Raw genomic sequence first — 54285 nt, 5'->3', positions numbered from 1 at the left:
AGCGCCACGCGCTTGATCATTCCGCCCGAGAGATCGGCCGGCATGCGCGAGGCATGCTCGGGCTTGAGGCCCACCATCTGCAGCTTGACCAGGGCCGCGTCGCGCACCAGATCGTCGGGCAGCGTGCCCTGCTCGCGCAGAGCGAAGGCCACGTTGTCCAGCACGCTGAAGGCCGAGTACAGCGCCCCGTGCTGGAACAGCATGCCCACGCGGCTGGCAGCGCCCTCGCGGCCCATTTCGCTGGCCGGGCGGCCCAGCACTTCGACACGCCCTTTGGTGGGCTCCAGCAGCCCCAGCATCTGGCGCAGCAGCACGGTCTTGCCCGTGCCCGAGCCGCCGACGATGGACAGCATCTCGCCGCGCTGCACATCCAGGTCCAGGTCCTGGTGCACGGCAAAGGCGTTCTCGCCTTCGCCAAACACGCTCCACAGCCCGGCGATGCGCACGATGGGCTCGTCGGCTGCGGGCGTGGAGGAGGTTTCGGTGTCCATGGCCATCAGATGCCTACGTCCTTGAACAAGATGGCGAAGATCGCATCCACCACGATGACCATGGTGATGGCCGACACCACCGAGGCCGTCGTGCCCTTGCCCAGGCTCTGCGTATTGGGCTCCACGCGCAGGCCCCAGTGGCAGCCGATCAAGGCGATGAGGGCGCCGAAGACCACGGACTTGCCCATGGCGATCCAGAGGTTGCCGATCTTCACGGCGGCAGGCAGCGCCTCGGCAAAGTAGGCGCCCGTGACGCCCATGGTCAGGTCGGCGGCCAGCATGCCGCCGGCCAGCGCGGCCAGCGTGGTCCACAGCGAGACCAGCGGCATGGCAATGGCCAGCGCCAGCGCACGCGGCAGCACCAGGCGAAAGCCGTGCGGTATGCCCATGACCTGCATGGCGTCCAGCTCTTCGGTGACGCGCATCACGCCGATCTGGGCGGTGATGGCCGAGCCCGTGCGGCCCGCCACCAAGATGGCCGCCAGCAGCGGGCCCAGCTCGCGGATCAGCGAGATGCCCAGGATGTTGACGATGAAGGATTCCGCCCCGAACTGGCGCAGCTGCAGCGCCATCAGGTAGGCCAGCACCACGCCGATCAGAAAGCCCACCAGGGCCGTGATGGGCAGGGCCGTGGCGCCCATGGAGTAGAGGTGGCCGGAAATGTCGCGCCAGGGCCCCCGGTGCGGGGCACGCGCAAAGCGCACCAGGTCGATCAGCAACTGGCCGATGAGCCGCGTCAGCTGTGCGAAATGGCCACAGGCGTTGATGACCAGGCAGCCCAGGCTGTCGATGTGCTCCAGCAGGCTCAGGCGCGGGGCCGGCGGTGCAGGCTCCTTGGAAAAACGGGCCACGCGGTCGAGCATGGCGCGCTGCGCGTCGCTGGCCGCCAGGCGCGCGGGCAGGCGACGGCCCCAGTGGTTCCACAGCAGTTGCGCGCCCACGTGGTCCAGCCAGTCCAGCCCTTGCAGGTTCCAGCCCAGGTCATCGCCCTTGGCGTCGGCCAGCTGTGCACGCAGCCTGCGCCATTGCGCCCGCCGGCCCAGCTCGGCCGCGCCCCAGGAGCCGGTCAGCAACGCCCATTGGCCGTCGTTGTCACGGCGCAGGCTGCATTGGGGGGGATTGTTGAGGGCAGACAAGTGCAGGAAGTCCTTGGGGGTTGCGAAGGCGGGGCCGAGGCGCGCGGGCAGGCACGGTGGCACGCCCGCCAAGACCGCAGGATAACCGAGCGGCGCGGCCCGCAGATTGCCCCGCAACGCCGTGTGCGCGACGGCTTTGCCCTACGCGTGCAATTTTTATCAAAAAACCAGCGGGACCGCCACCGCTGCTGCATGCGCTGCTGCGAAAAAAGGAGTCCAGCGCGCTTTCCCTCTCGACAGTGCGCATGCCGTCCGCACAATGGGCCGAAGCACCAACCCCGGCTCCCAAGGACGTTCCGGCCCGCAGCGGACGCCCGCCCATCTCCATGAGCAATACCACCTTCGACTACATCGTCATCGGCGCCGGCACGGCAGGCGCCCTCCTGGCCAACAGGCTCTCGCGCGACGGCCGCAGCCGCGTGCTGCTGATCGAGGCGGGCGCCAAGGACGACTACCACTGGATCCACATCCCCGTGGGCTACCTGTACTGCATCGGCAATCCGCGCACCGACTGGCTCTACCAGACCGAACCCGACGAAGGGCTCAACGGCCGCAGCCTGCGCTATCCGCGCGGCAAGACGCTGGGCGGCTGCTCCAGCATCAACGGCATGATCTACATGCGCGGCCAGGCCCGCGACTACGACGGCTGGGCCGAGCTGACCGGCGACGACGCTTGGCGCTGGGACCAGGTGCTGCCGGCCTTTCGCCAGCATGAAAGCCATTGGCGGCTGGACGCCGGGGGCAACGCCGATGCGCGCTTTCGCGCCCTGCACGGCGGCACGGGCACAGGCGGCAGCGGCGAATGGCGCGTGGAGCGGCAGCGCCTGCGCTGGGACATCCTGGATGCCTTTGCCGAAGCCGCCCAGCAGGCCGGCATTCCGGCCACCGAGGACTTCAACGGCGGCAGCAACGAGGGGGTGGGCTACTTCGAGGTCAACCAAAAGGGCGGCCTGCGCTGGAACACCGCCAAGGCCTTCCTGCGGCCCACCTGCTATGGCCGCCCCAACTTCGAGCTGTGGACCCATGCCCAGGTCAGCCGGCTGCTGTTCGAGCCGCTGCCCGCCGGCGGCCTGCGCTGCAGCGGCGCACAGGTCTGGACCGGCTCGGAAATGGTCGATGTGCAGGCCAGCCAGGAGGTCCTGCTGTGCGCGGGCGCCGTGAACTCCCCGCAGATCCTGCAGCTGTCAGGCATAGGCCCGGGGGCGCTGCTGCAAGGCCACGGCATCGCCGTGCGCCACGACCTGCCCGGCGTGGGCGAGAACCTGCAGGACCATCTGCAGATCCGCTCGGTCTACAAGATCAAGGGGGCGCGCACGCTCAACACCATGGCCAATTCGCTGTGGGGCAAGGCCGGCATCGGCCTGGAGTACCTGCTGCGCCGCAGCGGCCCCATGAGCATGGCGCCCTCGCAGCTGGGCGCCTTCACGCGCAGCAGCCCCCAGCAGGCGCACCCCAATATCCAGTACCACGTGCAGCCGCTGTCGCTGGACGCCTTCGGCGAGCCGCTGCACGGTTTTCCGGCCTTCACGGCCAGCGTCTGCAACCTCAACCCTACCAGCCGGGGCACGGTACGCATCCGCAGCGGAGACTTCCGCCAGGCGCCTGCCATTGCGCCGCACTACCTGTCCACGCCCGAGGACCGGCAGGTGGCCGCCGACAGCCTGCGCGTGACGCGGCGCATCGTCAGCCAGAGCGCGCTGGCGCGCTTTGCCCCCGAGGAATGGAAGCCCGGCGTGCAATACCAGAGCGACGAGGACCTGGCCCGCCTGGCCGGCGACATTGCCACCACCATCTTCCACCCGGTGGGGACCACGCGAATGGGCCGCGCCGACGACCCCATGGCCGTGCTCGACAGCCGCCTGCGCGTGCGCGGCGTACAGGGCCTGCGCGTGATCGATGCAGGCGCCATGCCGCGCATCACCAGCGGCAACACCAACAGCCCGACGCTGATGATGGCGGAGAAGGCCGCCGGCTGGATTCTTGCGGACAGGCAGGGCCGGGGCCAGGAGCCGGCACGGCAGAGCACGGAACCGGCCGTTGCGCTGGCCGCCTAGGACTGCTCCTGCAGCAGCGGCGGAATCGCCGCCAGCAGCGCATCGATGGTCACGCGCAGCCGGTAGGGCAGAAAGCGCGTACGCGGCCACAGCACATGCAGGGGAATGCGCGCGGCCGTCACGTCGGGCAGCAGGCGCACCAGCGCCCCGCTGTCCAGCGCACCGCGCACCCGCCACAGCGGCATGTGGGCCAGGCCCGCGCCCTGCAGCGTGGCCGTGGCGATGGTTTCTATGTCGTCAAAGCCCAGCGCCGGCTCCAGCACGGGCGCGGCCAGCGATCCATCCTCACCGGCCAGCCTCCAGGGGGCGGCGCGGCCGCTGCGCATATAGGCAATACAGCGATGCCCGGCCAGGTCGGCCACGCTGCGCGGCGCGCCATGGGCCTGCAGATAGGCGGGTGATGCGCACAGCACCATGGTTTGCATGCCAAGGCGCCGCGCAACCAGCCAGTCGCTGTCAGACAGTTCCCCGCTGCGTATGGCCAGGTCAATGCCGTCATCGGCGAAGTCCAGCTGGCGGTCGGTGAAGCTGGCCTCGATGCGCAGGCGCGGATGCAGCTGCGCCAGCTCCAGCAGCAAGGGAGCCACGTGGTGGCGGCCGAAGACCACGGGTGCGCTGATGCGCAGCCGGCCCACCACTTCCCGCCGCCCGGCTTCCAGCATGTGCCGGGCGGCATCCAGGTCCTCCAGCGCCTGCGCGCAGCGCTCGTAGAACATCTGGCCGTCCTCGGTCAGCCCCAGGCTGCGCGTGGTGCGCACGAACAGCCGCGCGCCCAGGCGCTCTTCCAGCCGCGCCACGGCCTTGCCAACAGCCGAGCGCGTAAGGCCCAGGCGCTCGGCCGCCTGGGCGAAGCTGCCGGCCTCGGCCGAGGCGACGAAAGCGCTGACGCCTGCCAGCCTGTCATTTGCAATTGGTTCCATAAATTCTACAAACCATAGCCTCAATTGAATCAATGCAATTATGGAGGAATCAATAGACTGAAGTCCTGTTTGATATCTGCCTCGAAAGGACCGCCTTCCATGACCGTGCCTGCGTCTTCCCCATTCATGCAGCAATGGCAACTGCCCGCCCTGGGCCATGAAAACCTGCAGCTGGTGCAAGTCCCCATTCCCGAGCCCGGGCAGGGCCAGGTACTGGTGCGCGTGCATGCGGCATCGCTGAACTACCGCGATCTGCTGATCCTGCGCGACGGCATGGGCATGGGGCCGGCCCTGCCCCTGGTGCCCGGCTCGGACATGGCTGGCGAGGTGGTCGCCATCGGCCCGGGAGTCGCGGAGTTCGCGGTTGGCGACGCCGTGATCAGCACCTTCTTCTGCGGCTGGCAGGACGGCGTGCAGCCGCGCACCAGCCTGCCGCTGGGCTCGCCCGGGCCGGGCATGCTGTCGGAATACGTGGTGCTGGGCGAAGACAACCTGGTCGCCGCGCCCCGTCAGCTGGACTTTGCGCAGGCCAGCACCCTGACGTGCGCGGGCGCAACCGCCTGGTTCGCGCTGGCCGAGTCCGCGCCCACGCGGCCCGGGGACACCGTGGTCATCATGGGCACGGGCGGCGTGGCGCTGTTCGCCATGCAGATCGCCCATGCCCAGGGTGCGCGCGTGGTGGTGGTTTCGGGCAGCGACGACAAGCTGGCGCGGGCTGCGCAGCTGGGTGCAGACCACGGCATCCACCGCCACCGCACGCCGGACTGGGCCGCCGAGGTGCGCGCCCTCACGGGAGGACGCGGCGCCGACCATGTGCTGGAACTGGCCGGGGGGGATAACTTCGGCCGCTCGCTATCGGCCCTGGCACAGGGAGGCCGCGTGTCGGTGATCGGCAATCTGCAGGGCGACGAGCTGCGCGGCTCGGTCTATCCGCTGCTGCTGGGGCGCGCCACCGTTCAGGGCATCGGCGTGGCACACCGGCGTGCGCTGCAGGATCTGGTGCGTGCCGTGGACTGGCTGAAGCTGCAACCTGTGATCGACAGCGAATACGCGCTGGCCGATCTGCCGGCAGCCCTGGAGCATCTGGAGCGGGGTGCTTTCGGCAAGCTGGTGCTGCGCATGCGCTGAACGTCCGGCAACCGGCAATCATCGTCCCAGCCCCTTGCTGGTGCAATCCCGCACTTTCGCGGCAACTGCGGGAAATCCCCGATGCACCACCCAGGTGCGGCCATTAAAGTCCATCCACTCTCGCGGTACCACAGTGCTGCACAAGAGGGGCCGAGGAGACAACTCGTACACAACCAGATCAACATTCATAAATAGCATCCCAAGATGCATTTCCCAGAGCGCCGGCAAGTCCGGCGCTTTTTTTTATGCCTGCGGCCAGCCTGATGCGGCACCGTGGCGGTGCGACAATCGCCGCCCTATGGAATGGATCATCGTCTCGCTGGCCTCGATGCTGGCCGGCTTCGTGGACGCCATCGTGGGCGGCGGAGGCCTCATCCTGCTGCCCGCGCTGTTCGCCACCTTCCCCACCGCACCACCGGCCACCCTGCTGGGCACCAACAAGAGCGCCTCCGTCTGGGGCACGGCCATGTCCACCTGGCAGTACGGCCGCAAGGTGCAATTGCCCTGGCGCGCGATGATGCCGGCCGCCTGCGTGGGCATGGCGGGCTCCTTTGCGGGGGCCTGGGCCGTCACGCAGATCTCCCCCGACTTCCTGCGCCAGTTGCTGCCGCTGGTGCTGCTGGGCGTGCTGGTCTATACGCTGGTGCGCAAGGACATGGGCCGCAACCACACGCCGCTCTATTCGGGCCGCGCCGAGACGCTGATCGCCTGCGCCATCGGCCTAGCCATCGGCTTCTATGACGGGTTCTTCGGCCCCGGCACGGGCAGCTTCTTCGTGTTCCTGTTCGTGCGGCTGATGGGCTATGACTTCCTGAACGCATCGGCCTCGGCCAAGCTGCTGAACATGGCCACCAACCTGGCGGCGCTGGCGCTGTTCACGCTCAAGGGCCATATCTGGTGGCACCTGGCCGTCCCCATGGCGGTGGCCAATGTGCTGGGCGCCATGCTGGGCACACACATGGCCCTGCGCCATGGAACGGGCTTCGTGCGGGGCATCTTCATCGGCGTGGTGAGCCTGTTGATCCTCAAGACCGGCTACGACGCCTTCATCGCCTGAGCACGCAGGCCAGCGGCATCCGCAACACCTGCCATCGGCATCGGCGACGGCAACCTTCTATAATTGCCGACTTTTCGCCTTGAGCTGCGGCGGCAGGTGCATGTCGCACCCCTGCCAGCGGCTGCACCCGACCCGCCGCGCAGCCACGCAATCGGCCCCGCCGTCCATGGCCATGCACCGATCCGTGCGTTGGCGCTTTCCCCCTCTTGCGGCGCCGGGGTCAGGTCCTGAGCGACAGCCCTCCTGGAGCTTCCATGAAACGCATTACCGTCATCGCCGCCGCCGCGCTGGCCCTGTGGACCGCCGCAGGCGTTCAGGCCCGCCCCTTCGACGCCATCCAGAAGGAAGGCACGCTGCGCCTGGCCACCGAAGGCTATTACGCGCCCTTTGCCCATTTCGAGGGCAAGCAGCTGACCGGGTTCGAGGTCGAGCTGGCACAGATGCTGGCCGGCAAGATGGGCGTGAAGTACGAGTGGAAGACCATCAGCTTCGACGCCCTGCTGACCGGCCTGCAGCAGGACCGCTGGGATCTGGTGATTTCCTCGCATGGCATCACGCCCGAGCGCGAGAAGGCCGTGACCTTCACCCAGCCCCACTACTGCTCGGGCGGCATCGTGATGTCGCTGGACCCGGCCATCCGTTCGGCCAAGGACCTGGCGGGCAAGACGGTGTCGGTGCAGACCGGCTCCACCTATCTGCAGTACATGGAGAAGAACGTGACCGGCATCAAGCGCCTGGTCAACTTCCCCACGAACGAGGCCGCGCGCAATGCGCTGCTGTCCAAGCGGGTGGACGCCTGGGTGACCGAGCGCTTCATTGCCAAGGAACTGCAGCAGAAGAACCCCAATGCCCAGCTCAAGCAGGGCGAGATGCTGCTGGTCGAGCGCATCGCCGCCGCCGTGGCCAAGGACAACAAGTCGCTGGCCGACGCCTGGAACAAGGCCTTCAAGGACGCCCTGGCCGACGGCAGCTACGCCAAGCTGTCGCAGAAATATTTCCACGAAGACATCCGCTGCCCTGACTGAGGCCCCGGGCAGATCTGCCCGACCGGCGCCCACTTGCAGGGCGCCTTTTTGTTTCTAGCCCACCTATGCTTACCGTCCTCTGGCCCGCCCACTGGAGCCGCTCGCAGCGCAGCAACGCCACCCTGGTCACGGCCCTGCTGCTGATGGTGCTCGTGGTTTCGCTGCTGGGGCAGTTGCTGTCCCTGCTGCCCGAGCCCATAGGCTCCAATGCCGACACCTTCGCCGATGGCGCGCGCACCACGCTGTACCTGACGCTGGCCAGCGGCGCCGCCGGCCTGGTGCTGGGCATCGCCGCCGCGCTGGCGCGCACCTCGCGCACGGCCGCCCTGCGCTGGGCTGCAGGCTTTTACGTCTGGGCGATCCGCGGCACGCCGCTGCTGGTGCAGATCCTGTTCATCTACTTCGCGCTGCCGGTGCTGATCCCGGGCCTGAACCTGCCCGACTTCGCCGCCGCCTGCATTGCGCTGGCGCTGAACGTGGGCGCCTACAACGCCGAAGCCGTGCGTGCCGGCCTGCAGGCCGTGCCGCGCGGCCAGGCCGAGGCCGCACGCGCGCTGGGCCTGCCGCGCAGCCGCGTCTTCATGGACGTGGTGTTCCCGCAGGCCTTCAAGATCTCGCTGCCGCCGCTGGTGAGCAACTTCGTGGCCCTGCTCAAGGATTCGTCGCTGGCGTACGCCATCGGCGTGGTGGAGCTGACCAATGTGGGCAACCGCATCCAGTCGGCCACCTTCCAGCCCGTGGAGACCCTGGTCACCGTGGGCGTGACCTACCTGGTGCTGACCACGCTGGTGACCCAGGTCACGGCTGCCGTGGAGTACCGCTTCGACGTGGAGGGCCGCCACAAATGAGCGCCGACAAGCTGGCACGGGGCATGCCCTACATCGTGGCCGACAAGGTCACCAAGTCCTTTGGAAGCCACCAGGTGCTCAAGGGCGTTTCCACGCAGTTCTGCACGGGCGAGGTGACGGTGATCATCGGCGCCTCGGGCTCGGGCAAGTCCACGCTGCTGCGCGCCATCAACCGGCTGGAGCCGCATGATGGCGGGCGCATCACCATCGACGGCGTCGAAGTCACCGACAACGAAGCCACGCTGCAAAAGCAGCGCTGCGAAGTGGGCATGGTGTTCCAGCAGTTCAACCTGTTCGGCCACATGACGGTGCTGGACAACGTGACCCTGGCGCCGCGCCGCATCCACAAAACGCCGCGCGCCCAGGCCAATGCCAAGGCCATGGCCCTGCTGGAGCGCGTGGGCATGCAGGCCCACGCCCACAAGTACCCGTGGCAGCTGTCGGGCGGCCAGCAGCAGCGCGTGGCCATTGCCCGCGCCCTGGCCATGGAGCCGCAGGTGATGCTGTTCGACGAGCCCACCAGCGCGCTGGACCCGGAGATGGTGCAGGAGGTGCTGGACGTGATGCGCGAGCTGGCACGCGGCGGCATGACCATGATCGTGGTCACCCACGAAATGGGCTTCGCCCGCGAGGTCGCCGACCGCGTGATGTTCTTCGACCAGGGCTGCATCGCCCACGAGGCGCCACCGGCCGAATTCTTCGGCAACCCGGCCAGCGAGCGGATCGCGGCGTTCATCGGGCGCATGGGGCATTGAGGCCCGGGCCTGCGCACACAGGCTGCTCAAGAAAGCAAAGAGCCGGCAATGCCGGCTTTTTTGCTTTCTCAATCCTCCAGCTCGCCAGCAGACGGCGGCGGCAGCGCGGCAGCGCGGTTGGATGCCACAGGCGCCGATGCCTCGGGCGGCTCGTAGCGCGGCAGGCCGGGCAGGTTCACGGTTTCCGCATCCAGCGTGATTTCGGAGACGCGGCGCGGGGTGCCTATGGGGACGCCGGCCTGGCCCTTGCGCATGGCGGCCATGTCTTCCAGGCTGGGGTAGCGGCCCAGCAGCCAGTAGTCGAACACGCGGCGCGCCAGCGGTGCGGCGGCAGCGGCACCGAAGCCGGCGTTCTCCACGATGGCAGCGACGGCAATGGTGGGGTTGTCGGCCGGCGCGTAGGCGATGTACAGCGAGTGGTCGCGCTGGAACTCGGACAGGCGTGCCGCGTTGTACTTCTCGTTCTGGCGCACGCCCACGGCCTGGGCCGTGCCGGTCTTGCCGGTGGAGGTGTAGGGCGCGTTGCCGAAGATGCCGCGCGAGGTGCCCTCCACCGTCACGGCGGCCACGGCGGCGCGCACGGCCTCCACGTTCTCGGGCTTGTAGCCCATGCTGGTGCCTGGATCCTTGTTGATGGCCGAGAACTGCTGCGTGACGGCATCGACACGGCCCACGGCCAGGTGGGGGCGGTGCTTGACGCCCTTGGCCGCCAGCGTGGACATGGCATTGGCCAGCTGCAGGATGGTGAAGTTGTTGTAGCCCTGGCCGATGCCCAGCGAGATGGTCTCGCCCGCGTACCACTTCTTCTGCTCGGGCCGCTTGTAGGTGTTGCGCTTCCACTCGGTGCTGGGCAGCACGCCGCGCGCCTCGCCGCGCACATCGATGCCGGTGAGCTGGCCGAAGCCCAGCGGCTTCATGTAGTCGTGGATCATGTCCACGCCCATGTCGTTGGCCAGCATGTAGTAGTACACGTTGGACGACTTGATGATGGAGCGGCGCAGGTTGGTCGGCCCGTTGGGGTGGCCCGAGCGGAAGGTGTGGCCGCCGAAGGTCCAGCTGCCGTTGTCCATGATGGTGGTGTCCGGGCGGCGCTTGCCCGACTCCAGCGCGGCAATCGCCATGAAGGGCTTGTAGGTGGAGCCCGGCGGATAGGTGCCCCGCAGCGCGCGGTTGAGCAGCGGGCGGTTGATGGATTCGTTGAGCGTGGTCCAGCTCTCCTGGTCGATGCCATCGACGAAGAGGTTCAGGTCGAAGGTGGGACGGCTGACCATGGCCAGCACTTCGCCGCTGCGCGGATCGATGGCCACCAGGGCGCCGCGGCGGTCGCCGTACAGCTCCTCCACCATGCGCTGCAGCTTGATGTCCAGCGACAGCACCAGGCTGTCGCCGGGCGTGGCGGGGCGGCTGCCGAGCTTGCGCACAGCATGTCCGCCGGCCGAGGTTTCCATTTCCTCCCAGCCGGTCTGGCCGTGGAGGTCGGTTTCGTAGCTCTGCTCCACGCCCAGCTTGCCGATGACGTCGGTGCCACGGTAGTTGGCGGCGTCGTCGGAGTCTTCCAGCGCCTCTTTCTCGCGCTGGTTGATGCGCCCGATGTAGCCGATGACATGGCTGGCCGTGTCCTGCATGGGATAGGTGCGGAACAGCCGCGCCTTGATGTCCACGCCCGGGAAGCGGTAGCGCTGCGCGGCAAAGCGCGCGACCTCGTCATCGGTCAGGCGCGTGCGGATGGGCAGGGAGTCGAAGCTGCGAGAGTCGTCCACCAGGCGCTTGAACTTGCGCCGGTCGCGCGGCGTGATCTCGACGATCTCGGCCAGGCTGTCAATGGTCTCTTCAAGGTTGCCCGCGCGCGAGGGCATGATCTCCAGCGTGTAGGCCGAGTAGTTGGTGGCCAGCACCACGCCGTTGCGGTCCAGGATCTGGCCCCGGTTGGGCACGATGGGCACCACGGCCGTGCGGTTGCTTTCGGCGCGCTCGGACAGCTCCTCATGGCGCTGCACCTGCAGCACCAGCAAGCGCGCCACCACCAGCCCGAAGGCCAGCAGCACCACCACGCTCATCACCCATGCGCGCAACCTGAATCGCTGCAGCTCGGCTTCTGTATTGCGGATTTCCATCACGCGTCAAGCCTCACAGGGGACGGTTCTCGTCACTGTCCGGCGGGCGGCGCTGAGGCGCCAGCAGCAGGCCGCTGACCAGGGGCCACAGCAGGGCCTCGATCAAAGGCGCGACGACCACCAGCGGGCCGGGCATGATGCCACCGGCCACCATGCGCAGCAGCACCTGCAGGCCGTGCACCACGGCAAACAGCGGCAGCAGGTGCAGCGCCTGCACGGGCGTGGAGAACCACGACAGGCGCCGGCCCATGGCGCCGGCCGCGAACACCAGCAGCGCATAGGCCAGCGCATGCTGGCCCAGCAGGGAGGAGCGGTCCACATCCATGCACAGGCCCAGCAAAAAGGCCACGCCCATGCCCACGCGCTGGGGCTGGTTCAATGCCCAGAAGGCCAGCAGCACCATGAGCAGATCGGGTTGCCAGGCCTGGCGTCCCAAGGGCAGCATGTTGAGTGCCAGCGCCGCCAGCAGGCTGACGACGATGAACAGGGGATTGACCGGCAGCAGCAGCTGCTGGCCGCGCGGCATGATCATGCGGGCTCCTTCCTGGCGGAGGCGGGTGCGGCGGGAGCAGCGGGTGCGGCAGGCGTGGCCGGCGCATCTGTCTTGCCGGCCTTGCCGCCGTCCTTGGCGGCTTCCTTGCCCTTGCCATCCTTGGACTTGTCTTTTTCCTTGCCCTTGTCTTTTTCCTTGCCCTTGCCGGCGCGCAGGGGTTCGGCAGCGCCTTCCGCCTCGGGATGCGTGGCGCGGTCCAGCGGCTTGAGCACCACCACGTGGCGCACGCCCTGCACGCGGCCCACGGGTTCGCAGTAGATGCGGGAGAAGGCCGAGTCCGCGCGGCGCTCCACCGAGACCACCTTGGCCACGGGCAGGCCCGGCGGGTACAGGCCGTCGACGCCGCTGGTGGTCAGCAGGTCGCCTTCCTGCACATCGGCATTGCTGGGCATGAAGCGCAGCTCGATGCCGCCGGTGCGCAGCGGCGACGGGTCGCCATAGGCCACGCTGCGTGCACCGGTGCGCGGGTTGAAGACGGGAATGGCCTGGTCGCGGTCGATGAGCAGGGTGACCTCGGAACGCAGCGGATACACGCGCGTGACCTGGCCGACCACGCCCTTTTCATCGAGCACGGGCGAGCCCTGGGCGATGCCGTCCACCTGGCCGCGGTCGATGACCACACGGCGGGTATAGAGGTCGGGGCTGTCGTAGACCACTTCGGCCGCCGTGCCGGGCGTGGTCAGGCGGTCGCGCAGCTGCAGCAGCTCGCGCAGATGGTCGTTTTCCTGGATCAGTTCGTCGGCCAGCGAGGCACGCTGGGCCATGGCCACCAGTTCCTTGCGCGCGCCCTGCTCCCGGGCCTGGGCCTCGTCCAGCGAGCCCAGGTAGCGGCTGGCGTCGTGCACGGCCTCCACCGGCTTGAGCATCACCCACTGCACGGGGTACAGCACGGTGGACACGGCCACGCGCACGGGGTCGGTGATCCTGAAACGCGCGTCGGCCACCATCAGAAACAGCGCCAATGCGCTGTAGATGGCCAGTTGGGAGACGCGCGAGGGCCGCCGCTTGAACAGCGAGGGCGCCGAGTGGTCCAGGGTGTTGGGATTCATGCGCCCCTCCCGCGCGGCAGGGCCTGCCCTGCCGCACTTGCTGCGGCCTGGAAAGCACGGGCCGGGCCCGGTGCGAAGGAAGGCAGGGCAAGCATGCAGGTCACCACGGAAGGGAGAAGAAAAACGTTGCAGTCGGTCGGCTGCCGCCCGGGCCCGCGACAACGGGCCCCGGCCTGCGCCGCGTCAGTCGCTGGTGAAGATGCTGCCCTGGCGGTCCATGGTCTCCAGCGCCATGCCGCAGCCGCGCACCACACAGGTCAGCGGCTCCTCGGCCACGAGCACGGGCAGGCCCGTCTCTTCGGCCAGCAGGCGGTCCAGGTCGCGCAGCAGCGCGCCGCCGCCGGTCAGCATCATGCCGCGCTCGGCAATGTCGGCGCCCAGCTCGGGCGGGGTCTGCTCCAGCGCGTTCTTGACGGCGCTGACGATCTGGTTGAGCGGGTCGGTCAGGGCTTCGAGCACCTCGTTGGACGAGATGGTGAAGCTGCGCGGCACGCCTTCGGAGAGGTTGCGGCCCTTGACTTCCATCTCCTTGACTTCGGAGCCGGGGAAGGCCGAGCCGATGTTCTTCTTGATGGATTCGGCCGTGGGCTCGCCGATCAGCATGCCGTAGTTGCGGCGGATGTAGCTGATGATGGCTTCGTCGAACTTGTCGCCGCCCACGCGCACGGAGCCCTTGTAGACCATGCCGCCCAGCGAGATCACGCCGACTTCGGTGGTACCGCCACCGATGTCCACCACCATGGAGCCCGAGGCCTCGGACACCGGCAGGCCGGCACCGATGCCGGCGGCCATGGGTTCCTCGATCAGGTAGACGGAGGTGGCGCCTGCCGCCTCGGCCGCGTCCTTGATGGCGCGGCGCTCGACCTGGGTGGAGCCGCAGGGCACGCAGATGATGATGCGCGGGCTGGGCGTGAGCACCGAGCGCGGATGCACCATCTTGATGAACTGCTTGATCATCTGCTCGGTGATGACGAAGTCGGCAATCACGCCATCCTTCATCGGGCGGATGGCCTCGATGTTGCCGGGCACCTTGCCCAGCATGGCCTTGGCTTCACGGCCCACCGCCTGGATCACCTTCTTGCCATGCGGGCCGCCTTCGTGGCGGATGGCGACAACGGAGGGTTCGTCCAGAACAATGCCCTTGTCGCGGGCGAAAATCAGGGTGTTGGCTGTGCCAAGATCAATGGCAAGGTCGGTGGAGAAATACCGACGGAAAGCTCCGAACATTACGAGAGTCCTCTCAGGCACGGCATGCTCGTCGGCCTGCCATCGCCGGGATGAAAGTTAGGGAGTCTGGATGGGGTTGGCTTTTCGCACAATGACCAGCTCGGAGAGGGTCTTGCGGCAAAGCCGAGATAATACCGTATCCCCTGTGAATAACTTGTACTGCCGGGGCTTGAAATGCGGGTTTACATCCCGTTGCCCCCTTCAAAATTCCTATGGCACTGAACGCACAAGACATCGCACGCATCGCGAACCTCGCACGGCTCGAGCTCTCTTCCGCAGAGAGTGAGCGCATGCTAGGCCAGCTCAATGATTTTTTCGGCATCGTGGAGAAGATGCAGGCTGTGGATACTTCGGGCGTCAGCCCGCTGTCACATCCGGTCGCCGCCATCCAGGACATTGCCCTGCGCCTGCGCGAGGACATTGCCAGCGAGCCCGACCAGCGCGACGCCAATCAGCGCAGCGCCCCGGCCGTCGAGCGCGGCCTGTTCCTGGTCCCCAAGGTGATCGAGTGAGCGCCGGGCGTCGCTCGCCCTGCTTCCTGACCCCTGGCATCCGTCCCCGTTTTCCGCATCCCATACATGACCCAGCAAACCACTGATCTGCACACGCTCGGCGTGTCGGCCCTGTCGGCCCTGCTGCGCGAGCGCAAGCTCGGCGCCGTCGAAGCCGCCCAGCATTTCCTGGCCCGCGCCCAGGCGCACCAGAACCTGGGCGCCTTCGTCAGCATCGACGAAGAGGCCACCCTGGCCCAGGCCCGCGCTGCCGACGCCCTGATTGCCCAAGGCAAGGGCGGCCGCCTGGCTGGCGTGCCCATTGCGCACAAGGACATCTTCGTCACGCGCGACTTCCCGACCACGGCCTCCAGCAAGATGCTGGCCGGCTATCGCTCGCCCTTCGACGCCACCGTGGTCACCCGCCTGGCCGAGGCCGGCGCCGTGACGCTGGGCAAGCTCAACTGCGACGAATTCGCCATGGGCTCGGCCAACGAGAACTCGGCCGTCGCGCCCGTGGGCTTCGACGCACCCGCGCCCGTGCGCAATCCCTGGAACCTGGACCGCGTGCCCGGCGGCTCCTCGGGCGGCTCGGCCGTGGCCGTGGCCGCCGGCCTGGCGCCCGCCGTCACCGGCACCGACACGGGCGGCTCCATCCGCCAGCCCGCATCGTTTTGCGGCATCACGGGCATCAAGCCCACCTATGGCCGCGCCAGCCGCTACGGCATGATCGCCTTCGCCTCCAGCCTGGACCAGGCCGGTCCCATGGGCAAGAGCGCCGAGGACTGCGCCCTGCTGCTGTCCGAGATGTGCGGCCCCGACCTGGACCGCGACTCCACCAGCCTGGACGTGCCCGCCGAGGACTTCACGGCCCGCCTGAACGACGGCATCGAAGGCCTGCGCATCGGCATCCCCGCCGAGTTCTTCGGCGAAGGCCTGTCGGCCGACGTGCGCGCCGCCGTGGATGGCGCGCTCAAGGAATACGAGAAGCTGGGCGCCCGCCTGGTGCCGATCTCGCTGCCGCGCACCGAGCTGTCGATTCCCGTGTACTACATCCTGGCCCCGGCCGAGGCATCGTCCAACCTCTCGCGCTTCGACGGCGTGAAGTTCGGCCACCGCGCCAAGGACTACACGGACCTGGTGGACATGTACAAGAAGACCCGCGCCGAAGGCTTCGGCGACGAGGTCAAGCGCCGCATCATGATCGGCGCCTACGTGCTGTCCGAGGGCTACTACGACGCCTACTACCTGCAGGCGCAGAAGATCCGCCGCATGATCGCCGACGACTTCCAGGCCGCCTTCCAGCACTGCGACGTGATCGCCGGCCCCGCCGCGCCCACCGTGGCCTGGCAGCTGGGCGGAAAGAGCGACCCGCTGGCCAACTACCTGGCCGACATCTTCACGTTGCCCGCATCGCTGGCCGGCCTGCCCGGCATGAGCGTGCCCGCAGGCTTTGGCGAGGCCGGCATGCCCGTGGGCCTGCAGCTGATCGGCAACTACTTCAAGGAAGGCCAGTTGCTCAACGCCGCCCACCGCTTCCAGCAGGCCACCGATTTCCACCTTCAAGCTCCGAAGGGCATCTGAGACCCCATGACCGCGAAACTCATCCAGGGCTATGAAGTCGTCATCGGCTTCGAGACCCACGCCCAGCTGGCCACCCAGTCCAAGATCTTCAGCCGCGCCAGCACCGCCTTCGGCGCCGAGCCCAACACCCAGGCCTGCGCCGTGGACATGGCGCTGCCCGGCACGCTGCCGGTGATGAACAAAAAGGCCGTCGAGTGCGCCATCCGCCTCGGCCTGGCGCTGGGCTCGCACATTGCGCCGCGCAGCATCTTCGCGCGCAAGAACTACTTCTATCCCGACCTGCCCAAGGGCTACCAGATCTCGCAGTTCGAGATTCCCGTGGTCCAGGGCGGCGAGGTGTCCTTCTTCCTCGGCGACGAGAAGAAGACCATCCGCCTGGTGCGCGCCCACCTGGAGGAAGATGCCGGCAAGTCGCTGCACGAGGACTTCATCGGCCAGTCGGGCATCGATCTGAACCGCGCCGGCACGCCGCTGCTGGAGATCGTGACCGAGCCCGACATCCGCAGCACGGAAGAAGCCGTGGCCTACGCCAAGACGCTGCACCAGATCGTGACCTGGATCGGCATCTGCGACGGCAACATGCAGGAAGGGAGCTTCCGCTGCGACGCCAACGTCTCCGTGCGCAAGCCCGGCCAGCCGCTGGGCACGCGCCGCGAGATCAAGAACCTCAACAGCTTCAAGAACATGCAGCTGGCCATCGACTATGAGATCCGCTGGCAGATCGAGGAAATCGAGGACGGCCGCCGCATCCAGCAGGCCACCGTGCTGTTCGACCCCGACACGGGCGAGACGCGCTCCATGCGCACCAAGGAAGACGCGGCCGACTACCGCTACTTCCCCGACCCCGACCTGCCGCCGCTGGTGGTCGCGCCCGAGTGGGTGGAACAGGTCAGGGCCGACATGCCCGAGCTGCCGCGCGCCATGGCCGCGCGCTTTGTCGAGCAATACGGCCTGCCCGAGTACGACGCCACCACGCTGACGCAAAGCCAGGCCATGGCCGCCTACTTCGAGGACACGGCCCGGGCCTGCAATGCGCCCAAGCTGGCCAGCAACTGGATCATGGGCGAGATCTCGCGCCGCCTGAACACCGAGGAAATCGGCATGGAGGCCGCCAAGGTCTCCAGCGCCCAGCTGGCCGCGCTGATCCAGCGCATCGGCGACGGCACCATCTCCAACAACGCTGCCAAGCAGGTGTTCGAAGCGCTGTGGAGCGGTGAAGGCAGCGATGTCGATGCCATCATCGAGGCCAAGGGCCTCAAGCAGATGAACGACACGGGCGCGCTGGAGAAGATCATCGACGAGGTGATCGCCGCCAATCCGGCCAACGTGGAGCAGTACCGCGCAGGCAAGGACAAGGCCTTCAACGCCCTGGTCGGCCAGGTCATGAAGGCTTCCAAGGGCAAGGCCAACCCGGCGCAGGTCAACGAGCTGCTCAAGGCCAAGCTGGCCTGACCACACGCCCGGTCCACCCGGTCCACCAGGCCCGCCCACCGTGGCGGGCTTTTTTTCGTGTGCACGCTCCGCGCCGGCTGTCCCGCACCGAACAGCGCCTGCGCCCGCATGTCTCCAGAATCCCTGCCATCGCACCTGAGGAGACAGCATGACCACCAGCACCGACCGCCTGCACATCCCCGGCCTGCCCTGGGCCGACTCCCCTGAAGCCGTAGGCCTGGGCGGCGCGCGCCTGGCGCGCCTGTCGGCCCGGCTGCAGCGCGGCGTGGACACCGGCGAGATCCCGGGCGCCGTGGCCCTGGTGGCGCGGCGCGGCAAGCTGGCCTATCTGGAGAGCTTCGGCCTGCTGGACCCCGAGGCCGGCACGGCCATGCGGCCCGATGCCATCTTCCGCATCGCCTCCATGAGCAAGCCCATCACCTCGCTGGCCATCATGATGCTGGCCGAGCAGGGTCGGCTGTCCATCATCGAGCCCGTGGAGCAGTACCTGCCCGAGCTGGCCGCGCTGCGCGTGGGCCTGGAGCGCGCGCCGCTGGCACGCTCCATCACGCTGCAGGACCTGCTGCGCCACACCTCCGGCATTCCCTATGGATTCGCCGGCACCGAGCACCCCGTCAAGAAGATGTACCTGGATGCGGGCCTGTTCAGCGGCAAGTTCACCAATGCGCAGTTCATCACCAGGCTCGCGCAGCTGCCGCTGGTGGCCCAGCCCGGCGAGACCTGGGAATACGGCATGTCCACCGATGTGCTGGGCCGCGTGGTCGAGGTGGTCAGCGGCCAGACGCTGGCCGCCTTCGTGCGCGAGCACATCACCGGGCCGCTGGGCATGGCCGACACGGGCTTTCATGCGCCCGACAGCGAGATCGCACGCGCCGCGCGGCCCCAGCCCGAAGGGCCGCAGAAACAGATGCCGCCCATCCCCCCGGTCACGCGTGCCATGATGTTCGAGTCGGGCGGCGGTGGCATGGTCTCGACCATGGCCGACTACGCGCGGCTGTGCCTGTTCTGGCGCAACGGCGGCACGCTGGACGGCGTGCGCCTGGTCTCGCGCAAGACCGTGGAGCTGATGACCTCCAACCACCTGCCCGCCAGCGTGCGCATGGGGCCGGACATGGCGTATTTCGGCGCCCAGCTGCCCTCGCCCGAGGTGGGCCAGGGCTTCGGCCTGGGCTTTGCGGTGCGCACGGCGCCCGGCCTCAACCCGCTGCCGGGCAGCGTGGGCGACTTTTCATGGAGCGGCATCTACGGCACCTTCTTCTGGATCGATCCGCAGGAGGACCTGTTCGCCATCCTCATGATGCAGTCCATGGCCCAGCGCATTCCCTACCGCTGGGTGATGCGCGAGGGCGTGTACCAGTCCGTGGTGGACTGAGCCGGCAGGCGCGCTGCACCGAAAGGGTGCAAAGCCCATGCTGCCAGCAAGAGCGGCGTCCCTTCCTAAAATGACGCGCTTTTGCAGCCCTGCCCCAGGGCCGCGCAGGCAAAGACAACAAGACAACAAGGCCATGGGCTGGAACAGAAAAGCATGGGGGCCGGTGGTGCCACGCCCCGCGCCTGCGGACATGTGGCGCGTGGCCATGGGCTCCATCGTGGGCATGGGAATGGCCACGGCCCTGGTCTGGCTGGCGCATGCGGGCACCTGGGATCTTCCCCTGCGCCTGTTCGCGCCGCTGGGCGCCACGGCTGTGCTGCTGTTCGCCGTGCCCACCAGCCCGCTGGCCCAGCCCTGGTCCTGCGTGGTGGGCAATACGGTGTCTGCGCTCTGGGCCCTGTTCGTGCTGCAGTGGAGCCCGCCCCAGCTGGCCCCTGCGCTGGCCGTGGGCGGCGCCATAGGCTGCATGCTGCTGACGCGCTCGCTGCACCCGCCGGGTGGCGCCATGGCCCTGCTGACGGTGCTCAACGCCAAGGCCTCGCTGGCCGCCGGCTGGATGCTGCCCTTCGTGCCCGTGGGCGCGCTGACGCTGGCGCTGGTCCTGGCGGCCACGGCGCTCCACCGCGCCACGGGCCGGCGCTATCCCCACCATGCCGACACGGCGCCCAAGGCCGCGCCCGCCGATGCGGCCCACCGCCATGCCTCGCGCCTGGGCCTGTCCCATGCCGATCTGGAGGGGCTGCTGCTGCGCTTCGGCCAGGAAAACAACCTGGAAGCCGATGACCTGGCCGAGCTGCTGGCCGCCGCCGAGGAAACCGCCATCGAGCACCGGCTGGGCGGCGTGCGCTGCGCCCAGCTGATGACGCGCGATCCCGTGAGCTGCTCCATGGACGACGACGTGCACGCCGTGGCCGCACGCTTTCGCGCACACCCGGCCAAGAGCCTGCCGGTGCTGGACGCCGATGGCGGCCTGGCCGGCACGGTCTCCCGTGCCGAGCTGTACGAGTGGCTGTGGATGAGCCCCGTGCGCCCGGCCGAATCTGCGGCAAAGCCTTCTTTGTTGAACTGGCTGGGCCAGCGCCTGCCCGGCAAGAGCCGGGCCGTGCCCCGTCTGTCGGAGCTGCCCCAGCTGGTTCATGCGCCTGAACTCAGCGTGGACGAGGACACGCCCGTGGGCCAGTTGCTGGACGCCCTGGCCCGGCACAGCGTGCCCTGCATTCCCGTGATGCGCGAAGGCCGGCTGACCGGCCTGATCACGCGCACGGACCTGATGCGGCTTCTGCTGCAGCCGGGCAGATAGGGCGAGCCGGCAATGCGCCAGTTTCAGGAAGTGCGCCCAAGCGCAGCATCCTGAAACCTGACCATCAGAACAGCACGCGGCAGCGGATGGTGCCCGGAACCTGGGTCAGTTTCTCGACCGCCAGGCCCGAGGACTGGGCCGCCAGGTCGATCACCACATAGCCCACCTTCTCGTCGGTGCGCAGGTACTGGCCGGCAATGTTGATGCCGTTCTCGGCAAACACCTGGTTGATGGCCGACAGCACGCCGGGCTGGTTGTGGTGCACGTGCAGGATGCGGTTCTGGCCGGGGTGGGCGGGCAGGGCCACTTCGGGGAAGTTCACCGCCGAGGTGGTGGTGCCGTTGTCGCTGTACTTGACCAGCTTCTCGGCCACTTCCAGGCCGATGTTGGCCTGGGCCTCCATGGTGGAGCCGCCCACGTGCGGGGTCAGGATGACGTTGTCCAGGCCGCGCAGGGGCGAGACGAATTCATCCTTGTTGCTGCGCGGCTCGGTGGGGAACACGTCGATGGCGGCGCCCAGCAGCTTGCCGGCCTTCAGGGCCTCGGCCAGCGGCTCGATTTCCACCACGGTGCCGCGCGAGGCATTGATCAGGATGGCGCCGGGCTTCATGGCCGCGATTTCCTTGGCGCCGATCATCCACTGGGTGGAGGGCAGCTCGGGCACGTGCAGGGTGACGATGTCGCTGCCGGCCAGCAGATCGGCCAGCGATGCGGCCTGGCGCGCATTGCCCAGCGGCAGCTTGGTGGACACGTCATGGAAGAGCACCTGCATGCCCACCGACTCGGCCATCACCGACAGCTGGGTGCCGATGGAGCCGTAGCCCACGATGCCCAGCGTCTTGCCGCGGATTTCGTAGGAGTTCTCGGCGCTCTTGAGCCAGCCGCCGCGGTGGGCGGAGGCGTTCTTGGCGGGCACGCCGCGCAGCAGCAGGATGGCCTCGGCCAGCACCAGCTCGGCCACCGAGCGCGTGTTGGAGTAAGGCGCGTTGAAGACCACCACGCCACGCTCGCGCGCCGCGTCCAGGTCCACCTGGTTGGTGCCGATGCAAAAGCAGCCCACGGCCACGAGCTTTTGCGCGGCGGCGAACACGTCGGCCGTCAGCTGCGTGCGCGAACGGATGCCGACGAAGTGCACGTCGGCGATCTTGCGCTTGAGCTCCTCGCCTTCCAGCGCGCCCGTCACGGTCTCCACATTGGTGTAGCCCGCGTTGCGCAGCACTTCGAGTGCGGAAGGATGGATGCCTTCGAGCAGCAGGAACTTGATCTTCGATTTATCCAGCGACGTTTTGGTCATGGGCGAGCCCTCTCTAGTCAGTCAGAAATCAAACCGAGCATTACAGCGGATTCGGGAAGCCGCTACAGCCGGTAGGCCCAAAGCCAGCGCGCCCGCAAGCGGGAGAACCATGCGCCCTGCGGCCATGAACATCCCGCCATCCGGCAGACACCCATTGCAGGACGGCGCATGCCACGGGAGCACATGCACACTTCGACTTTGGCGCGAAATGTAAAACATTGAGAACCGGTGCGCCCGTGCGCGGCAGCCTTCCTAGAATTCGCGCGTCTGTGTCCGGCGCTTTCAAATCAATAGCAACAGAACAGGCCTGCAGGCGGGCCGGACGCGCCCTTGTTTTACGAACCAACCGAGGAATCCGATGATTACAAACATGCTGCGCAGGATCGAGGACCTGCTGGTGCAGGTGGTGCGCGTGGTGCTGCTGGTGTTCTCCCTGCTCGTGCTGGTGGGCATGGCACTGTGGACCTGGGAGAGCTTCAGGCCCGGCAAGGCCGAGGCGCCCCAGGCCGTGGCCCAGGAATTGAACTGGAAGGACGCCAGGCCCGACCTGCAGTTCGTCGTGGACGAAACCAGCCGTGACCTGGGCGCGGGCGGCGGCGAACCCGCCATGGAAAAGCGCCTGGCCGATCCGGCGCTGCGCCCCGCCTTCCAGAAGGCCGACGCCCTGGTGCGCGCCTTCGTGAACAAGGATCCTGCGCGGCGCGAGCGCACCGAGCGGGACCACCAGGCCCGGGGCCTGGCACCGCTGCACCCGCTGCTGCAAGGCGACGCCCTGCCGTCCGAGGCCGATGTGCAGCGCCGCATCCAGGAGCGCGGCCAGCGCGAAGGCGATGCCGGGGCCGTGGATGCAGCGGCTGCCGATGCAGCGTCTGCCGACGCAGCGGCTTCCGCAGCCGCCTCCGCCGACGAGGAAGACAGCTGGATGGTCGATCCCGTGGATACCGCCGCCGCCATCCACGAGCGTGCCCAGGCCGCCGAGCTGGAACACGGCAAGGGCGCCTATGCGGCCTATGTGCAGGGCCTGCCCGCCGCGCTGGAGCAGGTCTTCGGCAATGCCGCGCTGGAGCCGCGGCTGCAGGCGCAGACGGCCCAGCAGATCCTGTCCACGGTGCTGCTGAACTACACGCTGTCCCTGGACAATGCGGCGCGCGCGCTGCGCGGCGAGGACAGCCACGGCAGCAGCTCCTGGAAGGAACGCTTCGGCGCCGTGGAGACGGCCTTCTGGAGCATGCTGATGTCATTCCTCGTGCTGGTGGTGATGGTGCTGGTCTTCATCCGCATGGAGCGCCACCTGCGCGTGATCAGCCAGCAGCATGGCCAGGCACCGCGCCAGCCCTGAGGCCTTGCGCTATCGTTGCCGCTTTCCTTTCTGCTTGCCGCCTATCCGCATGACACGCAACACCACCACCCCCATCCATCCGCAGTTCCTGGGCCGCATGTCGCCGCGCGCCTTCAGGCCCGAGGCACTGAGCCAGGCCCAGGTCGAGCAGCTGGCCGACGCCGCGCGCTGGGCGCCTTCGGCCAGCAACAAGCAGCCCTGGCACTTTGCCTATGCGCTGCGCGGCGATGCGAACTGGCAGGCCTTCAGCACCATCCCCAACGAGTTCAACCGCCGCTGGTGCCTGGAGGCGGGCGCGCTGATCGTGCTGATGTCCGACCGCCAGGCCTCGCCCGGCAAGCACAGCTTCGACGCGGGCTGCGCCTGGGGCTACCTGGCGCTGGAGGCCCACGCCATGGGCCTGGCCACGCACGCCATGGGCGGCTTCTCGGCCGAGGCCGCACGCGAGGTGCTGCGCCTGCCCGAGCACCTGGAGCCCGAGGTGGTGATCGCCGTGGGCTGGCGCGGCGATGCGGCCACCCTGCCCGACGATCTGCGCGAGCGCGAGGTGCCCACGCCGCGCAAGCCGCTGGCCGAAGTGCTGAGCGCCGGCCCCGTGGCCACGGGCGGCTGACGGCGGGTTCCAAGTCCTACGCCGCTTTGCGGGGATGCCCCGGATGGCCGCTCCAGGCCCCGGGGCTACACTGGCCCACAGGCCTGCGGCGCAGCAGGCGTCCATGACCCCAAGGAGTTGCCATGACACCATCCTCCAGCCCCAACCTCGACAAGCTGCGCAACATCGTCCAGAAGTTCGGCGCCAGCTCCTTCACCACGGACCAGGTGGCCAGCGAATACGACGACGCCCCGGCCACGGCGGAAAGCATCGAGCAGTTCGACGCCCTGCTGCAGCGCCATGCAGCCGTGCTGGGCATCCATTCCGTCCCCGGCAGCGGCGGCCAGGGCCACGGCGCCACCGTCTGGCAACCGGCCTGAGCACCGAAACCACGCAGGGCACTGCGCCGCTACACTCGCTGCGGCCGGCACTTTGCCGGCGCGCGGTTTCCTTTTGATGTCCTCACTCTCCCCCCATACCTGGCTGCAGCTGTCCGTGGCAGCCAGTGCCTTGCTGGTGCTCGCCTCCATCGGCTGGGTCTGGCACGGCACGCGCGCCCTGCCTGCGGATTCGCGCGATGGCCGCAGCGCCCGGCGCATGGCGGCCCTGTTCGCCCTGGGCGCCCTGGCCTGGCTGGCCTACGGCCTGTACACGGGCTATGCCGCGCTGTGGAAGGCAGACGCGCTGATGCTGTTCGCCCAGCAAGGCGCGCTGCTGCGCCTGCCGTTTCTGATCGGCGGACTGGCCTGGGTGGCCGCGCTGCTGGTCACGCGCGTGCTGCGCATGCTGGGCCGGGCCGGATCGGCATGAGCCGGCGCAGACCCCCACGGCGCTGAGCGCTCAGGGCGCCGCCACCTCCTTGGGCAGCACATAGGCACGCACGCTGTCGCCAGCCTTGGTGCCGGTCGAACCATGGCCACCCGCCACCACCACCAGGTACTGGCGCTGGTCCGTGCCCAGGTAGGTCATGGGCGTGGCCTGGCCGCCAGCAGGCAGGCGGTCCTGCCAGAGCTGGCGGCCGCTGTCCACGTCGTAGGCGCGCACATAGTTGTCCAGTGCCCCCGAGTAGAAGGCCACGCCGCCAGCGGTCACCACCGGGCCGCCAATGCCGGGCACGCCCATGCGAAACCCCAGCGGCAGCGGGCTCAGGTCGCGCGGCGTGCCGTTGCGGCGCTGCCAGACGATCTGGCCCGTGCGCAGGTCGGCACCCGCCACAAAGCCCCAGGGCGGCGCCTGGCAGGGAATGCCCAGCGGCGAGACAAAGGGCTTGAGCCGCACCGCAAACGGTGCGCCGAAGTTTTCGTTGAGCGCGGGCAGGCCGTCCTTGGGCGGGCCGCCATCCTGCACCAGCAGCGAGGTATCGTCCGCGCGCGGCACCAGGGTGGAGACGAAGGCCAGCCGCGTGGGCGTGGCAAACACCACCTGCCGGCGCGGATCCACGGCCACGCCGCCCCAGTTGAAGACGCCGAAGTTGCCCGGATAGATCAGCGAGCCCTGCTCCGAGGGCGGCGTGAAGCGCCCCTCGTAGCGCAGCCGGTGGAAGGCCAGCCGGCACCACAGCTGCTCGAAGGGCGTGGCACCCCACATGTCGCGTTCGGTCAGGGCCGGGGGATTGAAGCTCAGCTGCGAATGCGGCTGCGTGGGCGCCGTGCGGTCGCCGCGTGCCGCGCCCTGCGGCGCAGCCACCTCGGTAACGGGCAGCAGCGGCTGGCCCGTGCGCCGGTCCAGCACGAACAGCTCGCCCTGCTTGGTGGGCTGCACCAGGGCGGGCACGCTGTGGCCGCCGATCTCCAGGTCGATCAGGCTGGGCTGCGAGGGCACGTCGTAGTCCCAGAGATCGTGGTGCACGGTCTGGAACACCCAGCGCACGGCGCCCGTGGCGATGTCCAGCGCCACCACCGAGGACGAATACTGCTCGGCCTCGGCGCTGCGCCGGCCGCCCCATTGGTCGGGCGGCGCATTGCCCATGGGCACGAAGACGAGGCCCAGCGTCTCGTCCACGCTGGAGATGGACCAGCTGTTGGGCGAGCTGGGCACATAGGTCTGCCCTTCGGGCAGCGGCGTGCTGGTCGCTGGCCGGCCCGGGTCCCAGGCCCACAGCAGCGCGCCCGAGCGGATGTCGAAGGCGCGGATCACGCCCGAGGGCTCGCGCGTGGAATGGTTGTCCAACACCGTGCCGCCCACGATGATGCGGTCGCGCGCCACCACCACCGGCGAGGTCGAGTAGTACGAGCCCGGCTTGCGCTCGGGCATGCCCTGCCAGAGGTCGATCTGGCCCTGGCCGCCCGCCACGTTGCCGCAGGTCTGGCCGTCGGCGGGATTGAGGGCGACCACCTTGCCGTCGGCCGTGGCCATGAACAGCTTGGCGGTACAGCGGCCATCATCGGAGGAAGGGGCCGGGGAGACCGAGGAAGCCGGATCAGCCTGTACCGCCTGTACCGCCTGTGCGCCGGCCTTCCTTGCAGCCGGCGCCACCGCCGAATGCGTCTGCCCCGCCGCCGCATCGAACTGCGCGGCCGCCTGCGCCGACTGGTAGGACAGGCCCCGGCAGGTCAGGTGCTGCAGCGCCAGCCCCTTGGGCATGGGCAGGTCGCGCCGCCACAGCTGCTTGCCCGTGGTGGCATCGAGCGCAATCACCGACTGGTGGGGCGTGCACAGGAACAGGCGCTCGCCGATCTTCAGCGGCGTGACCTCGAACGTGGTTTCTTCGGGATCGCCGGGCTTGCCGCGCACATCGCCCGTGCGGAACTCCCAGGCCAATTGCAGCAGCCGCACGTTGTGCGGGCCGATCTGGCGCAGCGGCGAATAGCGCTGGCCCGCTCCGGTGCGGCCGTAGGCATGCCATTCGCCATCGGGCACGGCATCGGTGGCATCGCCCTGCAGCACCGGCGGGCTGCGCAGGCCGCCGGCATCGGAGGCCACCATGGACATGTTCTGCACGGCCGTGACCTGGCCGTCGGCCGGCAGGTCCGACGCAGCGGCGGCCGCCCCCGCAAACTGGCCCTGGGTTTCATGGGCATCGCGCTGGCGCCCGAAGGACAGGCCCGCGAGAATGGCCGTGCCCAGCACCACCAGCGCCAGCGCCGCATGGGCTGGTGCCAGGCCCCGGTTCTGGCCCATGTCGGGCTCATGGCGCAGCGCACGCACCGACCAGGGCAGCACCAGCAGCAGGCCCATCAACCAGGGCACCCCCAGGCGCCCCGCCAGCGGCCACCAGTCCAGCCCTATCTCCCAGACCGCCCACAGCGCGGTGCCCAGCAGCCACAGCGCAAACAGCCACAGCGCCATGGCCGAACGGCTCGCCACGCCCCACCCCACCACCAGCAGCAGCAGGCCGGCGATCACGTAGTAGCCGCTGCCGCCGGCCAGCAGGAGCTGGGCGCCGCCCCAGGACAGCCAGGCCCCGGCTGCCCACAGCAGCAAGGCCATCAACCAACGCCACACCGTCATGCTGCCTCCCTTGATGTCAGCCCGCAGACTCGATGCGCAAAGCCTAGCCCTGCATGCGGGCGCCGCATGCAGGACGAATTCGACTCAGCAAGCGTGCAACGAGAAGGAGGAAGGAAAGGAGGGGCAGGAAGGAGAAAGAACGCGGCGGCGGGCGCGGCGTTGGGCCTGCCTCAGCGGCGTGCGCTCGCAGCCCACAGCTGGCGCAGCTGCTGCAGCTCGGCATCGAAGCGCTCCTGGATGCGGCGCTTTTCCTGGTCCTGCTGCTGGACGAAGCGCTGCTGCTCCTCCTGCGAGGCCGTGTTCTCGTCGAGCTGGCGGCGCAGCGATGCCGGCGCCTTGGCGGGGTCTTTCCTGTAGAACTCCATCTCGGCATTCAGGGCCGTGCGCCGCGTCTGCAGTTCCTGCTGGCGCTGGCGCGCCACGGAGATGACCTGATCGACCTGGGAGATGGCCTCGGCACGCTCGGCATCGTGGGCGGCCTGGTTGGGGTAGCGCGTGATCAACGCCTTGTCGCGCGAGCGCTCCTCGCGCATGCGGCGCTGCTCTGCCTGGTCGCGGCGGCGCTGGGCGTCCAGTTCGGCGCGTTCGTTGTCGGTCAGCGTGGGGCCCACGCGGCGCAGCTCCACGCCGGAGTTGCCCAGCACGCGCTGGTCGCGGTCCACGCATTCGGCAATCGGGCGGTCGGCCGTCAGGCGGCGGCCACGGGCGTCGGTGCATGAATAGATGCCCGGCCCCAGGGGCACATCCTGGGCGAGCACGGCGCAGCCCAGCGTGGCCAAGCCCATGGCACACAGCAAGGATCGTGCATGCATCGCCCGCTTCATCAACCGCTTACCCCTTGTCGTTGACTCCATAACGCTGGCGGTAGGCCAGCACGCGCTCATGGTGGCCGCTGCCTGCGCTGCCACCTTGAATCTCAAGATAAAGCAATAAGTCTGCCAGTTTTGCAATAGTGCAGACCTGCATGCCCAGCTGGTTGCGCACGTACTGCACGGCGCTGTGGGGCACGTCCTGGCCATTTTCCGTGGCCATTTCCTGGCGGTCCAGCGCGATGGCCACGGCATGCGGCGTGGCACCGGCGGCGCGGATGATGGCGATGGACTCGCGCGCGGCCGTGCCGGCGCTCATCACGTCGTCCACGATCAGCACGCGGCCCTTGAGGGGCGCGCCCACCAGGGTGCCGCCCTCGCCGTGGTCCTTGGCTTCCTTGCGGTTGTACGCAAAGGGCTTGTTGATGCCCATGCGGGCCAGCTCCACCGCCACGGTGGCCGCCAGCGGGATGCCCTTGTAGGCCGGGCCGAAGATCATGTCGAACTCGATGCCGCTGGCCGCGATGGCTTTTGCATAGAATTCGGCGAGACGGCCCATCTTGCCGCCGTCATCGAACAGGCCGGCATTGAAGAAGTACGGGCTCATGCGCCCGGCCTTGGTCTTGAACTCGCCGAAACGCAGCACCCCTGCGTCAACGGCGAATTGCACAAATTCCTGCGCCAGACGGCCTGCGTCATCGGCCTGCAGATTACTCACCACCATGGATTCATCCTTGTTCAAATTGACCAGCCTCAACCTCAACGGCATCCGCTCGGCCTCGACCAAGGGCGTCGAAGCCTGGATCGAGGCCACTGCGCCGGATTGTATTTGCGTGCAGGAAATCAAGGCCCAGGCCGCCGACATGACCGGACGCTTCGAGCTGCTGGCCGGCCTGCGCGGCCACTTCCACTACGCCGAGAAAAAGGGCTACTCGGGCGTGGGCGTTTACAGCCGCCACGAGCCCAGCGACGTCGTGGTCGGCTTCGGCTCGCACGAATTCGACGCCGAGGGCCGCTACGTGGAGGCGCGCTTCGACACGCCATCGCGCAAGCTGTCCATCATCAGCGCCTACTTTCCCAGCGGCAGCTCCGGCGAACTGCGCCAGACGGCCAAGTTCCGCTTCCTGGCCGAAATGCACGCCCACCTGATGCGCATGAAGGGCGAACGCGAGTTCATCCTCTGCGGCGACATCAACATCGCCCACCAGCAGATCGACCTCAAGAACTGGCGCAGCAACCAGAAAAACAGCGGTTTCACGCCCGAAGAGCGCGAGTGGATGACAAAGTTGTTACACAAAACTGATCCCACGGGCGGCCTGGTGGACGTTTATCGCCTGCTCCAGCCCGACACCACCGACACCTGCTACACATGGTGGAGCAACCGCGGCCAGGCCTACGCCAACAACGTGGGATGGCGCCTGGACTACCACCTGGCCACCCCCGCTACCGCCGCGCTGGCCCGCACCGAGAACATCTACAAGGATGTGAAGTTCTCGGACCATGCGCCCGTGACCATCGGCTACGACATGAAGCTGTGAGACGTTCAAGCAGGGCCTTGGGTCGCGGCGGTTTGACTCGTCGCGCTCTCATACAGACACTGTGCGCATGATCTTTATCTGAGGGTTCCGAGATGAAATCCATTGCTGTCTCCAGCGCCAAGCGGCCAATCCATCTCACGATCAATGCAGATCTGGTGACGCAGGCCAAGGCCTATACCGACAATCTCTCGGCCACCATGGAATCCCTGCTGGCCGAATACGTTGCCAGGCAGGAGGGCGCACAGCGTGAGCGCCAACGGCTTGCCGACGCCTGCGCCAGCGACTGGAACGCGGTCAACATCTCGGTGGGTTCGTTCGCAGACGAGCTCTGCTGCCGCGCGGCACTCCAACCGTGGGTGCGAGGATGAATCCCGTGTTTGTCATTGAAGGCGTGCCGGTCGTCCTGCATGCCCTGGACATGGTTTCAGTCGCCCTGGATCAATTGGGTGAAGTGGTGGCCTCACTGGAGCATGAAGGCCAAGCCATCGCCGATGCGCTGGACGAATTGCTGACCCGGTCCGGGGGCTGACCCAAGATCGTTTTCAAGGAGGCCAGGGCTTGGGCCCTGCCCTCCTCGGACTTCAGCCCGGGCGCACGCCTCACTCCAGCGCCTTGCCCATATCCTCCACCACCTTCTTGGCGTCGCCGAAGACCATCATGGTCTTGTCCATGTAGAACAGCTCGTTGTCCAGGCCCGCATAGCCGGCCGCCATGGAGCGCTTGTTCACGATCACCGTCTTGGCCTTGTAGGCCTCCAGGATGGGCATGCCGTAGATGGGGCTGCCCTTGACGTGCGCGGCGGGGTTCACCACGTCGTTGGCGCCCAGGATGATGGCCACGTCGGCCTGGCCGAACTCGCTGTTGATGTCCTCCATCTCGAAGACCTGGTCGTAGGGGACCTCGGCCTCGGCCAGCAGTACGTTCATGTGGCCGGGCATGCGGCCGGCCACCGGGTGGATGGCGTACTTCACGGTCACGCCCCGTTCGGTGAGCTTGTCGGCCAGCTCCTTGACCGCGTGCTGGGCACGCGCCACGGCCAGGCCGTAGCCGGGCACGATGACCACGGTCTCGGCATTGCCCAGGACGAAGGCCGCATCGTCGGCGCTGCCGCTTTTCACGTTGCGCTGCTGCTGGGAGCCTGCGGCCGCGCTGGTGGCCTCGCCGCCGAAGCCGCCCAGGATCACGCTGAAGAACGAGCGGTTCATGGCCTTGCACATGATGTAGCTCAGGATGGCGCCCGAGCTGCCCACCAGCGATCCCGCAATGATCAGCATGCTGTTGTTCAGCGAGAAGCCGATGCCCGCCGCCGCCCAGCCCGAGTAGCTGTTGAGCATGGACACGACCACGGGCATGTCCGCGCCGCCGATGGGAATGATCAGCAGCACGCCCAGCAGCAGTCCCAGGGCGATGACCAGCACGATGTCCATCCAGCTTTGGCTGTGCCAGAAGCCGAAGACGAAGAAGGCCGCCGCCAGCCCCAGCACGGCGTTGAGTGCATGCTGGCCCTTGAACTGCACGGGCGCACCCTGGAACAGGCGGAACTTGTACTTGCCGCTGAGCTTACCGAAGGCGATCACCGAGCCCGTGAAGGTCACGGCGCCGATGAAGGCGCCCAGCGCCAGCTCCACGCGGTTGCCGCCCGGGATGGCGCCGCCCTTGGCCGTGATGGCAAAGGCCCAGGGCTCGGCCACGGCGGCCACGGCGATGAACACCGCCGCCAGGCCGATCATGCTGTGCATGAAGGCCACCAGCTCGGGCATCTTGGTCATCTCCACGCGCTGGGCCATGACGGCACCGGCCGTGCCGCCGACCAGCAGGCCCAGCAGCACCCAGCCCAGCCCCAATGCATTGCCACCGGCCAGCTGCACGATGAGCGCCGCCGTGGTCAGCACGGCGATCACCATGCCGGCCATGCCGAACAGGTTGCCCCGTATGGACGTGGTGGGATGCGACAGCCCCTTGAGCGCCTGGATGAAGCAGACGCTGGCCACCAGGTAGAGCAACGTGACGAGGTTCATGCTCATGACTGGCCCTCCGCCTTGGCATCCTTGCCGTCCTTGGCCGGAGCGCTCTTGCGCTCTTTCTTGCGGAACATCTCCAGCATGCGCCGCGTGACCAGGAAGCCGCCGAACACGTTGACCGCGGCCAGCGCCACGGCCAGCACGCCCATGGTCTTGCCCAGGCCCGTTTCCGTGAGCGCCGCCGCCAGCATGGCGCCGACGATGACGATGGCCGAGATGGCATTGGTCACCGCCATCAGCGGCGTGTGCAGCGCGGGGGTGACGGTCCACACCACGTGGTAGCCCACGTAGATGGCCAGCACGAAGATGATGAGATGGATGATGGTGGGGGATACGGCTTCCATGTCATTTCCTCCGCTGTGCTGCGAGTTGGCCTTCATGGGCCATCAGGCACGCGGCCACGATGTCGTCCTCCATGTCCACATGCAGGGCGCCATCCTTGTTGATGATGAGCTTGAGAAAATCGAGCACATTGCGTGCATACAGGGCCGAGGCATCGGCCGCCACCAGCGCCGCCAGGTTGGTCAGGCCCACGATGGTCACGCCATGCGTGACCACGGTCATGCCGGCCTGGGTCAGCGGGCAGTTGCCGCCGCGCTCGGCCGCCAGGTCCACGATGACGGCGCCTGGCTTCATGGCCTGCACCATCTCGGCCGTGACCAGCACGGGCGCGGGCCGGCCCGGGATCAGCGCCGTGGTGATGACCACGTCGGCCTGGGCCACGCGCTTGGCGACCTCGGCCTTTTGCCGGTCCAGCCAGCTTTGCGGCATGGGGCGGGCATAGCCGCCCACGCCTTCGGCGGCCTCCTTTTCCTCGGCCGTCTCGTAGGGCACATCGATGAACTTCGCGCCCAGCGACTCGACCTGCTCGCGCACGCTGGGCCGCACATCGCTGGCCTCGATCACGGCGCCCAGGCGCTTGGCCGTGGCAATCGCCTGCAGGCCGGCCACGCCCACGCCCAGCACCACGACGCGCGCGGCCTTCACCGTGCCGGCCGCCGTCATCAGCATGGGAAAGAAGCGCTGGTACTGGTTGGCCGCAATCATCACGGCCTTGTAGCCGGCGATGTTGGCCTGGCTGGACAGCACGTCCATGCTCTGCGCGCGCGTGGTGCGCGGAGCCGCCTCCAGCGCATAGGCCGTGATGCCCGCATCGGCCAGGCGCTGCAGGCCTGCGGGCTGGAAGGGGTCCAGCATGCCGACCAGCGTTGCGCCCTTGCGGACCAGGGGCAGCTCATCCTCCGAAGGAATGCGCACCTTGAGCACAAGATCGGCGCCCAGGGCGCCTGCCGCATCGACGATCTCGGCGCCCGCTGCCTCGAACAAGGCATCGGGCACGCTGGCCGCCACTCCCGCTCCCGACTGCACGCGCAGCACATGGCCTTGCGCACGCAGCTTCTTGACGGTCTCGGGGGTCGCGGCCACCCGGGTTTCTCCTGCCATGGTCTCGGCAGGCACGCCAATCAACATACCGGTTCTCCCTCGCGTGATGCCGGTACCCGCCCTGCGCTGCATTGCGCAGGCGGCGGCCCGGCCCATCCTCGAAAAAATCCTTGCGCGCCTGCATGACGGCAGGCTGGCTTGGCGGCACGGCTAGCTTGTATCACGGCCGCGTGGCGGCAGCCACGGGGTCTGCCCGCGAGGATGTCGCCTGTCCGTCACAAGACGTCGGATTGCCGCGAAATGACAGCCACATTAAATGATCGCCATCCACGACCCGGCGCACCGCTGCCGTGTCCCAATGCACCTTTGAGCGACTGCAGCGGCGCAGCCGCGCAGTGCGAAGGAAGGCACCATGGGACTCTTGCAAAGACTGTTCGGACAACACGCGCGCGGCGGCCATCACGGCGGCAATATCGGCGTCCATATCGGCGGGCATCACGCCGGCGGCGCATACCCGCCTGCGGCCGTGGCGGCGGTCTGCCCCGGCTGCCATGCATCGATTGCCTCCAGCTCGCGCTTTTGCCCGCAGTGCGGCGGCGCGGTGCTGCCGCAGGCCTGCAGGAGCTGCAGCGCCAGCCATCCGGCCGGTGCGCGGTTCTGCGGGCAATGCGGCCAACCGACCACCTGACGGCGCAAGCGGAGGCGGCCCTGCGCTGCCATCAGGGGAAGGAGCGGGAATAATGGGCGCTTTCGCCAGAAGCACCCACGCCGCCCATGCTCCAGTACCACACCATCCCCGTCACCGCCTTCCAGCAGAACTGCTCGCTGGTCTGGTGCGACCAGACCATGGAAGCCGCCGTCATCGACCCGGGCGGCGACCTGGAGCAGATCGGCTGGGAGATAGATCGCCTGGGCCTGGCGCTCAAGGCCATCTGGCTCACGCACGCCCACATAGACCACGCGGGCGGCACGCGCGAGCTGGCCGATGCACAGCAGCTGCCCATCATCGGCCCCCATCCCGGAGACCAGTTCTGGATCGATGCCCTGCCCCAGCAGGGCGCCATGTTCGGCTTCCCGCATTCGGACCCCTTCACGCCCACGCGCTGGCTGCACGATGGCGACACGGTGAGCATCGGCCAGGAAACGCTGCAGGTGCGCCACTGCCCCGGCCATACGCCCGGCCACGTGGTGTTCCATGCGCCGCAGATCGACCGCGCCTTCGTGGGCGACGTGCTGTTCGCGGGCAGCATCGGCCGCACCGACTTTCCCCAGGGCAACCACCAGCAGCTGATCGACAGCATCGTCCAGCGCCTGTGGCCCATGGGCGACCAGACCGTGTTCATCCCGGGCCACGGCCCCGAAAGCAGCTTCGGCCGCGAGCGCAAGAGCAACCCCTACGTGGGCGGGACCTGAGTCTGCAGCTGCCTCAGCCCAGCACCTCGATCCACCGATAGCCCAGACGCACGCTGCCGCCCGCCTGCAGCTTGCGCAGCTCCTCGTTCACGCGCTGGCGCGAGGCGCCCACCACATGCGACAGATCTCCCTGCGATATGCGCAGCAGGGTGCGGCCGCCGGGCAGGGGCTGGCCGTTCTCTGCCGCCAGCACCTGCAAGGTGGCCCAGACCCGGGCATGCAGCGTGTCCTCCGAACTGATGAAGATGGTGTCCAGCAGCCCGTTCACGCGCAGGCTCAGCAGGCGCGCCACAGCCAGGCATGCGGGCGCATCGCGCTCCAGGAAGTCCAGCAGCGGCTGGCGCGGCAGGACCAGCACCTCGACATCGCCATCGGCCACCAGGTCCACGGGCACGGGCGCATTGCCCAGCACCGAGCTGATGCCGGTGATCTCCCCGGCCTCCAGCCAGCGCGTCATGCGCTCGGTGCCGCCCACGGTGAAGGCCACGACACGAAAGCGCCCTGACAGCAGCACCAGCGCATGGTCGGCCGCATCGCCGCGCTTTTGCACGAACTGTCCATCGCGGTAGCGGCGCCTGGACCCTATGGCCCGCAGCCCGCGTGCCGATGCGGCCGGCAATTCGGCCAGCAGGTCCACGCGATAGCGCTCGCTGCGCGCCTGCGCCAAAGAGGTGTTGGGGGAACCGAGCTTGGTGTTCACCCGATCATTGTCCCTTTCGCGGCAATTGGCGCATAGCACCGTCCTTGTAATCGGCCCCATACCCACACGTATGGAGCCCGCCCCATGATCCGCACCACGCTCGCCCTGGTATCCGCCTTCGTGTTCGCCCTGCTCTCGACCCAGGCAGCCCTTGCACAGACGCCCACGCTGCGCATCCAGGACTACCCCGGCATCGGCAATTTCCTGGTGCGCGTGGCCAACGCGCGGGGACTGTGCGAGAAGCACGGCATACGCTGCGAACTGCGCCCCATCCCGCAGGCGCCGCTGGCGCTGCAGACCTTGCTGGCCGGTGACCTCGAAGTGGCGTTTACGCCGCCCGAGGTGCTGCTTCAGGCGGTCAACAAGGGCGCCGACCTCAAGGTGATCGGCAGCGGCGCCAGCGCGCCGACGTTCTTCCTCATGGCCTCGGCGGCCCTGCCCACCCCGCATGCCGCCCAGGGCTATCCCGCCGTGATGCAGGACTTCAAGGGCCGGCGCATCGGCGTGACGGCGCGCGGCAGCGCGGCCGAGTTCCAGCTCGTGAGCCTGCTGCAGGGCGCCGGCATGAAGGCGGACGACGTCACCATCGTCGCAGTGGGCTCGCCCAACACCGCCTTTCCGGCGATTGCGCAAAAGCAGGTCGATGGCCTGATGCTGTTCTCGCCCATGGACGGCTTTTGCGAGGTCAGCCAGGCCTGCCGCATCGTCGTCGATCCGCGCAGGGGCCAGGGTCCCGCCGAGGTGTTGGACACCAACGGCGCCGGCGTGCTGCAGGTGGTGCGCGCCGACTTCCTGCGCAAGAACGCCCCGGCCGTGGAGGGCTTGCGCCGCGCCATGAACGAGGCGGCCGACTATGCCCGCGAACCGGCCCATTTCGATGCATTGCTCAAAGTCGCGCAGGACAGCTTCAGGATCAACACGCCCGGCGGCGACCGGATCCTGGAAGTGGCGCTGCGCAACGCCATTCCTTCCATGCAGTTTGCGGTGGACCCCAAGGCCCTGCAGCATGCCGCGCGCTACCTGCAGCGCACGGGGCAGATCAGCCGGCTGATCGACACCGCGCCCCTGCTGGCGCAGTGAAGGGGGGGCGCCATGACTTCCAATGGATCGCAACTGCCGCCGCAGGCCATTGCCGCCGACGGCCTGCACCTGAGCTTCGACGGCCGCACGCAGGTGCTGGACAACATTGCGCTGCAGGTGGCCGAGGGCGAATTCGTCTCGCTGGTCGGGCCCAGCGGCTGCGGCAAGACCAGCCTGCTCAACCTCTGCGCGGGCCTGGTGGCCCACACCGGCGCCGGCACGCTGCGCGTGCTGGGCGAGGCACCGCGCCTGGGCAGTTCCCGCGTGGGCTACATGCTGGCGCGCGACAGCCTGCTGCCCTGGTGCACGGCGCTGGAGAACGCCGCCTTCGGCGCGCGCGTGCGCGGCGTCGGCACGGCCGACAGCACGGAGCGCGCACTGCGCATGCTGCAGGAGGTGGGCCTGGCCGACCATGCGCAGGCCCTGCCCAAGGCCTTGTCCCACGGCATGCGCCAGCGCACGGCACTGGCGCGCACCTTTGCGCTGGACGCGCAGCTGCTGCTGATGGACGAGCCCTTCGGCGCCCTGGACGCGCAGACCAAGCTGCAGCTGCAGGACCTGCTGCTGCGCCTGTGCCAGCAGCACCGCCACAGCGTGCTGTTCGTGACCCACGACCTGGCCGAGGCCGTGGCCGTCTCCGACCGCGTGGTGGTGATGTCCTCGCGCCCGGGCCGCATCATCGCCGACCTGCCCATAGACCTGCCGCGCCCGCGCTCCATCCGCGACCTGCAGAAGTCGCCGCGCTTCCATGAACTCTATGCGGCCCTGTGGTCGCAGCTTGAATCGGGATGGGTGCACCATGAAGGCTGACCGTCTGCAATGGCTGGCGCTGCATGCGCTGTTCATCTGTCTCGTGCTGGGACTGGCCGAATGGGCCGCCGCGCGCCGCTGGCTGGACCCCACCTTCTTCGGCCAGCCCAGCGGCGTGGCCGCCTATCTCTGGAACCATGCGGGCACGGCCCGGTTCTGGTCCGACCTGGGCTGGACGCTGGCCGCCGTGGGCTGCTCCTTCGTACTGGGCAGCGTGGCCGCCTTCGCCACGGGGCTGGCCTTCGTGCGCTGGCCGGCCATCGAGCGCTTTGCGGAGCCCTACTTCAACGCGCTGAACGTGATGCCGCGCATCGCGCTGGCGCCGCTGTTCATCCTGTGGTTCGGGCTGGGGCTGGGCAGCAAGATCGCCGTGGGCTGCTCGCTGACCTTCTTCATCGTGCTGTCGGCCACGGTGGCAGGCATGCGGGGCGTCAGCCAGGACCACGTCACGCTGTGCCGCACCCTGGGCGCCAGCGCCGCCACCACCTTCTTCGAGGTCACGCTGCCCGGCGCCGTCCCGGTGATCTTCTCGGGCCTGCGCCTGGGATTGATCTATGCCCTGCTGGGCGTGGTGGGCACCGAGATCATCGCCAGCGAAAAGGGCCTGGGCCAGACCCTGGCCTACCTGGGCTCCACCTTCGACATCAATGGCGTCATGGCGCTGCTGCTGGTGCTGGCCCTGCTGGGCGTGGGCATGGTGCGCTTCATGTCCTGGGCCGAGAGGCGGCTGCTGCACTGGCAGTGAGCCCGCCAGCCCTCTCTCCCCAACTCCCCCCTTCCTCCCTTCCTCCCTTCCTCCCTTCCTCCCTTCCTCCCTTCCTCCCTTCCTCCCCTCCCATCCGTTCCTTCAAGGAGTACCCCATGGCCAATGCCGCCCCCATGCAGCTGATCGACATCGACGCCCGCTACCACCACATCCGCCCCGTGCCGCGCATGCCCAACTTCGCGGCCTGGATCGAGGGCGTGGACCTGACCCGGCCCCTGTCCCCCGAGGTGCAGGCGGAACTGCGACAGGCCCTGTACGACTTCGAGGTCATCTTCTTCCGGCCCCAGGCCATCACGGCCGAGCAGCATGTGGCGCTGGCGCAGGTGTTCGGCCCGCTGTCCAAGGGCTCGTACTTCGAGCGCAAGAGCGGCATGCCCGACGTGGAGATGATCATCTCCGACAAGGACCGCCCGCCCGCCATAGACAACTGGCACACCGACATCAGCTGGAAGCAGCAGCCGCCGCTGGGCACCGTGATCCAGATCGTGACCACGCCGCCGGCCGGCGGCAACACCTGCTGGACCAGCACCAGCAAGGCCTATGACTGGCTCTCGCCCGGCATGCAGCAGTACCTGGAAGGCCTGCAGGCGGTCCATACCTGGGAGGAATCGGGCTTCCGGGAATACCTGGGCCGCAAGGGCGAGGAGGCGCTGTTCGAGGCGCTGCGCCAGTTCAAGCCGGTGACGCATCCCGTGGTGCGCACCAACCCCGATTCAGGCCGCAAGTGCATCTTCGTCAATGCCGATTTCACGCGCCACATCACGGGCGTGGACCGGCACGAGGCGCGCGGCGTGCTCGCCTTCCTGCTGGACTGGCTGAAGAAGCCGGAGTTCATGGTGCATCATCAATGGGACGCGGGCGGCATCGCCATCTGGGACAACCGCAGCACGCAGCACTATGCTGTGGCCGACTACTGGCCCCACTACCGCGTGAACCAGCGCGTCACCTTCGACACCCCTTCCACCCAATGACAACGAGACACGGAGACAGCTTCATGAGCACGCAAGAGCACCTGCAGTTCTATATCGACGGCCAATGGGTTCCCCCGGCCGTGCCGCGCACGCTGGATGTGATCAATCCGTCCACCGAGGAGGTGGCGGCCCGCATCAGCATGGGCTCGGCCGCCGATGTCGATGCAGCCGTGGCCGCCGCACGCCGCGCGTTCGACGGCTTCTCGCAAACCACGCGCGACGAGCGGCTGGCCCTGCTGGACAAGGTGCTGGCGGTCTACATGCGCCGCATCGACGAGGTGGCTCAGACCATCTCGCTGGAGATGGGCGCACCGCTGTGGCTGTCGCGTGCGGCCCAGGCCACCGTGGGCGCGGGGCACCTGAAGCAGACCCTGCAGGTGCTCAGGGACTTCGAGTTCGAGAGCGTGCGCGGCACCACCGGCATCGTGCATGAGCCCGTGGGCGTGGTGGGCATGATCACGCCCTGGAACTGGCCCATCAACCAGATCATGTGCAAGGTGGCACCGGCCCTGGCGGCGGGCTGCACCATGGTGCTCAAGCCCTCGGAGATCGCGCCGCTGAACGCCATCCTGGTGGCCGAGATCCTGCACGAAGCGGGCGTGCCGGCCGGCGTGTTCAACCTGGTCAACGGCGACGGCCCCTCGGTGGGCGAGGCCATGTCCGTGCACCCCGGCATCGACATGATGACCTTCACCGGCTCCACGCGCGCGGGCATTGCCGTAGCCAAGGCCTCGGCCGATACCGTCAAGCGCGTGACCCAGGAGCTGGGCGGCAAGTCGGCCAACATCGTGCTGGACGATGCCGACATCGAAAAGGCCGTGACCCAGGGCGTGAACGCCTGCTTCACCAATTCGGGCCAGAGCTGCAACGCGCCCACGCGCATGTTCGTGCCGCGCGCCCTGCATGCGCGCGCCGTGGCCGCGGCCAAGGCCGCTGCCGAGGGCATGAAGGTGGGCGATGCACTGGCCGACACGGGCGCCATGCACATGGGCCCCGTGGTCAGCGAGGCGCAGTTCCGCAAGATCCAGGGCCTGATCGAGGCCGGCATCGCCGAAGGCGCCACCCTGGTGGCCGGCGGCACGGGCCGCCCCGAGGGCCTTGCGCGCGGCTACTTCGTGCGGCCCACGGTGTTTGCCGACGTGCGCAACGACATGACCATTGCGCGCGAGGAGATCTTCGGCCCCGTGCTGGTCATCCTGCCCTACGACACGGAGGAGGAGGCCATCGCCCAGGCCAACGACACGCCCTACGGCCTGTCGGGCTATGTGCAGTCAGGCAGCCTGGAGCGCGCACGCCGCGTGGCCTCGCGCCTGCGCACCGGCATGGTCCACCTCAACGGTGCAGGACCGGACTTCGGCGCGCCGTTCGGTGGCTACAAGCAGTCGGGCACGGGCCGGGAATGGGGCGAGCACGGCTTCAAGGAGTACCTTGAAGTGAAAGCCGTGATGGGCTATCAACCCAAGCAAAAAGCCGCCGCCTGAAGGCGGCTGCCTACCCGCGCCGTGCGGCCTCGTAGAGGCCTTCCACGCGCGGGATGTTGCGCTCCAGCTCGCGGATGCGCTCGGGGCCTGCGGGGTGGGTGGACAGGAATTCCAGGCCGCCGCGGTCGCCCGTGGCCTGGCCCATCTTGCGCCACAGCGAGACCGAGGCCTGGGGGTTGTAGCCGGCGCGCGCGGCCAGCTCCAGGCCCACGAGGTCGGCCTCGCTCTCATCGCCCCGGCTGAATTTCAGCGACAGCAACTGGCCGCCCAGGCGGGCCGCCGCATTGCCCAGGTCGCCCAGGCCCAGCAATTGGGCGCCCAGCGAGATGCCGATGCTGGTGGCCTGGTTCTTGGCCAGCTGCTCGCGCGAGTGCTCGCGCAGCGCATGGGCCATTTCGTGGCCCATGATCATGGCGATCTCGTCGTCGGTCAGCTGCAGCTGGTCGATGATGCCGGTGTAGAAGGCGATCTTGCCGCCCGGCATGCAAAAGGCATTGATCTCCTTGCTGCCGATCAGGTTCACCTCCCAGCGCCAGGCATTGGCGCGCGGATTCCATTGCGCGGTGTAGGGGATCAGCCGCCGGGCGATGGCGCGCAGCCGCAGCAGCTGCGGGTTGCTGTCGCCGGCCAGCGCGCCCTGGGCGCGGGCCTTGGCCAGCAGTTGCTGGTACTGGTCGGTGGCGGCGCCTTCCAGCGTCTCGGCCGGCACCAGCTTGCGCAGGCCCGAGGCACCGCCCACCTGCACCTGGGCCGCCACCGGCGCCGTGGCCAGGCCCATGGCCGCCGCGCTACCGGCCAGCAAGAAACCGCGACGCGCGCGCCAGGGCGCGCAGGCACAGCCCCAGGCGGACGGGGCACAGGGCTCGGAGGAGAGATGGGATGGCTGCTGCATGTCGCCAAGTCTAGCGGCCATGCATGCCTGCAACATGCGGAGAACAGCGCATCGTGAAGAGCGGCGCCGGCCTACAAAGAGTCACGCCATCTGCGCGGCCATCACGGCCCGCTGCGAGCGCATCTCGGCGCCGATCACCAGCATCAGCCCGGCCAGCACGGCCAGCAGCCCCAGCCACGATTGCAGCGGCTGCCGCTCGCCCACGACCCACACCGCCAGCACGAAGGCCGCCACGGGCTCGATCAGGCTCAGCGTCACGCCCGTGGGGCCGGAGATGCTGCGCAGCCCGATGGAAAACAGCATGTGCGCCAAGCCCGACACCACCACGCCCAGGTAGACCACCACCAGCACGGCCGCCAGGCTCCACTGCGGCAGGCCGCTTTGCACCAGCGCAATCGGCACCGCCATGCAGGCCGCCCCGGTGAAGACATAGAAATTCACCACGCGCGGCGACATGTGGGTGACCAGGCGCTTGTTGATCAGCGCATAGCCCGCGTACGACAGCCCCGCCAGCAGGCACAGGGCCAGGCCGCTCCAGGACAGCGTGGCGCCGCCCCGGGCCATCACCATGGCCGCGCCTCCCGCCACGCTCACCAGCGTGCCGGCCCACCACAGGGCAGACAGGGGCGCGCGCAGCACCAGCGCCTGCATCAGCCCGGCCCAGATGGGGCCGCTGCCAATGGCCACGGCCGTGCCCACGGCCACGCCCGTGAGCGTCACGCCCTCGTAGAAGAAGATGCTGTAGCCGCCGATTCCCATGGATGCCAGCAGGAACCAGGCCGGGCGCAGTCCCAGGTGCACCGGGTTGGGCAGCAGAGGCTGGACGCGCGCCCCGCCCTGCCCGGCCCGCCCGCGCAGCCTCCAATGGGAAACCGCCAGCAGCGCCCCCAGAAACAGGCTGGAAACCGCCAACTGCGCGGCGCCCACCCAGAACGGCGACAGCCCGCCTGCGCCCAGGCTTTGCGCCGTGCCCGTCGTGCCCCAGAGCACGGCAGCCACCGAAACGAAGGCGATGCCGACGGCGGAGGAAGAAGCGGAAGAGTTGCGAACCATGGCGCCATGTTGCGCCTGGCGCGGCCGGGCATTTGTCGAGAAACGCTCGTAGTCCGCAAGACTGTGAACGGGCTAGCCGCGCAGCTGCCGCGCCGTCACGCCCCGGTCGCGCCGCAGCGCATAGGCCAGCGCGCTGGCCGAGGCATAGCCGCAGCGCAGCGCCGTGGCCTCCAGGGGCAGGCCCCGCGCCAGCCCGCGCTCGGCCGCATCCAGGCGCAGGCCGCGCAGCCAGGCCTGGGGCGGCTGGCCCGCCAGCTCCACGAAGCGTGCGTGAAAGCGCTGGGCACTCATATGGCACAGGGCGGCCAGCCGGGCCGTGGGCCAGTCCTCGTGCAATGCGGCCTGTACGCTCGTGGTCAGTTGCTGCAGGTCCAGCCCCCGGCGCGCCAGCAGGCCGGGCGCCTGCAGCACCTGGGCCAGCTGCTCTGTGGCCGGGCCTTCCGACTCCCGGCCGCGCAGAGCGGGCGGCACGGAAAAGCGCCGCATCCGGTCCAGCCCCGGGCCGCTGGGCGCATCGATGACGAACACGCGCGAGCGCGGCGCCGCCAGGTAGCCGTGGTCCACGCCGGCGGGGATGAGCATGCCGCTGACGGCGTCCACAAAGGCGCTGCGCCCGCCCACCTCCAGCTCCATGCGGCCCTGCAGCGCATAGAGGATCTGCGCATGGCCGTGGGCATGGGCCTGGTGCTCGCCGCTGTAGCTGCGCACCGAGCTGTGCGGCGCGAAGGCGGTATCGGTGGCATCGGCCGCGCCGTCTTGCGCGGCGGCATCGCTGTGGAGGGAAGAGAGGGTGTAGGCCATGGCGGCATCCTGTGCCCGCGATGGTAGCGCGCGCCAGTCCGCGCCACCATGGGCCCGATAATGGCCGCAGCCTGCCGCAGCCCAACATGACCGAGCCGTCCACCACCACCTCCTCCGCCCCTTCCACCCCCACTGAAGCGCCCCGCCGCAGCTGGGCCCAGACCCTGCGCGTCTATGCCGAGCCGGCCAGCCTGCGCATGCTGGCCCTGGGTTTTTCGGCAGGCCTTCCGCTGCTGCTGGTGCTGGGCACGTTGTCGTTCTGGCTGCGCGAGGCCGGCGTGGACCGCACCACCATCGGCTACCTGAGCTGGGTGGGCCTGGCCTATGCCTTCAAGTGGGTCTGGTCGCCGCTGGTGGACCGCATGCCGCTGCCGCTGCTCACGCGCTGGCTGGGGCGGCGGCGCGGCTGGCTGCTGTTCGCGCAGATGCTCATCGTCGCCGGGCTGTGCGGCATGGCGTTCAATGATCCGCGCGTCTCGCTCACGCCGCTGGTGTGGTGCGCGCTGGCCGTGGCCTTCGGCTCGGCCACGCAGGACATTGCGCTGGACGCCTACCGCATCGAATCGGCCGATACCGAGCGCCAGGCCGCGCTGGCCGCCACCTACCAGACCGGCTATCGGCTGGCCATGATCTGGGCCGGCGCCGGCGTGCTGTGGCTGGCCGCCCGCGCCGAGGTGGCGGGCATGGCGGGCTACCAGAGCGGCGCCTGGCAGGTGGCCTACCTGGCCATGGCCGCCTCCATGGCCGTGGGCATGCTGACCGTGCTGCTCTCGCCGGAACCGGTGCCACGCCCGCTGGCACCTGCCCGCAACGCGGCCGAGTGGCTGCGTGGCGCGCTGGTCGAGCCCTTTGCCGACTTCCTGGGCCGCTACCGCTGGCAGGCGCTGCTGGTGCTGGGCCTGATCGCCATCTACCGCATCAGCGACGTGGTCATGGGCATCATGGCCAACCCCTTCTACGTGGACATGGGCTTCACCAAGGACGAAGTGGCCGCCGTGACCAAGGTGTACGGCGTGATCATGACGCTGGCGGGCGCCTTCCTGGGCGGGGCGCTGGCCATGCGCTGGGGCGTGATGCGCGTGCTGATGCTGGGCGCCGCGCTGTCGGCCGCCACCAACCTGCTGTTCGCCTGGCTGGCCACGCGCGGCCATGACGTGAATGCGCTGGTCTGGGTGGTGAGCGCGGACAACCTGGCCGGCGGCATCGCCTCGGCGGCCTTCATCGCCTACCTGTCGGGGCTGACCAATGTGCAGTACTCGGCCACGCAGTACGCGCTGTTCAGCTCCATGATGCTGCTGGCGCCCAAATGGCTGGCCGGCTTCTCGGGCGCCTTTGTCGATGCGCATGGCTACGTGAGCTTCTTCCAGGCCACGGCCCTGCTGGGCCTGCCCGTGCTGGTGCTGATCGCACTGGCCTCGCGCGTGCATGCGGTGCGGCCCGCGCAACGCGGCAGTTGAGCGGCTGGCCGCAGGCTGCGCTGTTTTACCGAACTTTACGCAAGCGACAAGCGCGGCTGACGGGGCGCTGCGAGCATCGTCGCAACACGACGCCAGGCCCCAGCATGAATACACTGCCCTCCATGAGTACGCACCATCTTCTGATGATCGAAGACGACACCCGCCTCGCGCAGATGGTGGGTGACTACCTGGGCAACAACGGCCTGCAGGTCACGCACATGGGCGACGCCCGCAGCGGCCTGGAGCAGCTGCAGCCCGCCGACGGCGTGGCCGGCGCCGACCTGCCCGACCTCGTCATCCTCGACCTCATGCTGCCCGACATGGACGGCCTGGAGGTCTGCCGGCGCATCCGCGCCCTGCCCGGCGCCGCAGCGCAGGTGCCGGTGCTGATGCTCACGGCCAAGGGCGACCCCATGGACCGCATCATCGGCCTGGAGATCGGCGCCGACGACTACCTGCCCAAGCCCTTCGAGCCGCGCGAGCTGCTGGCGCGCATCCGCGCCATCCTGCGCCGGCGCGGCGGCGGCGAGGGCTCGGCCGCAGGCCAGCCGGCCACGGCGCTGCGCTTCGGCAGCCTGGAGATCGACCGCGACGCGCGCAGCGTCACCGTGGCGGGCCAGCCCTGCGAGCTGACCTCCTACCAGTTCGACCTGCTGGTCACGCTGGCCGAGCGCGCGGGCCGCGTGCTCACGCGCGACCAGATCATGGAGGCCGTGCGAGGCCGCGAGCTGGAGGCCTTCGACCGCTCCATCGACGTGCACATGGGCCGCATCCGCGCGGCCATCGAGGCCGACCCCAAGGCGCCCAAGCGCATCCTGACCGTGCGCGGCGTGGGCTACGTCTTCGCCAAACAACAAGACTAGCCAAGCGAATGAAGCTGCTGTCCCTCTTCTCCCAGCGCCTGTACCTGCGCATCTGGCTGGCCGTGGTCGGCGGCGTGGCCGTGCTCACGCTGACGGTGGCCTGGGCCTGGCAGATCGCGGCCGAGCAGAACGCGCAGAACGTGCAAAGCGCCAGTTCGCCGCCCTCGCGCGACGTGGCCATGCGCGACGGCCAGGGCAACGTGATCGCCCAGGGCCGTGCGCGGCGCCTGCCCGGCCCGCCCGAGGAGGGCCTGCGCTTCGAGATCGAAGGCACGGACGGCCAGACCTACATGCTGCACATGGCGCCGCGCCCGCCGCGCGGCGACCGCCCGCCGCACGACGGTGCAGCCGCCTTCTGGCTGCGCCCGCCCTTCGGCTTCCTTTGGCTGCTGGGCCTGGTGGGCGTGGCCGTGGCAGTGGGCGTGTTCCCCATCATCCGCCGCCTGCTCAAGCGGCTGGAGAACCTGCAGCGCGGCGTCAAGCGCTTTGGCGAGGGCGACCTGTCGGTGCGCGTGCCCGAGCACGGCAGCGACGAGGTGGCCGACCTGGCCCACCAGTTCAACGCCGCCGCCGCGCGCATCGAGACCCTGGTGACCTCGCACAAATCGCTGCTGGCCAATGCCTCGCACGAGCTGCGCTCGCCGCTGACGCGCATCCGCATGGGCCTGGAATTCATGGGCGACGACCCGGCCAGCGCCCGCGCGCGCGCCGAGATCCAGCGCAACATCAGCGAGCTGGACCAGTTGGTGGACGAGATCCTGCTGGCCAGCCGGCTGGAGACCTATGAGGGTGACGTGGGCACGATCGAGCCCGTGGACCTTATCGGCCTGGCCGCCGAGGAATGCGCGCGCGTGGATGCCGACCTGGACCTGCAGTCCACCGACGCGCTGGAAGTGCCCGGCATCTCCAAGCTGCTGCGCCGTGCCGTGCGCAACCTGCTGGAGAACGCGCGCCGCTACAGCCAGGGCGCCATCACGCTGGAGCTGGCGCGCCAGGACGCCATGGCCGAGATCCGCGTCTGCGACCACGGCCCCGGCGTGGCGCCGGCCCACCGCGAGCGCATCTTCGAGAAGTTCTTCCGCCTGCCCGGCGCCAGCGAGCGCTCGGGCGGCGTGGGCCTGGGCCTGGCCCTGGTGCGCTCCATCGCCCAGCGCCACGGCGGCAGCGTGCACTGCGAAGGACGCGCCGACGGCCAGCCGGGCGCCTGCTTCGTGCTGCGGCTGCCGCTGGCCTGAGCTGCCGCCTGCGGCTCAGCCGCGCCGGTGCTGCCACTCCACACGTTCCACCAGGTCCCTGAGCAGGTCGAAATGCCAGCGGGTGCGCTTGAGCAGGCGGCCGTAGCGCGAGCGGGGGAAGCGGTAGGCGCCATCGGCCAGTTCGATGGCGCAGGCCGCCAGGTGCCACTGCTGCTCGAACGCCTGGTGGCTGTCCGGCGGGTCGGCGCGCATGCGGCGTATGTGCGCCAGCGCCAGCTCCACCGCGCATTCCACGTCGAACTGGCGGGCCTTGCGGTCGGGCTTTTTGCCACAGACCTCGGCCAGGGTGACCAGCCGCCCCTCGATGACGACCAGACAGACATGCATGGCCTGCCACGCGCTGGGCCAGTCGGAAGGCCTGGCGACTTGCGATCGCTTCGGCAACGGCTGCGCCTGCACTGCCGCGCCGGCAGTGTTTTTGCGGGATGTCATGGGGTCAGCCCTCCTGATAGAGAAGAGGGCTGGAAGGGGCAAGCGCAGCGCTGGGGCTGGCAAGGATGGGGAGGGTCATGGTCTGTTTTCCTACGAGATCACAGAAAACCACCGGTTGAGTTTCTACGCACAACAGGTGGGCGTGGTGGTTAGAAACACGTCCGTAGCCGTGCGGGCGTCCTTGCGGATAGCCCCCACCACGCCCGAAACCATGCGGACAGGCGCAAGCAAATGCGCCAATCCGACGAGATAAGGCATGACAAAGCCCCGCTTTAAGGTGGGGGCTGCAACCTCACGGAAGGTGTTTCTACGCACCGGGCCTTTCGGCTTGCGGGCAGTTTAACGGGTCAGGGCCGGCCGGCCAGCCGAGCCCTCAATCCCGGCCCAGGTGCTCGCACAGGAAGTCGATGAACACGCGGGTCTTGCGCGGCAGGTGGCTGCTGTCGGGAAAGACCACGCTGATGGGCTGGGGCGGCAGGGCGTGGTCCGGCAGCACGCGCTGCAGCACGCCGCCGGCCAGGTCATCCTCCACAAACCACGCAGGCAGCACCGCCACACCCAGCGAGGACCGGGCCAGGGCGCGGATGGCGGTGGAGGAGTTGGATTGGTGGGCCGCCCGGCCCACCACGTCCACGCCCTGGCCGCCGGCAGTGCGCAGCGTCCAGGCCGTGGGATGGGCGAGGTTGCTGTTGGCAATCCAGGGCAGGTCTGCCAGGTCTTCGGGCCTGCGCACGGGATGGCTGCGCAGGAAGGCGGCCGAGGCCACCAGCACGATGTCGTAGCCGGCCAGCCTGCGGCTTTTGAAGCTGGAGTCCGCCAGGTGGCCCAGGCGCACGACCAGGTCCAGCTTTTCGGCCACCAGGTCGCTCAGTGATGAGTTGACGTCATAGGCCACCGAGATGCCCGGGTAGCGCTCCAGGAAGGCCGGGATCAGCGGAAGAATGTACTTCTCCCCGTATTCGCTGGTGGTGCTGATGCGCAGCCGGCCCGCGATGCGGTTGCCGCTGTGCATGGCGTTGTCGAAGGCGCTGCCCACGTCGCGGACGATGCCCTTGAACTCGTCGTAGAACTCCCGCCCGGTTTCCGTCAGGGCGATGCTGCGGGTGTTGCGCACCAGCAGGGCCACCGATAGCGCCTCTTCCAGCGCCTTGACGTGCAGGCTGGCCATGGCCTTGCTGATGCCCAGGAAGTCCGCCGCCCTGGTGTACGAGCCGAAATCCACCACGGCCAGAAAGGTCTGCGCGCGGTGGAGCAGCGTGTGCATGGCCGTGCTTGTGGGGGTCATTGTTCAATCCAGTCAAACAAAGAGTCCAGCATAGCCCCATCGACGTGGCCGCCCGCGCTCTTTAGTCTTGCCCCTCCTGAAAGCGCAAGATGACATACCGATACCGCCTGGCCACCGTTTTCCTGATGGGTTTCTTCGTCGACTGCATCAACATCTTCATGCCCGCCGTCGCGCTGCCCACGATTGCGGCCGAGTTCCATGTGGGCATCTCGGCCGGGGCCTGGGTGGCCAATGCCTACATGCTGGGATTGACGCTGGCCATTCCCCTCGCCCCCTGGCTGGCCGACCGCTGGGGCGCGCGCGGGCTGATGGCGGGCTCCATGCTGGCCTTCGCCCTGGCCGCCTGGGCCTGCGGCGAGGCGGGCAGCTTCGGCCAGCTGGTGGGCTGGCGCTTCATCCAGGGCATGGCGGGCGGGCTGGTGATCCCAGTGGGCCAGGCCCTGGCCTTCAACCGGTTCCAGGGACCGGAGCGCGCGCGTGTCTCCACGCTGGTCATGGCCGTGGCGCTGATCGCACCGGCCCTCTCGCCCTGGCTGGGCGGGCTGATCGTGGACCACGGCTCCTGGCGCTGGGTGTTCCATTCCAATATTGCGCTGGCCCTGGCCGCCGCAGGCCTGGCCTGGCTGTGGGTGCGCGATGCACCGGCCACGGCCCGGCAGCGGCCCGACCTCAGGGGCCTGGTGCTGGTCAGCGCCGCGCTGGCCGCCTGGCTACTGGGCATGTCGCTCTATGGCTCACAAGGTTCGGGCCAGGGCCTGGCGCTGGCCTGGCTGGGCATGGCGGCGGGCCTGGCCTTCACGGTGCTGTATGCCATCCATGCCCGCAAGACGGCCCACCCCATTGTGGAACTGCAACTGCTCAAAAGCCCGCGCCTGCGCATGTCGGTGGCTGTCTACCACGCCATTCCCGGCGTGTTCACGGGCGTGAACCTGCTCAACATCTTCTACCTGCAGGACATGCTGCACCTGAGCGCGCAGGCCACAGGCCGATTCATGATGGTCTACGCAGGCGGCGCCCTGGTGTCCATGCTGGTGGGCGGCCGGCTGTACAACCGCGCGGGCGCACGGCCCCTGTTCATCGCCAGCATGGTGCTGCACAGCCTGGGCATTGCGGCGCTGGCCGCCGTGGCGGCCCCTGCCGACACCTGGCTGCTGGCGGCCGCCTACGGGCTGATGGGCCTGGGCGGCGGCCTGGGTGCCAATACCGCGCAGACGACGGCCCTGCTGGACTTCGACGGCCGGCAGACGCAGCAGGCCAGCGTGATCTGGAACCTCAACCGGCAGATGGCCTTCAGCGTGGGCGCTGCGTTTTTCCTGATGGTTTTCAACACGCTCGCCACCCGCCTGGACGCAGGCCGGGCCTATCACATGACGTTTCTGATCGCATCGCTGGCAGGGCTTGTACCCCTGCTGCAACTGCGATCGCTGCACACCCCCGAGGACCACCATGCAAGACAACAAGCCCATCGACCGTGACATTGACATCGGCATCGCCGAACGCAGCATCCACCAGGTGCACGAGCTGATCCACACCGTCTTCACCCAACCAGCGGGCGCACAGGAAGCGCTGCAGGCGCTGATGCCCCAGTTCAGCCCGGAGTTCAGCATGGTGACCACCACGGGCAGGCTCGTAGGCCTGGACGATGTGGAACAGATGTTCCGGCGCGCGGCCGGCCAGCGGCCAGGGCTGGAGATATGCGTCTGCGACATGCAGCCCGTATGGCGGGACACGGCCGGCCTGGCCATGCGCTATCTGGAAACCCATCGCCTGGACGGCGTGGAGACCTCGCGCCGATCAGTCGTGATCCTCAAACGTGCGGGCCAAGGGGTGCTGTGGCATTACCTGCATGAGACGGCAATGGGCTGATGGCTCTACGGCAGGAAGCGAGAATGCGGGGCCCTTTGGATTGCCGAATTCAGCCCCGCTCACTCTTTCTTGAATACACCTTCAGACCCCGGCTCTCACCAAAGCCGTGCTGCTCCAAAAGCAGGGCAGCCTGGGGATTGAGGGCCTCTGCATAAATGGTGGTGTGGCCGACATCCTGCAGGAATTTCTGCATGAGGAGCCTGCCGATACCCCGCCGCTGCAGCCCGGGGTCCACGACGATTTCACTGAGGTGCGTGACCATGGCGCCGTCGGTGAAGCCGCGCAGGAAGCCGACAGCACTGCCGGTGGTCGTCGCCAGCAGGTAGTAGGAGGCACTGAACATCTGCCGAAGCAGGCCTTCCGGATAGCTGCTGCCCCAGCCATTGGAGACGTATATCTTCTCTATATCTTTGAAATACGCATCGATATTGTCCTGGCGCTTCAGGATGGCGTAGTCCTGGTGCATATGCATCTCCCCCATTCAAACGCAATGCCACGATGATGGCGCATCGGCACAGGCACATCGTCGCGGCCCGGTTATGGCTCGCAATGGAAGGCGATGAGCGGGAATCAGCCCCGCAGGTATCGGTCGGCGATGCTGCCGGGCACGTAGAGGCCGCGCTCCAAGTAGAAGTCCAGCTTCTTGCGGTCGGGCGCGCGCAGCTTGATCAGTGGCACGGGCGCCAGTTCGGTGCGCGAGAACATCAGGCGGATCTTGAGCGGGGTGCGGCCCCAGTTACCCTGCACGTGCAGGAAGAAGGGTCCGTCCTCGGCCTTGGCCAGCCGCAGCCGGTAGCTGCCGCCGGCGCGCAGCACGCGCTGCATGGCCAGGTGCATGCTCAGGTAGGCGGGCATGTCGATGCCCTGGCGCAGTTGCTCGTATTCGCCGGCCTGCTGGAGCTGGGCGATATAGGCCTCGCCCGTCTGCGGTAGGACCTGTTCCACGTATTCCTTGTGCAGGGCCGCGATGAAGGCGCTGCCCGGGGGCGCGGCCATGAGCCAGTTCTCGACCACGGGCACCTGCGGGTCGCGGGTGTAACGCTCCAGGTAGTAGGCGACGAGGTCGGCGCCGCTGCGCTGCTGCTGCTCCAACAGCCAGTCCAGCGGCTCGGTGAGGATGGTGCTGGCGTCCAGCCAGATGCCGCCGTGGCGGTGCAGCAATTCCAGGCGCAGCCAGTCCGAGCGCTTGGCCACGGGCAGCTGCTGCAGGTTGCCGGGCAGTTGCGGCACGTATTGCGGCAGTTGCGCGTCGTTGAGGATGCGCAGGCTGTAGCCGGGGTTCAGGCGGGCCCAGTTGTCAAAGCAGCGCTGTATGAGCAGCGGCACCGAGTCGCCATTCCAGTAGGCCCAGATGATGCGGGGTATGGGCGTGGAGACGGGCACGGGCGCCGCAGGCCCAATGTCGTGGCTGCGGAAGTCGGGCGCGGGGCCCTGCTCCAGGCGGCGTGCGAAGGTGGCGTAGAAGCGGCGCATGCCCGCCGCCAGCCACAGCTCGCCCCGGGTTTTCAGTTTCAGGGCGCTCATGCAGGGGCTCCTTGCTGGCGTGCCCACTGCTCCCAGCTGCGCAGCTTCCAGGCGCGCAGCACCCAGCCCCTGCGCACATAGGCCTGGCGCAGGGCCGGCAGGGACAGCGGGGAGATGCGGCCGAAGTCCGCCAGGAACTGCTGCGCCAGCGCCTGCCGCTGCGCGGGCGGCATGTCCCGCTGCCGGTCGAGAAAGCGCAGGGCGCCGATGAGGTTGCGCGCAGCCTGGTGCGCCCAGGCGAACTGCAGGCGCCCGTCGTTGCGCAGCGCATCATCTTGCAGGGCTTGCACGGCCTGCGCCAACGGCCACAGGGCGGCGGACTGGTCTGCGGCCTTGGCAGGCGTCATGGACGCAAGGATGGAGTTGGCACGCTGCCGGTAGGCCACCCAGGGCTGGGGGTGGTAGTAGAAGCTGCTGCAGCGCAGCGCCATCTGCGGCATGGTCATCATGTCTTCGAAATAGCGGCCTGCAGGAAAGCGCAGGCCGGCATCCCACAGGCTGCGGCGCGAGATCTTGGACCAGGCATGCAGCTGGCCCGTGCGCAGCAGGCCGGCCAGCAGGGCGCCCCGGTCCTGCGAGCGCTGCAGCGTGGGGCCCTGGAAGCTGTGCCGGTGCGCCTCGCCGCGCAGGCGGTGCTTGAGGCGCGGGGCCTCGCGCCAGACGGAGAAGTCGCAGAGCACGGCATCGGGCGCATGTTGTTTCACGATGGCCGACAGCCCGGCAATCGCGCCGGGCAGCAGCTTGTCGTCGGAGTCCAAAAACCACAGGTAGTCGCCCGTGGCCGCCTCGATCATGGTGTTGCGCGCCGCGCTCAGGCCGGCGTTGCGCTCATGCTGCATGAGCTGCAGGCGGCCGGGCCAGCGCTGGTCCAGCTGCTGCATCAGGGCCCAGGAGTCATCGGTGGAGCAGTCGTCCAGCACCAGCACCTGCACGCCGGCATCGGCCTGGTCCATGACGGACTGCAGGCATTCCTCCAGGTAGGGCACCACGTTGTAGACGGGCACCAGGATGCTGAGCCAGGTCACGGACGCTCCCCCTGCAGCAGGCGGGCGAACAGGTCTTCGTACTGGCCGGTCATGCGCTGCAGGCTGTAGTGCGACAGGGCTTCCTGCCGCGCGGTGGCGGCCATGCGCACGGCGGCTTCGTCATCCTGCAGCGCCTGCTGCAGGGCGTCGGCCAGCGATTCAGGGTCGGCGTGCGCGGCCAGCAGGCCGTTGTCGCCGGGCCGCACCACTTCCTGCACGCCCACCACGCGGCTGCCCACCACCACGCAGCCCGCCGCCATGCCCTCCAGCAGGGACAGGGGCATGCCCTCGTAGTGCGTGGACAGCACGCAGACGCGGTGCGCGCGCAGCAGGCCGGGCACGTCGTTGCAGATGCCGATGAATTGCACCTGATCCTGCAGGCCCAGTTCGGCGCTGAGCCGCTGCGCCGCCTGCTGGGCGCGCGCCTTGCCGCCGCCGGCCAGGGTCAGCGTGGGCTTGAGGCCGCGCTGGCGCAGCACGGCCAGCGCGCGCAGCAAGGTGGCATGGTCCTTTTGCCGCGCAAAGCGCGCGGCCATGACGATGTCCGGGCGGCGCTGCAGCAAGGGGGGTGGCTCCTGCAGATAGGGCTCGGGCCGGATGCCGTTGCTGATGGCCAAGAGCTTGTCTGCAGGAAAGCCGCGGTCCTGCAGGCTCTGGCGCACGCCTTCGGAGCAGCCGACGATGGCGGCCGTGCGCTCGGTCAGCCACAGGGCCTGCGCCAGCCGCCAGCGCGTGTAGCGCTCGCGCGAGTTGTGTTCCACATGCACCAGGCAGGGCACGCCGGCCCACAGCGCGGCAAAGCGGCCCCAGAGGTGGTCGCTGAAACCATGGGCGACGACGATGTCCGGCCGGAAGTCCAGGCAGATGCGGCGCAGCTGCCAGACGGTGGCGGCATGGGACCAGCCGGCGACCACATCGACATCGATGCCGCCGTCGCGCAGCTTCTGCACGCGTTCATCGGAGGTATTGCGCTTGCGCCGCAGCACCAGCCGGGCGTCGAAGCGGCCCGACGCGCGGTGCGCCGACACCAGATCCACCGCCACCTGGGTGGCACCCGAGAAGCCGCCCGTCACGAAGTGCAGCACCCGGGGCCGGGCCGTGGTGGCGCGCTCCGTCACCGCACGGCTCCGCTGGCCCTTTCCAGGCCATGCAGCGATGACCACAGGGCCACCACGAGGAAGACGAAGAAGACGATGCCGCTGTTGTGCACGAAAAATTGCTGTGACATGCCGAACGCCAGGTACATGGCTGGCATCAGGCTGCCCAGGATACGCAGCAGCAGGGCCTCGCGCCAGGGGGTGCTGTCCGCAGGCCACAGCGCCATGCGCCGCCGCGAGGGCCAGAACAGCCACAGCAGCGAGATGAACAGTGCCGCCTGCAGCAGCACGCCCGGCACGCCGAGCTTGACCCAGATGTCCAGGAAGTCGTTGTGGATGAAGTTGTATTCGCGGATGGAGCGTCCATAGTCACCCGCGTCCACGCGCCGGTGCATCTCGTCCACATAGCCCTGCATGCCCCAGCCCAGCAGGGGCTTCTCGCCGATCATCTGCACGGCCAGCCGGTACTGCTCCAGCCGGGTGCCCAGCGAGGTGTCGGAGTTGCCGGAATGCAGGTAGTTGCTCACATCC

The 54285-nt window shown here is 68.5% G+C and carries 55 protein-coding genes (2 of these 55 cut by a window edge); 30 read left to right on the top strand and 25 right to left on the bottom strand.

Going from position 1 to position 54285, the window contains the following annotated elements:
• Window positions 1-497, bottom strand: the 5' portion of a protein-coding gene (locus ACRSCF_RS02015) for an ABC transporter ATP-binding protein (protein ID WP_012202305.1). Its footprint begins 307 nt before the window's first position; 497 of the gene's 804 nt are visible here — the first part of the coding sequence; it begins with the start codon at window positions 495-497; its stop codon lies beyond the left edge, outside the window.
• A complete protein-coding gene (locus tag ACRSCF_RS02010) occupies window positions 497-1627 on the bottom strand; it encodes an MlaE family ABC transporter permease (protein WP_016448537.1) in 1131 nt (376 codons plus the stop codon). Before ACRSCF_RS02010 ends, ACRSCF_RS02015 begins: the two co-directional genes overlap by 1 nt.
• A gap of 326 nt (window positions 1628-1953) precedes the next feature.
• Here ACRSCF_RS02010 and ACRSCF_RS02005 point away from each other — a divergent pair, with 326 nt between their 5' ends.
• Entirely contained in the window at window positions 1954-3681 is a 1728-nt protein-coding gene (locus ACRSCF_RS02005) for a GMC family oxidoreductase (protein WP_016448538.1), read from the top strand.
• Here the strand turns inward: ACRSCF_RS02005 and ACRSCF_RS02000 are convergent.
• Window positions 3678-4601, bottom strand: a complete 924-nt coding sequence (locus tag ACRSCF_RS02000; protein ID WP_034365663.1) for a LysR family transcriptional regulator — start codon at window positions 4599-4601, stop codon at window positions 3678-3680. The genes ACRSCF_RS02005 and ACRSCF_RS02000 overlap by 4 nt on opposite strands.
• 99 nt (window positions 4602-4700) lie before the next feature.
• Here ACRSCF_RS02000 and ACRSCF_RS01995 point away from each other — a divergent pair, with 99 nt between their 5' ends.
• From ACRSCF_RS01995 to ACRSCF_RS01975, 5 genes are all read left to right on the top strand, one after another.
• Window positions 4701-5729, top strand: coding sequence for a zinc-dependent alcohol dehydrogenase family protein (locus ACRSCF_RS01995; RefSeq protein ID WP_016448540.1), 1029 nt, complete (start codon window positions 4701-4703; stop codon window positions 5727-5729).
• Window positions 5730-6027: 298 nt separating this feature from the next.
• On the top strand, window positions 6028-6786 hold the full coding sequence (locus ACRSCF_RS01990; protein WP_244387743.1) for a sulfite exporter TauE/SafE family protein: 759 nt from the start codon (window positions 6028-6030) through the stop codon (window positions 6784-6786).
• Window positions 6787-7040: 254 nt separating this feature from the next.
• Complete coding sequence (locus tag ACRSCF_RS01985; protein ID WP_017404916.1) at window positions 7041-7811, top strand: ABC transporter substrate-binding protein; 771 nt, start codon at window positions 7041-7043, stop codon at window positions 7809-7811.
• Between the two features lie 65 nt (window positions 7812-7876).
• Window positions 7877-8659, top strand: a complete 783-nt coding sequence (locus ACRSCF_RS01980) for an amino acid ABC transporter permease (protein WP_016448543.1) — start codon at window positions 7877-7879, stop codon at window positions 8657-8659.
• Complete coding sequence (locus ACRSCF_RS01975) at window positions 8656-9414, top strand: amino acid ABC transporter ATP-binding protein (protein ID WP_016448544.1); 759 nt, start codon at window positions 8656-8658, stop codon at window positions 9412-9414. The genes ACRSCF_RS01980 and ACRSCF_RS01975 overlap by 4 nt, the downstream gene beginning before the upstream one ends.
• 68 nt (window positions 9415-9482) lie before the next feature.
• Here the strand turns inward: ACRSCF_RS01975 and mrdA are convergent, their stop codons facing one another.
• From mrdA to ACRSCF_RS01955, 4 genes are all read right to left on the bottom strand, one after another.
• Window positions 9483-11528, bottom strand: coding sequence for a penicillin-binding protein 2 (gene mrdA / locus ACRSCF_RS01970; RefSeq protein ID WP_017404915.1), 2046 nt, complete (start codon window positions 11526-11528; stop codon window positions 9483-9485).
• A 13-nt stretch (window positions 11529-11541) separates the two neighbouring features.
• Window positions 11542-12060 (bottom strand): rod shape-determining protein MreD, encoded by a 519-nt coding sequence (gene mreD, locus ACRSCF_RS01965; RefSeq protein ID WP_016448548.1) that lies wholly within the window; start codon window positions 12058-12060, stop codon window positions 11542-11544.
• Entirely contained in the window at window positions 12057-13130 is a 1074-nt protein-coding gene (gene mreC / locus ACRSCF_RS01960; RefSeq protein WP_034365666.1) for a rod shape-determining protein MreC, read from the bottom strand. Before mreC ends, mreD begins: the two co-directional genes overlap by 4 nt.
• Before the next feature lie 183 nt (window positions 13131-13313).
• On the bottom strand, window positions 13314-14357 hold the full coding sequence (locus ACRSCF_RS01955) for a rod shape-determining protein (protein WP_012202293.1): 1044 nt from the start codon (window positions 14355-14357) through the stop codon (window positions 13314-13316).
• Between the two features lie 212 nt (window positions 14358-14569).
• Between ACRSCF_RS01955 and gatC the strand changes: the two genes are divergently transcribed.
• The 5 genes from gatC (at window position 14570) to ACRSCF_RS01930 (ending at window position 20556) form a co-directional block, all read left to right on the top strand.
• Complete coding sequence (gene gatC / locus ACRSCF_RS01950) at window positions 14570-14869, top strand: Asp-tRNA(Asn)/Glu-tRNA(Gln) amidotransferase subunit GatC (RefSeq protein ID WP_016448550.1); 300 nt, start codon at window positions 14570-14572, stop codon at window positions 14867-14869.
• A gap of 66 nt (window positions 14870-14935) precedes the next feature.
• Window positions 14936-16432, top strand: coding sequence for an Asp-tRNA(Asn)/Glu-tRNA(Gln) amidotransferase subunit GatA (gatA, locus tag ACRSCF_RS01945; RefSeq protein WP_244387742.1), 1497 nt, complete (start codon window positions 14936-14938; stop codon window positions 16430-16432).
• A gap of 6 nt (window positions 16433-16438) precedes the next feature.
• Complete coding sequence (gatB, locus tag ACRSCF_RS01940) at window positions 16439-17884, top strand: Asp-tRNA(Asn)/Glu-tRNA(Gln) amidotransferase subunit GatB (RefSeq protein ID WP_016453590.1); 1446 nt, start codon at window positions 16439-16441, stop codon at window positions 17882-17884.
• A gap of 148 nt (window positions 17885-18032) precedes the next feature.
• The gene (locus tag ACRSCF_RS01935) at window positions 18033-19256 is read left to right on the top strand and encodes a serine hydrolase domain-containing protein (protein ID WP_244387741.1); all 1224 of its coding nucleotides are present in this window, start codon (window positions 18033-18035) and stop codon (window positions 19254-19256) included.
• A 133-nt stretch (window positions 19257-19389) separates the two neighbouring features.
• A complete protein-coding gene (locus ACRSCF_RS01930) occupies window positions 19390-20556 on the top strand; it encodes an HPP family protein (protein WP_016448554.1) in 1167 nt (388 codons plus the stop codon).
• Window positions 20557-20620: 64 nt separating this feature from the next.
• On the opposite strand, the gene serA is transcribed toward ACRSCF_RS01930, so the two are convergent.
• Window positions 20621-21850: a phosphoglycerate dehydrogenase gene (gene serA / locus ACRSCF_RS01925; RefSeq protein ID WP_012202286.1), complete on the bottom strand. Its 1230-nt coding sequence runs from the start codon at window positions 21848-21850 to the stop codon at window positions 20621-20623.
• Between the two features lie 358 nt (window positions 21851-22208).
• Between serA and ACRSCF_RS01920 the strand changes: the two genes are divergently transcribed.
• The 4 genes from ACRSCF_RS01920 (at window position 22209) to ACRSCF_RS01905 (ending at window position 24591) form a co-directional block, all read left to right on the top strand.
• Window positions 22209-23189: a hypothetical protein gene (locus tag ACRSCF_RS01920; protein WP_074922598.1), complete on the top strand. Its 981-nt coding sequence runs from the start codon at window positions 22209-22211 to the stop codon at window positions 23187-23189.
• Window positions 23190-23238: 49 nt separating this feature from the next.
• Window positions 23239-23802: a nitroreductase family protein gene (locus tag ACRSCF_RS01915; protein ID WP_017404909.1), complete on the top strand. Its 564-nt coding sequence runs from the start codon at window positions 23239-23241 to the stop codon at window positions 23800-23802.
• A 122-nt stretch (window positions 23803-23924) separates the two neighbouring features.
• A complete protein-coding gene (locus ACRSCF_RS01910; protein ID WP_016448557.1) occupies window positions 23925-24161 on the top strand; it encodes a hypothetical protein in 237 nt (78 codons plus the stop codon).
• Between the two features lie 76 nt (window positions 24162-24237).
• Window positions 24238-24591 (top strand): hypothetical protein, encoded by a 354-nt coding sequence (locus tag ACRSCF_RS01905; RefSeq protein ID WP_063327711.1) that lies wholly within the window; start codon window positions 24238-24240, stop codon window positions 24589-24591.
• Between the two features lie 30 nt (window positions 24592-24621).
• Here ACRSCF_RS01905 and ACRSCF_RS01900 read toward each other — a convergent pair whose 3' ends face one another.
• The 3 genes from ACRSCF_RS01900 to pyrE form a co-directional block, all read right to left on the bottom strand.
• The gene (locus ACRSCF_RS01900) at window positions 24622-27231 is read right to left on the bottom strand and encodes a membrane-bound PQQ-dependent dehydrogenase, glucose/quinate/shikimate family (RefSeq protein WP_034365672.1); all 2610 of its coding nucleotides are present in this window, start codon (window positions 27229-27231) and stop codon (window positions 24622-24624) included.
• A 170-nt stretch (window positions 27232-27401) separates the two neighbouring features.
• The gene (locus tag ACRSCF_RS01895; protein WP_016453597.1) at window positions 27402-28016 is read right to left on the bottom strand and encodes a hypothetical protein; all 615 of its coding nucleotides are present in this window, start codon (window positions 28014-28016) and stop codon (window positions 27402-27404) included.
• Between the two features lie 46 nt (window positions 28017-28062).
• On the bottom strand, window positions 28063-28764 hold the full coding sequence (pyrE, locus tag ACRSCF_RS01890) for an orotate phosphoribosyltransferase (protein ID WP_016453598.1): 702 nt from the start codon (window positions 28762-28764) through the stop codon (window positions 28063-28065).
• A gap of 10 nt (window positions 28765-28774) precedes the next feature.
• Here pyrE and ACRSCF_RS01885 point away from each other — a divergent pair, with 10 nt between their 5' ends.
• From ACRSCF_RS01885 to ACRSCF_RS01875, 3 genes are all read left to right on the top strand, one after another.
• The gene (locus ACRSCF_RS01885; RefSeq protein WP_034365711.1) at window positions 28775-29578 is read left to right on the top strand and encodes an exodeoxyribonuclease III; all 804 of its coding nucleotides are present in this window, start codon (window positions 28775-28777) and stop codon (window positions 29576-29578) included.
• A 92-nt stretch (window positions 29579-29670) separates the two neighbouring features.
• Entirely contained in the window at window positions 29671-29946 is a 276-nt protein-coding gene (locus ACRSCF_RS01880) for a type II toxin-antitoxin system CcdA family antitoxin (RefSeq protein WP_016453599.1), read from the top strand.
• Window positions 29943-30107, top strand: coding sequence for a CcdB family protein (locus ACRSCF_RS01875; RefSeq protein ID WP_016448564.1), 165 nt, complete (start codon window positions 29943-29945; stop codon window positions 30105-30107). The genes ACRSCF_RS01880 and ACRSCF_RS01875 overlap by 4 nt, the downstream gene beginning before the upstream one ends.
• A gap of 70 nt (window positions 30108-30177) precedes the next feature.
• Here the strand turns inward: ACRSCF_RS01875 and ACRSCF_RS01870 are convergent, their stop codons facing one another.
• Genes ACRSCF_RS01870 through ACRSCF_RS01860 form a run of 3 tightly spaced genes read right to left on the bottom strand, consistent with a single transcriptional unit; the run spans window position 30178 to window position 33069 of the window.
• Complete coding sequence (locus tag ACRSCF_RS01870) at window positions 30178-31602, bottom strand: NAD(P)(+) transhydrogenase (Re/Si-specific) subunit beta (RefSeq protein WP_012202277.1); 1425 nt, start codon at window positions 31600-31602, stop codon at window positions 30178-30180.
• On the bottom strand, window positions 31599-31943 hold the full coding sequence (locus tag ACRSCF_RS01865; RefSeq protein ID WP_012202276.1) for an NAD(P) transhydrogenase subunit alpha: 345 nt from the start codon (window positions 31941-31943) through the stop codon (window positions 31599-31601). Before ACRSCF_RS01865 ends, ACRSCF_RS01870 begins: the two co-directional genes overlap by 4 nt.
• Before the next feature lies 1 nt (window position 31944).
• Window positions 31945-33069 (bottom strand): Re/Si-specific NAD(P)(+) transhydrogenase subunit alpha, encoded by a 1125-nt coding sequence (locus ACRSCF_RS01860; RefSeq protein WP_016453602.1) that lies wholly within the window; start codon window positions 33067-33069, stop codon window positions 31945-31947.
• Window positions 33070-33394: 325 nt separating this feature from the next.
• Between ACRSCF_RS01860 and ACRSCF_RS01855 the strand changes: the two genes are divergently transcribed.
• Window positions 33395-33670, top strand: coding sequence for a zinc ribbon domain-containing protein (locus tag ACRSCF_RS01855; protein ID WP_074922588.1), 276 nt, complete (start codon window positions 33395-33397; stop codon window positions 33668-33670).
• An 86-nt stretch (window positions 33671-33756) separates the two neighbouring features.
• The gene (locus ACRSCF_RS01850; protein ID WP_034365678.1) at window positions 33757-34395 is read left to right on the top strand and encodes an MBL fold metallo-hydrolase; all 639 of its coding nucleotides are present in this window, start codon (window positions 33757-33759) and stop codon (window positions 34393-34395) included.
• Window positions 34396-34408: 13 nt separating this feature from the next.
• On the opposite strand, the gene ACRSCF_RS01845 is transcribed toward ACRSCF_RS01850, so the two are convergent.
• Window positions 34409-35095 (bottom strand): Crp/Fnr family transcriptional regulator, encoded by a 687-nt coding sequence (locus ACRSCF_RS01845; protein WP_013800207.1) that lies wholly within the window; start codon window positions 35093-35095, stop codon window positions 34409-34411.
• A gap of 84 nt (window positions 35096-35179) precedes the next feature.
• Between ACRSCF_RS01845 and ACRSCF_RS01840 the strand changes: the two genes are divergently transcribed.
• The 5 genes from ACRSCF_RS01840 to ACRSCF_RS01820 all read left to right on the top strand — a co-directional run bounded on the left by ACRSCF_RS01840 (window position 35180) and on the right by ACRSCF_RS01820 (window position 40203).
• On the top strand, window positions 35180-36175 hold the full coding sequence (locus tag ACRSCF_RS01840; RefSeq protein WP_034365681.1) for an ABC transporter substrate-binding protein: 996 nt from the start codon (window positions 35180-35182) through the stop codon (window positions 36173-36175).
• 12 nt (window positions 36176-36187) lie between these two features.
• Window positions 36188-36985 (top strand): ABC transporter ATP-binding protein, encoded by a 798-nt coding sequence (locus tag ACRSCF_RS01835; RefSeq protein ID WP_016448569.1) that lies wholly within the window; start codon window positions 36188-36190, stop codon window positions 36983-36985.
• Window positions 36975-37730, top strand: a complete 756-nt coding sequence (locus tag ACRSCF_RS01830) for an ABC transporter permease (RefSeq protein ID WP_034365684.1) — start codon at window positions 36975-36977, stop codon at window positions 37728-37730. The genes ACRSCF_RS01835 and ACRSCF_RS01830 overlap by 11 nt, the downstream gene beginning before the upstream one ends.
• Before the next feature lie 116 nt (window positions 37731-37846).
• Entirely contained in the window at window positions 37847-38722 is an 876-nt protein-coding gene (locus ACRSCF_RS01825) for a TauD/TfdA dioxygenase family protein (RefSeq protein WP_016448570.1), read from the top strand.
• A 23-nt stretch (window positions 38723-38745) separates the two neighbouring features.
• On the top strand, window positions 38746-40203 hold the full coding sequence (locus tag ACRSCF_RS01820; protein WP_016448571.1) for an aldehyde dehydrogenase family protein: 1458 nt from the start codon (window positions 38746-38748) through the stop codon (window positions 40201-40203).
• Window positions 40204-40213: 10 nt separating this feature from the next.
• Here ACRSCF_RS01820 and ACRSCF_RS01815 read toward each other — a convergent pair whose 3' ends face one another.
• From ACRSCF_RS01815 to ACRSCF_RS01805, 3 genes are all read right to left on the bottom strand, one after another.
• Window positions 40214-41116 (bottom strand): M48 family metallopeptidase, encoded by a 903-nt coding sequence (locus tag ACRSCF_RS01815; protein WP_244387737.1) that lies wholly within the window; start codon window positions 41114-41116, stop codon window positions 40214-40216.
• A gap of 60 nt (window positions 41117-41176) precedes the next feature.
• Window positions 41177-42148, bottom strand: coding sequence for a DMT family transporter (locus ACRSCF_RS01810; protein WP_016448573.1), 972 nt, complete (start codon window positions 42146-42148; stop codon window positions 41177-41179).
• Window positions 42149-42220: 72 nt separating this feature from the next.
• Entirely contained in the window at window positions 42221-42949 is a 729-nt protein-coding gene (locus ACRSCF_RS01805) for a helix-turn-helix domain-containing protein (protein ID WP_047326943.1), read from the bottom strand.
• Between the two features lie 86 nt (window positions 42950-43035).
• Here ACRSCF_RS01805 and ACRSCF_RS01800 point away from each other — a divergent pair, with 86 nt between their 5' ends.
• The 3 genes from ACRSCF_RS01800 (at window position 43036) to ACRSCF_RS01790 (ending at window position 46504) form a co-directional block, all read left to right on the top strand.
• Window positions 43036-44406: an AmpG family muropeptide MFS transporter gene (locus ACRSCF_RS01800; RefSeq protein WP_407065216.1), complete on the top strand. Its 1371-nt coding sequence runs from the start codon at window positions 43036-43038 to the stop codon at window positions 44404-44406.
• Window positions 44407-44510: 104 nt separating this feature from the next.
• Window positions 44511-45269, top strand: coding sequence for a response regulator (locus ACRSCF_RS01795; RefSeq protein WP_034365689.1), 759 nt, complete (start codon window positions 44511-44513; stop codon window positions 45267-45269).
• Between the two features lie 8 nt (window positions 45270-45277).
• Window positions 45278-46504, top strand: a complete 1227-nt coding sequence (locus ACRSCF_RS01790; protein WP_016448576.1) for an ATP-binding protein — start codon at window positions 45278-45280, stop codon at window positions 46502-46504.
• Between the two features lie 15 nt (window positions 46505-46519).
• On the opposite strand, the gene ACRSCF_RS01785 is transcribed toward ACRSCF_RS01790, so the two are convergent.
• Window positions 46520-46957 carry a hypothetical protein gene (locus ACRSCF_RS01785; protein WP_034365692.1) on the bottom strand — a complete coding sequence of 146 codons (438 nt, stop codon included), beginning with the start codon at window positions 46955-46957 and terminating at the stop codon, window positions 46520-46522.
• Window positions 46958-47330: 373 nt separating this feature from the next.
• On the bottom strand, window positions 47331-48242 hold the full coding sequence (locus ACRSCF_RS01780; protein WP_034365695.1) for a LysR family transcriptional regulator: 912 nt from the start codon (window positions 48240-48242) through the stop codon (window positions 47331-47333).
• A gap of 89 nt (window positions 48243-48331) precedes the next feature.
• On the opposite strand from ACRSCF_RS01780, the gene ACRSCF_RS01775 reads away from it, so the two are divergent.
• Both ACRSCF_RS01775 and ACRSCF_RS01770 read left to right on the top strand, forming a co-directional pair.
• Window positions 48332-49717: an MFS transporter gene (locus ACRSCF_RS01775; RefSeq protein WP_203400280.1), complete on the top strand. Its 1386-nt coding sequence runs from the start codon at window positions 48332-48334 to the stop codon at window positions 49715-49717.
• Window positions 49689-50108 (top strand): hypothetical protein, encoded by a 420-nt coding sequence (locus ACRSCF_RS01770; RefSeq protein WP_017407679.1) that lies wholly within the window; start codon window positions 49689-49691, stop codon window positions 50106-50108. The genes ACRSCF_RS01775 and ACRSCF_RS01770 overlap by 29 nt, the downstream gene beginning before the upstream one ends.
• Before the next feature lie 49 nt (window positions 50109-50157).
• Here the strand turns inward: ACRSCF_RS01770 and ACRSCF_RS01765 are convergent, their stop codons facing one another.
• From ACRSCF_RS01765 to ACRSCF_RS01745, 5 genes are all read right to left on the bottom strand, one after another.
• Window positions 50158-50574 (bottom strand): GNAT family N-acetyltransferase, encoded by a 417-nt coding sequence (locus ACRSCF_RS01765; RefSeq protein ID WP_034365713.1) that lies wholly within the window; start codon window positions 50572-50574, stop codon window positions 50158-50160.
• 104 nt (window positions 50575-50678) lie between these two features.
• Complete coding sequence (locus ACRSCF_RS01760; protein ID WP_034365698.1) at window positions 50679-51632, bottom strand: glycosyltransferase family 32 protein; 954 nt, start codon at window positions 51630-51632, stop codon at window positions 50679-50681.
• Window positions 51629-52657: a glycosyltransferase family 2 protein gene (locus ACRSCF_RS01755; RefSeq protein WP_203400279.1), complete on the bottom strand. Its 1029-nt coding sequence runs from the start codon at window positions 52655-52657 to the stop codon at window positions 51629-51631. Before ACRSCF_RS01755 ends, ACRSCF_RS01760 begins: the two co-directional genes overlap by 4 nt.
• Window positions 52654-53775 carry a glycosyltransferase gene (locus ACRSCF_RS01750; RefSeq protein WP_203400278.1) on the bottom strand — a complete coding sequence of 374 codons (1122 nt, stop codon included), beginning with the start codon at window positions 53773-53775 and terminating at the stop codon, window positions 52654-52656. Before ACRSCF_RS01750 ends, ACRSCF_RS01755 begins: the two co-directional genes overlap by 4 nt.
• On the bottom strand, window positions 53772-54285 hold the 3' end of the coding sequence (locus ACRSCF_RS01745; protein ID WP_016448583.1) for an O-antigen ligase family protein. 755 nt of this gene lie beyond the right edge of the window; 514 of the gene's 1269 nt are visible here — the last part of the coding sequence; its start codon lies beyond the right edge, outside the window; its stop codon occupies window positions 53772-53774. The genes ACRSCF_RS01750 and ACRSCF_RS01745 overlap by 4 nt, the downstream gene beginning before the upstream one ends.

Origin of the sequence: Delftia sp. 11MD, from assembly GCF_050907895.1 — a bacterium.
Taxonomy (GTDB): domain Bacteria; phylum Pseudomonadota; class Gammaproteobacteria; order Burkholderiales; family Burkholderiaceae_C; genus Comamonas; species Comamonas tsuruhatensis.
Note: the sequence above shows the minus strand (reverse complement) of the source record. Positions and strands in the feature narration are given on the sequence as shown.

Coding starts and splice junctions, on each gene's coding strand:
- ACRSCF_RS01880 (WP_016453599.1), top strand. CDS start 29,671: ATGAAATCCATTGCTGTCTCCAGCGCCAAGCGGCCAATCCATCTCACG.
- ACRSCF_RS01820 (WP_016448571.1), top strand. CDS start 38,746: ATGAGCACGCAAGAGCACCTGCAGTTCTATATCGACGGCCAATGGGTT.
- ACRSCF_RS01995 (WP_016448540.1), top strand. CDS start 4,701: ATGACCGTGCCTGCGTCTTCCCCATTCATGCAGCAATGGCAACTGCCC.
- ACRSCF_RS01860 (WP_016453602.1), bottom strand. CDS start 33,069: ATGTTGATTGGCGTGCCTGCCGAGACCATGGCAGGAGAAACCCGGGTG.
- ACRSCF_RS01780 (WP_034365695.1), bottom strand. CDS start 48,242: ATGACCCCCACAAGCACGGCCATGCACACGCTGCTCCACCGCGCGCAG.
- ACRSCF_RS01855 (WP_074922588.1), top strand. CDS start 33,395: ATGGGACTCTTGCAAAGACTGTTCGGACAACACGCGCGCGGCGGCCAT.
- ACRSCF_RS01800 (WP_407065216.1), top strand. CDS start 43,036: ATGACCGAGCCGTCCACCACCACCTCCTCCGCCCCTTCCACCCCCACT.
- ACRSCF_RS01825 (WP_016448570.1), top strand. CDS start 37,847: ATGGCCAATGCCGCCCCCATGCAGCTGATCGACATCGACGCCCGCTAC.
- ACRSCF_RS01805 (WP_047326943.1), bottom strand. CDS start 42,949: ATGGCCTACACCCTCTCTTCCCTCCACAGCGATGCCGCCGCGCAAGAC.
- ACRSCF_RS01895 (WP_016453597.1), bottom strand. CDS start 28,016: ATGGGCTTGGCCACGCTGGGCTGCGCCGTGCTCGCCCAGGATGTGCCC.
- ACRSCF_RS01840 (WP_034365681.1), top strand. CDS start 35,180: ATGATCCGCACCACGCTCGCCCTGGTATCCGCCTTCGTGTTCGCCCTG.
- ACRSCF_RS02005 (WP_016448538.1), top strand. CDS start 1,954: ATGAGCAATACCACCTTCGACTACATCGTCATCGGCGCCGGCACGGCA.
- gatA (WP_244387742.1), top strand. CDS start 14,936: ATGACCCAGCAAACCACTGATCTGCACACGCTCGGCGTGTCGGCCCTG.
- mreD (WP_016448548.1), bottom strand. CDS start 12,060: ATGATCATGCCGCGCGGCCAGCAGCTGCTGCTGCCGGTCAATCCCCTG.
- pyrE (WP_016453598.1), bottom strand. CDS start 28,764: ATGGTGGTGAGTAATCTGCAGGCCGATGACGCAGGCCGTCTGGCGCAG.
- ACRSCF_RS01935 (WP_244387741.1), top strand. CDS start 18,033: ATGACCACCAGCACCGACCGCCTGCACATCCCCGGCCTGCCCTGGGCC.
- ACRSCF_RS01770 (WP_017407679.1), top strand. CDS start 49,689: ATGCAAGACAACAAGCCCATCGACCGTGACATTGACATCGGCATCGCC.
- ACRSCF_RS01765 (WP_034365713.1), bottom strand. CDS start 50,574: ATGCACCAGGACTACGCCATCCTGAAGCGCCAGGACAATATCGATGCG.
- ACRSCF_RS01790 (WP_016448576.1), top strand. CDS start 45,278: ATGAAGCTGCTGTCCCTCTTCTCCCAGCGCCTGTACCTGCGCATCTGG.
- ACRSCF_RS02000 (WP_034365663.1), bottom strand. CDS start 4,601: ATGGAACCAATTGCAAATGACAGGCTGGCAGGCGTCAGCGCTTTCGTC.
- ACRSCF_RS01985 (WP_017404916.1), top strand. CDS start 7,041: ATGAAACGCATTACCGTCATCGCCGCCGCCGCGCTGGCCCTGTGGACC.
- ACRSCF_RS01980 (WP_016448543.1), top strand. CDS start 7,877: ATGCTTACCGTCCTCTGGCCCGCCCACTGGAGCCGCTCGCAGCGCAGC.
- ACRSCF_RS01810 (WP_016448573.1), bottom strand. CDS start 42,148: ATGGTTCGCAACTCTTCCGCTTCTTCCTCCGCCGTCGGCATCGCCTTC.
- gatC (WP_016448550.1), top strand. CDS start 14,570: ATGGCACTGAACGCACAAGACATCGCACGCATCGCGAACCTCGCACGG.
- ACRSCF_RS01930 (WP_016448554.1), top strand. CDS start 19,390: ATGGGCTGGAACAGAAAAGCATGGGGGCCGGTGGTGCCACGCCCCGCG.
- ACRSCF_RS01835 (WP_016448569.1), top strand. CDS start 36,188: ATGACTTCCAATGGATCGCAACTGCCGCCGCAGGCCATTGCCGCCGAC.
- ACRSCF_RS01910 (WP_016448557.1), top strand. CDS start 23,925: ATGACACCATCCTCCAGCCCCAACCTCGACAAGCTGCGCAACATCGTC.
- ACRSCF_RS01955 (WP_012202293.1), bottom strand. CDS start 14,357: ATGTTCGGAGCTTTCCGTCGGTATTTCTCCACCGACCTTGCCATTGAT.
- ACRSCF_RS01775 (WP_203400280.1), top strand. CDS start 48,332: ATGACATACCGATACCGCCTGGCCACCGTTTTCCTGATGGGTTTCTTC.
- ACRSCF_RS01785 (WP_034365692.1), bottom strand. CDS start 46,957: ATGACATCCCGCAAAAACACTGCCGGCGCGGCAGTGCAGGCGCAGCCG.
- ACRSCF_RS01875 (WP_016448564.1), top strand. CDS start 29,943: ATGAATCCCGTGTTTGTCATTGAAGGCGTGCCGGTCGTCCTGCATGCC.
- ACRSCF_RS01990 (WP_244387743.1), top strand. CDS start 6,028: ATGGAATGGATCATCGTCTCGCTGGCCTCGATGCTGGCCGGCTTCGTG.
- ACRSCF_RS01865 (WP_012202276.1), bottom strand. CDS start 31,943: ATGGAAGCCGTATCCCCCACCATCATCCATCTCATCATCTTCGTGCTG.
- mreC (WP_034365666.1), bottom strand. CDS start 13,130: ATGAATCCCAACACCCTGGACCACTCGGCGCCCTCGCTGTTCAAGCGG.
- ACRSCF_RS01815 (WP_244387737.1), bottom strand. CDS start 41,116: ATGGCCGCTAGACTTGGCGACATGCAGCAGCCATCCCATCTCTCCTCC.
- serA (WP_012202286.1), bottom strand. CDS start 21,850: ATGACCAAAACGTCGCTGGATAAATCGAAGATCAAGTTCCTGCTGCTC.
- ACRSCF_RS01760 (WP_034365698.1), bottom strand. CDS start 51,632: ATGAGCGCCCTGAAACTGAAAACCCGGGGCGAGCTGTGGCTGGCGGCG.
- gatB (WP_016453590.1), top strand. CDS start 16,439: ATGACCGCGAAACTCATCCAGGGCTATGAAGTCGTCATCGGCTTCGAG.
- ACRSCF_RS01920 (WP_074922598.1), top strand. CDS start 22,209: ATGATTACAAACATGCTGCGCAGGATCGAGGACCTGCTGGTGCAGGTG.
- ACRSCF_RS01900 (WP_034365672.1), bottom strand. CDS start 27,231: ATGACGGTGTGGCGTTGGTTGATGGCCTTGCTGCTGTGGGCAGCCGGG.
- ACRSCF_RS01850 (WP_034365678.1), top strand. CDS start 33,757: ATGCTCCAGTACCACACCATCCCCGTCACCGCCTTCCAGCAGAACTGC.
- ACRSCF_RS01905 (WP_063327711.1), top strand. CDS start 24,238: ATGTCCTCACTCTCCCCCCATACCTGGCTGCAGCTGTCCGTGGCAGCC.
- ACRSCF_RS01975 (WP_016448544.1), top strand. CDS start 8,656: ATGAGCGCCGACAAGCTGGCACGGGGCATGCCCTACATCGTGGCCGAC.
- mrdA (WP_017404915.1), bottom strand. CDS start 11,528: ATGGAAATCCGCAATACAGAAGCCGAGCTGCAGCGATTCAGGTTGCGC.
- ACRSCF_RS01870 (WP_012202277.1), bottom strand. CDS start 31,602: ATGAGCATGAACCTCGTCACGTTGCTCTACCTGGTGGCCAGCGTCTGC.
- ACRSCF_RS01795 (WP_034365689.1), top strand. CDS start 44,511: ATGAATACACTGCCCTCCATGAGTACGCACCATCTTCTGATGATCGAA.
- ACRSCF_RS01915 (WP_017404909.1), top strand. CDS start 23,239: ATGACACGCAACACCACCACCCCCATCCATCCGCAGTTCCTGGGCCGC.
- ACRSCF_RS01830 (WP_034365684.1), top strand. CDS start 36,975: ATGAAGGCTGACCGTCTGCAATGGCTGGCGCTGCATGCGCTGTTCATC.